This is a genomic window from Chryseosolibacter indicum, from assembly GCF_018598585.1.
In the GTDB taxonomy this organism is placed as follows: Bacteria; Bacteroidota; Bacteroidia; order Cytophagales; family Cyclobacteriaceae; genus Chryseosolibacter; species Chryseosolibacter indicus.
Window position 1 is genome coordinate 1 of the sequence record NZ_JAHESD010000013.1, and the last position, 57,671, is coordinate 57,671.

Sequence of the window (57,671 nt, forward strand, 5' to 3'; positions counted from 1 at the left end):
CGTAGCGGAGAATCTTATGTGGGGGTTGAAAGCTACAGGCTGGAAAGACAACAGCAAGATGCGGGCGCGACTCTCTGAAGTGCTGATGCAGGTAGGACTTGGATCAGTTGAAAAGAAAATGCCCCATCAATTGTCAGGTGGTGAACAACAACGGGTTGTTATTGCAAGGGCACTTCTTAATGAACCTCAAATTCTTATTGCAGATGAACCTACAGGAAACCTCGACCCTGAAGTAGCCTATGGTATTCTGCGCATCTTTCAACAAATCAACAAAAGTGGTACTGCCATTCTTATGGCTACCCATGGCTATGGTTTGATAAAGAAATTCCCGGCACGCATTCTTAAATGTGAAGACGGAAAAGTACTTGACTCAGCCAAAGACAAGTTTGAGATCACGACAGAGTATTAACACCTTCTCCTCTAAGTTGAATTCCATATATGAGGCTTCTAAGGTCTCATGAACGATTTATTTTATCAGTTTGAAATCTGCTGGCTTTCAAATTGATGTAAAAAGTTGATAAGGTCTCAATTGGTTCAAGTTCAGCTTACTACCAGTATTGACATTTGCTGAAATGGTTTAAAAAATTAATAGATTTTATCTTGATGGGTTCACCTCAACACATCAAAACTATATTTCGCGTCTTGCCAGAAGTTATCGAGCGCTATAATTCGGGGCTTAAAGAAAGATATTAAATCGGGCCAATGTTCTTTATTAAATACAGAAAAGCCAGGCAGTTCCTTATATATCCTGCTAATTACCTTACCATCAACAGGTACGTGTAATTGCCATTCCCACTCCTCTTCCAGGATATTATGCAACATGGTTTTAAACTCCAGAAACTGTTCAAAATATAATTCCTGGATTTCAACATCCTGGTGTTCCAACGAAATATAAATGGAAGCAGATTTTTGTCCGGCATCCATTCTGAAATAAACATCCTTAAGTCTTGTATGATAATTTATCCAATTTATCTTGAGCCCTTCGGCTGACAATATTGGGCTCATATATTTGCCAAAGGTAGTCCAGAACTCTTGTCTGATCCGCGATGCCTCTTCCCTTTTAAACATTTTGCAAGATACATATTAACACACCATACCACTTAAAAAATAAGGTTCATCCATTTCTGGTATCATCTCCCCTTTTAAGAAAACGAAATACGGTTACCACCTGAATAGTGTGATGTAAGAATTGCCGCTAAAGATTTGTTTTTAACTTTTACCGTTTACCTATATTTGTCATTGATATAACTAACCTATGAAACCCTGCTCTATCGTTGGCTTAATCCTTTTTGCCATTGCATTGTCTCTTACTGCTTTTGCCCAACCAGACCATATTAAATTTGCAAATGCCAGTCCCTGGGTTGAACCTATAACTTATAACGAAAAAGGTAAACCGGATGCAGGACAAGGGTCGGGTTATTACTATCTATTGTCTGACGAGCAGGAGAATACCATTACCCAGGAAGATTACTACCACTATGCGTACGTAATTCTTACATCAGAAGGGGTACAAGAGATGTCTGATCTTAATTTCAATTTCGATCCATCTTATCAACAGCTTATCTTCCATGAAGTAAAAATCATCAGAGGTAATACTTCATACAACAAGTTATCCAAAGACATTCAGGTTATCCAGCGCGAACAAAGCATGGATCGTTACTTGTACGATGGCTCTAAAACTGCTGTCATTAATTTAAAAGACATTCGTGTAGGCGACATTGTTGAATATTCGTTTACCAGAAAAGGATATAATCCAATACATAAAGGTCATGTTGCGCGAACGTATTATTTAGACTTTTATCAGAGTATCGACAAGTCTTTCAGAAAACTGATTCTACCCGCATCAAAAAAAGTAAGCGTTAAGTCATTAGGAGAAAAAGTGCCAGAACCTCAAATAACAAAAACAGCAAATGAGGTGCATTATACATGGAATATTGGCCGGACAAACCCTCCTGAATACGACAACAACACACCTGCATGGTACGATAACAGCAAGGTGTTTATGATTTCCGATTTTGAATCGTGGGAAGCTGTTGGCCAATGGGCGCAGAACTTGTTTACTGTAAGCCAGGCCGACAAAGACAAAATCAAAAAGGAAGTAGCTTCTTCTTTTCAGGCAGAAAAAGATTCAGCATATATTCTTGAAGTAATTCGCTTTGTACAGGATGAAGTACGATACCTGGGATTTGAAAGTGGTATCAATTCTCATAAGCCTTATCCTCCTTTCCAGATCTACGACCAGCGTTTCGGAGATTGCAAAGACAAATCGTTGTTACTTACAACATTGCTTCAAGCACGGGGTATTGAAGCTTACCCGATGTTGGTAAACACAACTTTAAAACATACAATCGAGGATCGCCTACCATCGTCCCTTTTCTTCGATCATTGTGTGGTACAAATTATCTTTAACGATGCAAAAATCTATATCGACCCTACAGTAAGTAACCAGGGCGGTGATTTGTTTCACTACTATTTCCCGGATTACAGACGCGGCCTGGTAATAGACCAGCACATTACCGCACTTGATTCGTTACCATCTCCACAAACTCCAACTACCACAGAGGTACAGAATTTCACAGTCACTAGTATTGGCGGTGCCGCAATATTGACCGTAAAAACAACATATACCGGTTCAGATGCCGACTATCAAAGAAGTGAGTTTGCAGGAACTCCGTTAGAGTCAATCCAAAAAAGGTATAAGCAGTACTATGCTAATCTTTATCCTGACATCACAAATTGGGGCAAGCTCACATTCCATGACGACAGGAATTCTAACATCTTTACGGTAGAAGAAAAGTATTCTATTCCTACCTTCTGGAAACCGATTGAAAATGAGGAAAACAAAATATACTGCATATTCGAACCTCAATCCATCGCAAACTACTTTAACGTAAACAAGAACATACAGCAACGTACATCCCCCTATTACTTATCTTACCCTGTAAATTTCTACCACCACATCAATGTAACACTCCCTGAAAGCTGGACCGTCAATCCCGTTGACGAGGAAATTGAGAATGATTTCTACCTGTATGAGTATAGAATAAATAACAATGGTAATGAGTTCTCAATAATGACACACTACCAGACAAAGACAGACCATATCCCCGTCGACAAAATCGCACAATACATCAAAGATCACAGCAAGATGTATAGTCATCTTACATATGAACTTAACTATAATAACGATATAGCTGAGGCTTCAAAAAACATACTTCCAGGAATTATTACAACCATTCTATCCATTGTTGCTGGTGTTTACTCCATGTTCGCGCTGTACCATCGCTACGATCCAAAACCGGAACGCTTTCTTGTACATGGCTCTCCTATCGGCGGATGGCTTATTCTAATTGCGATAGGCTTAGTAATAACACCAATCCGGCTGTTAATGGACCTGGGATCAAACGCACACCTTATTACAGGCACAGGTTGGATGACCTGGTTGTCAGCAAAGCAATACGGCTTGTTTGCTTTCACCTTCTTTTCTCACGTGTACAACATTATTAAACTCCTCTTTAGCGTATTACTGGTGGTGCTCTTCTTTCAACGCAGATCATCTTTCCCGCTGCTCATGAGCATTCAGCTCGCTACTAATTTTATCGTTCTTACAGCCGACGTTGTGATAACGAATTATGCTACGGAAGAATCTTCTTATACTGACTTTCAGGAGATAGGAAAAACACTGTTAGCGGCAATAATCTGGATACCCTATTTAAACATTTCGCAACGTGTAAAGGAAACCTTCACTATAAGAATGAATGATGACGATGAAGATGATGTTACAGAAGTAAAGTCTGAAATAATGGAGACCGACTCAAGGTTTTAATCCTCAATCCAACTTAATGGGTAATTCTTCCGTCGCGATGTATGATTGAAGATCAAGAATATCCTCCTCTGATTGGAGGTTATATTCTTTTATGTCGTGTGTTTCAGGATCACATCGCCAGAATTTAGTTTTTGATTCTGCACCACTGCACCAGCAAGTAATCTTAACTACATAAGGTGCATTTCTGCCTTCAACTATTAAGGTGTGTTTCACATCTTTCATTCCTGGAAAAAGTATTCCCTTGTTTACATACGCTGAGTGAATCGATTTAAGTTGGTTGTTAATAGTACGCGGAGTGAAATGCTGCGTATCATCCTTTACATCATTAACGCCATAGAGTTCAACATGCAGGCCTACATTCTCAGCAGGAAACTTTGAAGCGTTATCAATCGTAATTACACAACGATGAGCATCAAGAGCCTTTGCCACCGCTATTGAAACATGAAGTACTGGTGAACGCGTTTTAAAAAATAACGCCTTAACAATGGCATGAGAAGCAGGAACCGAATTCTTTTCGATCCTAACATAATATCGCCCCTCTCCTGCTACCTGGTGCGGTGGCGAGATACTTTGCGGCACTTCAATAAAAAAAATATTGCCCTCTGTTGAGAGTACCTCGTGTATTAAGATCCCTTGCGGAAATGGAAGAATGCCTGTAGCTACTTGTTGCATAAGCGACTCCTTATTCCGAATGCTCTTGCATAGATCAAGTTCACCCAAGCAAACACTATCTTCGTGTTTATCCAAAGTTCGCTTTGTCTCTTTGGGTGTACCGATTATTAACAACCCACCTTCGGTGTTTGCAAACGCTGCTATTTCCTTTAGTACATCTCTGATTTGAACTCCACCAGATTTAAATTCAAGAACGGAACTTTCTAATTGTGCGGTCTTAAAAAAAGCTTCAACATCTTCTTTCGTTATGCTGAACAGTGGCTTCTTAAAGATCTTTTGTGATATCATCAGTTATTAAAACGTAGTTGTAATTTAAAATATTACCGCAAACTATTTTAAAACTGATTGAGATAGATAACTCCATTAAGAAAGGAAATTTAAAGTATAAGCATTGAACACCTGCTAGCCAAAAAGACTACCTTTGCGTACGAACCAAGTACTATCGTGCAAGCACCTGAACCCGACTCTGACCTCTTGTTAACCCTTGTAAGAATGCCTATGCCGTTTGGCAAATACAAAGGAACAACATTGTGCAACCTTCCTGTAAGCTATCTTGAGTGGTTTGCAAAAGAAGGTTTTCCTCCTGGCAAGCTAGGTATGTTGTTGGGTACCATTTACGAAATCAAGATTAACGGACTCGATTATCTTTTGGAGCCTTTAAAGAAAAAGCGCTAGTGAGTTGATGTTGCAGATGTTGCATGTAATGCCACTTAAATTTCTCTATCATCTATAGTTGTTTCCATCACATTAGAAATAAAGAACTACCCGAAGGCCGAAACGGCATATGAGTAGAATATCTTATTAAGAAGGTGGTATAGAAATGAAATGCTTATATTATTGCAGTTAACAGGTAGCATTTTAAATTCACTTAACACTCATCGAAATGAAAGTTGCAATTATAGGAGCATCAGGATTTGTGGGAACAGCGCTTCTCAAGGAAGCCGTTTCACGTGGTTACGATATAACGGCAATAGTGAGGCATCCGGAAAAGATAACAGTAAAAGATAGCAAGCTCACTGTAAAAAAAGGTGACGCCATGGATGCTCAAAACATTGCTGAATTGGTGAAAGGCCATGACGCTGTAATAAGTACTTATAACGCCGGTTGGGATAATCCAAATATCTATAACGACTTCCTTGCGGGGGCACAGGCAATACAGGAAGGCACAAAAGCTGCAGGTGTAAAACGTTTTCTCTTTGTTGGCGGTGGCGGTAGCCTTGAAGTAGCTCCCGGGGTACAATTGGTTGATACACCGAAATTCCCTGCGGAATACAAAGCAGGAGCTCTGGCAGCACGCGATTACCTGAATATTCTAAAGAAGGAAAAAGATCTTGACTGGACTTTTTTAAGTCCTGCTATCCTCATGCACCAGGGAATTAAGGACGGAAGAACAGGAAAATACAGGCTGGGTACAGACCAACCTGTTTTTGATGAAAAGGGAGAAAGTAGAATTTCTGCTGAAGACCTTTGCGTGGCACTTTTAGACGAGCTGGAAAAGGGCCAATTCATCAAGAAAAGATTTACAGTAGCTTATTAATCTTCTTATTCACACATGCAGAAACCCTGCGTGTGTGAATGTTTCTTCAAAATTTTCTAATACGCATTTCTCCTTAAACACCTGTCTGTTTTCCTGCTAATTTAAAACAACGATCACTCGCGCTTTCGCTGATTTTTTCGTATTTTGGTAATCTTCATTTACGCCTTTCATCAATTCTATTCCCTTTAAAATCTGTTAATCGATAACAATCCCTGAAGCCTGGAGAAAGCCTGCGAAGACCGTGGACTGAGCGTGGAGAAAGACTTAGAGAAGGCTTAGGCAGGTCTTAGATGAGCCTTTAAACAGCATCTCAGCGAATCCCTTCAGAAAGGGTATGAAAGAAGTAGGCCGCATACAGGGTTTTGTAAAAAAATTACGAACTCCTAACCCTACAAGAAGTTTTTGACACTATTTGTCACAGCCCACTATTAAGTTGCCAAAAAAGTAAATTTTATGGCTACAATTCGCTTAAATCCTATGGTTAAAGAAATGCGCGGCAAACTGGGCGGTATTATGTTCAGAAAGGTCAATGGCACAACTATTCTCTCCGTAAAACCATCAACCCCTAAAAAACAAAGTGAACAACAGAAAGCGAACAGGGATAAGTTCAAGGAGGCAACAGTATATGCAAAATTCATAACCAAAGATCCTCAAAAGAAGGCTTACTATCAGCAGAAGGCTAAAAAACTCAAGGTTTCGAACGCCTACACCGCGGCCATAACAGAATACATGCGTAAAGGAGAAATCAAAGAGATAACAGTTAAGAAGACCAACAACAAACCCGGTAAAACTATTGGTATTAAGGTTTCAAAAAAGGATTTTAATGTTAACAAGGTGAGAGTTACTATGGTTGATGAAAATGGATTTGTATTGGCTACATCGCTCGCGGATAAAAAAAGTAGCAATGACTTTATGATGATGCTTAATGAAGAATTGTTACAAAAACCTGGAGTGAAAATTAAAGTTATTATTGAAGATTTCTATCGAAACCAGGTGGTGAAGGAGGTTGATCCTGCTCAGTATTAAAAGCAATAAGCACTAGGGCTGTTTTCTATCGGAATGGCCAAGGCTTTTTCCTGGGTTTACTATATCTCGTACCATTTGTTTCAATACCTTCACCTCAGGGAATCCTCCTCCGGATGACTTTCTATTGAAGATTTCTTTATCGTTGATGGAGATTATAAAAGTACCATTGACTTCGCTTGGTCTCAGAAGTACACCGTGTACATCTTCCGTAAAAGTGGTGAGCAACTCCTGCGCAAAGTACGCAGCACGAAGCATCCAGCCACACTTGGGGCAATATTCAATAGAGATTACAGGCTTCATCAGTTTTAAAACTATACGCTGCAAAGTAATAGTTCAAATGCCACATGCAAATGGCAGGCATAATCTTTTCTGACATTAAATAAAAAGATATCTTAATCAAGAGTGTTATGAAAAGCAGAGCCCAGATAAAAAGTCACCCCATACATCCCATTCTTGTTTCATTTCCAATCGGCTTATTCATCAGCACATTTCTATTCAACCTCCTGGGGTTGCTGTTTGATAGTTCAAACTTTCATCAGACAGCAGGCTACCTTGCTGTAGCAGGAATAGGATTCGCGCTTTTAGCAGCTATACCCGGCATTATTGACTACATCTATACCGTGCCTCCTAAAAGCTCCGCAAAGAAACGGGCTACAAAGCATGGCTTAACCAATGTAATGGTAGTGGCTATCTTCTCTATTGCATTGCTTCTTGCTGCAGAAGACGTGTCACTGCTTATCATCACCGCGTTGCAAGGAATCGCTGTTGTCATGCTCAGCTTCGCCGGATGGATGGGTGGTACCCTTGTATACAGAAATCAGATCGGGGTCGACCCGCGTTATGCTGATGCAGGAAAATGGAAAGAGCTGTACGTTGAGAATGCTCAGGGAGATATTGAAGTAGCGTCGTCTGATGAACTGGGCGTAAACCAGATGAAGCTGATACATGCCAATGGTAAGAGAATTGTTTTATGCAAAACCGAAAAGGGCTTTGCTGCATTTGATGACAGGTGCACGCACAAGGGTGGCTCACTTGCAGGTGGTGCGTTAATATGTGGTACGGTGCAATGCCCATGGCACGGCTCTCACTTCGATGTAACAAATGGAAATGTTAAAGCAGGACCAGCTAAAGAGAAAATAAATACATATCGGGTTTCTGAAATGAACTCCAAGGTATACATCAGTCTATAAGGTAGTTCACGTTCTCACGAGTATTATCAGGTTCAGGTTCTCCAAATATTTTACTAAAGCCGGCACTTCTTTTCACAAAAATGTGTTTCTGATCTAACGAAACCGGAAACTCATGAAACTTAGTGTATTGGATCAAACACCCATACGAAGAGGAAGTAACGCCAGAGAAGCATTACAGGAAAGCGTAGAGCTTGTTAAACTCGCAGAGAGCTTAAACTATACCCGATACTGGATATCTGAACATCATAACATTGGTACCCTTGCGTGTGCAGCACCTGAGGTACTCATTGCACGTTTAGGCGCTGAGACAAAACGTATTCGCCTCGGCTCTGGAGGAATTATGCTACCCAATCACAGTGCACTGAAAGTTGCTGAGAACTTCCGTTTGCTGGAAGGGTTGTTTCCTGGAAGGATTGATCTTGGCATAGGTCGTGCCCCAGGTGGCGACAGGCTTACGGCATCAGTTTTAAATCCTTCGAATAACTTTGAGCCCAACGAGTACATTCAACAAATCAGGGCATTAAAGGCTTTCTTTGCGGATGATGCAACTCCCGGAACAGTGCATGAAAAAGTGAAAGCCATTCCTAAAATAGATACAACACCTAATTTGTGGATGCTCACTTCCAGTGGCGAGAGCGCCTTCCTTGCAGCTCACTTTGGAATAGCCTTATCATTTGCTCAATTTATTAATCCCGTAGGTGGCGCTGAGGCAATAGAACAATACAGAAAGAATTTTAAAACTTCTGCTGAATTAAGCAGTCCGCAAGACAGTGTTGGTATTTTTGTGTTTTGTGGTGAAACAGAAGAAAAGGCGGCGCGCATGCAAGCTGTAATGGACTATCGGTTACTTAGCATAGCACGAGGCCAAATGGATGAAACTCCCTCCTACGAGTCAATCAAGTCGTATCAGTATTCATCTGATGAACTTCGTTACATTCAATACAACAGGCAAAGAATGGTTGTAGGAACGCCAGATGTGGTAAAGAAACAACTTGAAGACCTCGCCGAAAACATGGATGTATCAGAAATAGTTGTAGCCACTTTTGCTGAAACATCAGAAGACCGGTTGCGCTCTTATGCTTTGCTTGCCGAAATGTTCGACTTACAAAAAGCAACGCAGGAAGCTTTAAATGCTGAAGCATAATTAGCGCTTACAGGCCATAAAATTAGACCAGGGAAAGTGTTATATTTACTGAATACCTTTTTCAGCATATGACACTATCCATCCGTTGTATTTTTATTATCTCCTTATTTGGTATTCAAACTTCTTTTGGTCAGCTACCAGAAAGAATAAAGACGATTTTCCCTGAGGGGACTGCCTTCCATCAGAACATAAACTATGCAAATGATACACTAAAAAAACATTTGCTGGACATATACCTCCCTTCCAATACAAAGGGAAATACACCGCTGATAATCTGGGTGCATGGTGGCGCTTGGATGCTTAATGACAAGTATGCAGACATGGGCTACATGCGAAACACAATAAGAACATTTATTGAAAAAGGATATGCATTAGCATCTATAGATTACCGGTACAGCACTACTGCAGCGTTTCCTGCACAAATTAAAGATTGTATACAAGCCGTTGAATTTCTTTATACACATGCAGATAAATACAAGCTTGATAAGAAACGCTTTGCATTTATAGGCTTTTCTGCAGGTGGACATCTCGCTTCTCTGATAGGCCTTTCGCTCAACAACAACGTTAAAGAATTTTATCCCGATGGAAAGAAGCCTTCCTTTCAGATAAAAACAGTAATTGATTTTTATGGTCCCGCTGATTTGCTGATGATGTCAGCAAAAAGTAATCCTGAAGAAAAAGAATCGATAAGCACACTGTTGGGAAGCTCTCCGCTAAAAAGGCCTGACCTTGCAAGGCTAGCAAGCCCAAGCACTTACGTGGATAAGAATGATCCTCCGTTCTTTATTGTGAATGGAGAAAAGGATGAATCGGTCCCGTATCAGCAATCGATCATGCTCAAATCTTACCTTGATCTTGCAGGGGTAAAAAATGACATTATCATTGTAAAAGATGCACCGCATTATGGAGTGATGTTCGACACGGAAGAGGTTAGAAATAAACTCTTCAATTTTCTTGACACGCATCTCCGATAAAAACGTACTGTTTAGACCAGCAATTCTCCTGTAATTCAATTGTTTATAAAACGTTGATAACTTCTTGTTTTCAAGCAACCGGAAGCACTTGCTGAATTGTTATATTGCACGCTGTTTATGACCAAAAATACTGGCTTTTAACTGCTAATTGCTTAGTAATCTGAAAGCTATTTTATAAATACCTGGAAATCTAACAGCTAGAACTTACCATGTTATTCGAGGAAGAGAGAGAGGAGCAAAAAATTGAAACAAGACCCGCCCTACCAGCAGACTTTACCATTGATTATCAGATCGGCTTCTTGTTCAATTTTGTATCAGGCAAGTCAACCAGGTTCGATTTAGAGCCGATATTGATTTACACAAGCAACGGCAAAGTAGAGTTCAGAAGAATCTCTCTTCAGGTAGAGAAAGGACTTGCATTCCTTCAACCACTTGACGACGCATTTTACAACGATCTGCTGGAATTCTCAGATAAGAAAATACTGGAGTGGATGACGCGCACCGGTAATCGTTTTATCCGTAATAGCGACACCGGTTCATGGGCTCACGCTTCAGCCAGAGAGTTGTTAAACCTGAGAAAGCACTATATCGTATTACTACAAAAGCTATGGTCGCGTCTTGCAGCATGGCCTAATCTTTTCATTCTCAGAAGTGGCCGATTTAACAATCATCAGCAACTGTTTGTTAAGTTAGGTAACGATGTAAAATTTACTTTTAAAGCAGACGCTACCGGAGAGCTGATCGTTATTAAACTTACCGTACTTCTGGATAGTGCAGAATCGAAATTTAATATAAGAAGTGGTTTTATTATTGAGAAAGATGGTACGCTGTACCTTCCTTCCGACCCTTCTGAATTGGCCATCCTTGATCTTTTTAAAAACGGACCACTAACATTTCCTTTATCAGTAAAAAGGGAAATCATTAACAAATACATTGTACCATGGCTTGATAAATACGAAGTAACAATAAGCCCCAAACTTAATGTATCTCTTGTTACCATAGAGCCAGAACCTCGTATCCTATTAAGTGAGCTAAACGAAAGCAACCTGATGATCAGGCCTCAGTTTGCCTACCATGATGCTGTAGTTGATTACAGTGATGACAAAACCTATGTTGTTGAAGTTAACAACAAAGTTGAGATCATCCATCGTAATAAAACGGAGGAGAAAAAACTTTACGATTATTTAAGAACACTTCATTCTGCTTTTACCAATCAACGCAACAACCAATACTATTATCTTCCCTTCGATGATGTAATGAAAAAGGGATGGTTTATTGGCATGCTGCGCAAGGTGCAGGAACAAGGCTATAGCGTTCACGGATTTGAGCAGCTTAAGAAATTTAGGTACACTACCAATGTTCCTAAGTTTATGATCGCAGCTACCTCCAACATCGACTGGTTCGATCTGAAGGTAACTATTCAATGGGGAGATTATACCGTTAGCTTAAAAGAAATTCGCCAGGCTATTCTTAATAGGCAGGACACCATCATGCTTGAAGATGGTACCCTGGGTCATATTCCTGAAGAATGGATTAGCCAATATAGTTTGCTATTAAGAACCGGTACTGAAGAAAACGGAACCCTTCGCGTAAGCAAACTCCATTACACGTTACTTGAAGATATCCTTGATAAGATCGATGACAAAACTGTTCAGCAGGATATAGAAGCGAGAAAACGGAAACTTGCAGAATTCGACAGCATTAAAAAAGAACCGCTTTCAAAAAACATCAATGCTTCGTTACGTCCTTATCAGCAATCCGGTTTTAACTGGCTGCAGGCACTTGACGAACTTGGCTGGGGCGGATGCCTTGCTGATGATATGGGGCTCGGTAAAACGTTGCAGACCATCTCCTTCCTTCAATACGTGAAAGAGAAATACCCAGGTAGCACGCAACTTGTTGTTTGCCCAACGTCACTCATCTTTAACTGGGAAAGTGAGATTCAGAAATTCTGTCCTACCATGAAGTTCTATACACACTATGGTATGCAGCGAGAATTCAATGAATCTCATTTCAACGAATATGATGTTGTGCTTACTACATACGGCGTTATCAGAAACGACCTGGAAGATCTGACTAAGTATCTATGGCAATATATTATCCTGGATGAAAGTCAGGCAATCAAGAACCCTGATGCAAGGGTTACGAAAGCGATTCAGCAACTTCGGGCGGTAAACCGGGTCATACTTAGTGGTACGCCTGTTCAAAACAACACGTCTGACCTATATGCGCAATTTAATTTTCTTAACCCTGGCTTGTTAGGCTCCCGTGAATACTTTAACCGGGAGTTTGCTCATCCCATCGATAAGTTAGGAAACAAAGAAAAAACGCTCTACTTAAAGAAGCTCATTCATCCGTTCACCTTAAGGCGAACCAAAGAACAGGTTGCAAAAGATCTTCCGGATAAAACCATTACTGTACTGTGGTGTACTATGGATGCAGAACAACGCAAGCTCTATAACCAGTATAGAGATGGTTACAGAAACAAACTCCTGCAGAAGATAGATGAGCATGGCATTGCAAAATCAGGTATGGATGTATTGGAAGGTCTGCTGCGATTAAGACAAATTTGCGACCATCCTGCAATGGTAGACAAACGGGATGATGGCTTAAAGGTATCAGTAAAGATTGAAGAGCTCATCCGCGAAGTACAGGAGAACGCCGGCAATCACAAGATTCTTATCTTCTCCCAATTTACAGAAATGCTTCAGCTGATTAAGGGAGAATTTGAGAACAACGGTATTACCTATTCTTACCTGGACGGAAGTACTTCCTTAAATCAGCGAAAAGAACAGGTTACACGATTCCAGGAAGATGAGAACATAAAAGCTTTCCTTATATCCTTAAAGGCCGGCGGTGTAGGTCTTAACCTTACGGTTGCAGATTATGTATATATAGTAGACCCGTGGTGGAACCCTGCTGCAGAATTACAAGCAATTGACAGGGCACATCGTATAGGACAAAAACGCAAAGTATTTGCCTATAAGATGATCTGTAAAGACACCGTTGAAGAGAAAATACTTCAGCTACAGCAGCGAAAGAAAATGCTTGCAGATGATCTGATCCAGGAAGATTCAGGATTTGTAAAGAATTTATCAAGAGAAGACGTTGAGTTTTTATTCGGATAATACCATTAACTTCAGCCACAAGAAGCGCAATTAATAATGATCGCTAAAGAAGAAATTAAGGATTGGTTTATAGGCTTACAAGGCAGTATTTGCAAACAACTTGAAGAGGCAGATGGTAACGGAAAATTTATAGCAGACCAATGGGAGCGCCCCGGCGGCGGCGGCGGAATTTCAAGAGTTCTCTCTAATGGTAAGATTATTGAAAAGGGTGGTGTAAATTTTTCAGCTGTCTGGGGTCAAACACCCGCACCTACATTAAAAACACTTGGTCTTGCAAGTGAAACGCAATCCGAATTCTTTGCTACAGGCGTATCTATTGTTTTGCACCCTGCAAGTCCCATGGTTCCTATTATCCATATGAATGTGCGGTACTTCGAAATGTCAAATGGGATTTGGTGGTTCGGTGGTGGCATTGACCTTACGCCGCATTATCTGGTCGAAGAAGATGCTCAATATTTTCACAAGCAACTTAAAGCGGTTTGTGATCAACATCATCCCTCCTACTATCGTGACTTTAAAAATTGGGCCGATGATTATTTCTTCATCAAACACAGAAATGAAACACGCGGCATCGGCGGTATCTTTTTCGACAACCTGAAGGCAGATAATGGATTCACAAAAGAATCGAGATTTGAATTTGTAAAAAGTGTGGGGCTGTCCTTTGCACCCATCTACACTTACTTTATGAAAAAGAATAGCACACTCCCTTATTCCGAAAAGGAAAAACAATGGCAGTACTTGCGCCGCGGAAGATACGTTGAATTTAACCTGGTGTGGGATAGAGGAACGAAGTTCGGTCTGGAAACAGATGGCAGAACTGAATCCATTCTTATGAGTCTTCCACCCCAAGCAAACTGGGTTTATAACTTTTCGCCAGAAGCAAACTCTGCAGAGGCAAAAACGCTTTTGCTTCTGAAAAAAGGAATAGACTGGGTATAACTACTTTTTCGATTTTGCTTGCTGCTGTGCCTGAAATAGATGAAGCGCCATTTGTTCTGCCAGTGATGTATTATTAGCGTCCAGCTCAGGAAACTTATTGCTGAAGAAACCCTGTGCTTTCCATACCTCTAACACATCTTCTGCATTTACAAAGTACGGCGCGTACAACCTGTTGTCAGATACGAGCAAAAGCTTATTTTCCTTTTCGAGGAAGTTGAAAGCCCTTTTAAAAACAATCCCATCTTTTAGAACAAGTACATACAGCTTACCACTTTTAATTGAAAACAAGTCGTCGACATATTCACCGAAGATAATAGCACCGGGTTGCACAGGTAACATAGAATCACCCTGAATTTCAAAAGCACGATAAGTGGTATTTTTAGGAAGAACAGGAAGGCTTATTTTAGGAAGGTCTTGTATAAACTCTGTATCATGAAAGCCTGCAAGATAACCTGCTGATGCCTTCTGTGAAACAAGCTCAACATTCTCCTTATTATTTTTATCGACAGTGATTGCAAGAATCTCTTTCCCTCTTGATAGCTGCTGTGCTTTCCATTCTTTTTGCGGTACCTTACTCAAATCATGGTTAACAAGGAGATCGAGGTTAACCTTAAATATTTTGGTAAGATCAAGCAAAGATGATAGCGGCGGACTGGCGCGCTCTTCTTCGTAAGCACCAATAGCCGCCTGTTTTAATCCTAGTTTTTCCGCGAGTTGTTTCTGCGTGAGATTATACTGTGTACGGAGGAATTTTAGATTTTTACTGATTAACATAATTTAAGCTTTAGCGAGTTACAAAAAATATTTCGATTAAACATCGCTTAACACGGTCGCCCCGACTCCCTACAGTTTCTTAAAGGCAGGTAATATCTACTAAAACACATAAAATCAAAAATCCCAACACCTCCCATTGGAAGGTGAAGGGTTTGTTGCTATGGCAAAACGACAACGGTTCAAAACTAAAATAAATAGTTTATAACAAAAACATAATTCTAATTTTTTTAGTTATTTAGCCTTATGGAACGGAACATCATACATCTTGATTTGGATGCTTTCTTCGTAGCGGTAGAACGTAAACGGAATCCAAAGTTGAAAGGTAAACCACTGATTATCGGTGGAAGCAGCAGAAGAGGTGTGGTAGCGGCGTGTAGCTATGAGACAAGAAAATTTGGAGTTCATTCTGCCATGCCGATGTACCTGGCACTGCAACTATGCCCTGATGCAAAGGTAATCTCAGGAGACATGGAGTCTTATAGTAAAGAGTCCCACGAAGTAACTGAAGTGATCGCATCAGAAGCTCCTCTTTTCGAGAAATCGTCTATCGATGAATTCTATATCGACGCCAGTGGCATGGATAAATACTTCGGCGCCTTTAAATGGGCTCTTGAACTACAGGAAAAGATCAGGAAAGAAGTAGCCCTTCCTATTTCTTTAGGAATGTCTGTTAACAAACTGGTATCAAAAGTAGCTACCGGTGAATTTAAGCCCAATGCAAAAGCACAGATTCCCCCTGGTAAAGAAAAGGAGTTTTTAGATCCATTGGCAGTAGATAAAATTCCGATGATTGGAAAACAGACGTCGTCGTTTCTCTATGACATGGGCGTGCGCACCGTAAGAACCCTGCGTGAGATGCCTGTTCAGTTTCTTGTCAGTGCCTTTGGAAGAAATGGTATTTCTTTATGGAATAAAGCAAACGGAGTTGACAATGCCCCTGTCGTTCCGCATTCAGAACAGAAATCAATATCAACAGAATGCACTTTTGAGAGTGATACAATCGACGTCAAGCGTTTGAAATCTATTCTTATTGCCATGGTTGAGAAGGTTGCTTTTAACCTGCGCGATCAGAAAAAACTCGCCTCATGCGTTACGGTAAAAATACGTTACTCCAACTTCGATACGGAGACAAAACAGGTACATATCCCGTACACGGCGTCCGATCATGTACTACTTAAAATAGTACAAGAGCTCTTTGATAAACTCTATAATAGAAGAATGCTGATACGGCTGGTGGGCGTACGGCTTAGCGGGCTGGTATATGGCAACTACCAAATTAGCCTTTTTGACGATACGGAAGAAGATATCAACCTATATGAGGCTATTGACTTTATTAAACACAAGCACGGAGTTGAAAAACTGGTTCGTGCCAATACCATAGATGTTAATAAACGGGTAAGAATGGAAATGAACCTGTTTAAGGGAAACATAAAATAAGCCTGAAAAAAAGAGAAGTTTTTTATGGTCCCGAATGGTTTTGACACAAATTGACAAAAGCTCGGCCCATCTTGGATCAAAAATTAAAATAAGAGGAGGATTTATGAAATTGAATTATCAGTTAACACATCCAACAGAAAAACCAGTTAAGGAATTATTTTTTCTCATTTCTCCGCCACGCCATATCGCCAGCGATGTATTCGTGCTAAAAGATGACGTGCATTACCTGACAGGACGAGAATTGAACGACCGATATTCGCGGGCTCACATTTCCCTATTCAAATACAGTGATACGGAACATCATATGAAACATATGATACGGTTTGTCGAAGCACGCGCTACTGAAATAAAACCGTTTAACATTTTCCTGAAGGACTTCGGTACTTTTTACAATGGTTCTAACAGAACTATCTATATGGATATCGTGAATAAAACTCCTATACAGGAAATTTTTGAAAAGACTGTCAAAGAAGACAAGAATTTTATTCCTCACATTACCATAGCTAAAAATCTTTTACATGAGGATTTCCTGAAATGTTGGCCTTATCTCAAAGGTTTGAATTACAGTAACCAGCATTTTTTATGTGATCGCATTACTGTACTGGCTAAAGCAGACAAAAGCTGGATTCACTTTAAAGACATTATGTTTGGAGGGAATGCATAATTCACCGTCATATATTAAATTATTAAAAATACCTGGACCCTCTCCAGATCCTTCAACAGCAATGGACAACCTTCTTTTGATGAATGCATCAGGAAGTTTAACCACGCCAGCATCCGAGAAGAAAAACATGCACGAATCTGCCAAGGGGTGCGAGTTTAATCCTATTGAATACTGGCCTTGCTGTTCGAAGGACTTACTTGTAGAAAAGGAATAAGTATAAACAATGCATATCTGCTTTTTGAGATAGAAAATAAGTCATGTTTCTTAACTGTCACACAGGCTTCAGCTTTAAATATGGAACGCTTCCCGTTCAAAGACTTTTCGATGAAGCTAAACGATGTGGCGTTCATAAGTTGGTTCTTACGGAAATAAATAATACCGCATCTTACATGGAGATGCTGCGTATCCGCGACAAGAATATACCTGGAGAAAACGGGTTAACAAAATATGGAGACGCACCTTATCAACTTGACATAGCTGTTGGCATAGAATTCAGAAGAGATGATGAATTGTTGTACATTGCGATAGCAAAAAACAATCAAGGATTTAAAAACATTAACAAGTTTCTCTCCTATCACAATCGGGAGGCGAAACCACTACCCTTACGAGCACCAGCTTTTGATGAGGTTTTTACTATTTACCCCTGGGGTAAAATTGAACCGGAGCAACTTAAAGAAAATGAATACATTGGCGTACACAAACAACAATTACACTATTATAATACGCATCCTTTAAAAAGCAGTTATCAAAACAAGTTTGTAATCCATCATCCTGTTACATTTCTTCCTCCGGAAAACCCAAAGACAAAAAACAAAAAGGGTGAGGTAGTAAACAGAGACTACAATGCACACAGACTTCTTCGCGCAATTGCTCATAATACCCTATTAAGTAAGCTTGCAGAGCACCAGCGTGCCGCCTCTGATGAATACATGATTCCTGAGGAAGAATTGAAAAAGAATTTCGAAAGGTACCCGGAACTAATAAAAAATACGCAATGGCTGATCAACCAGTGTTCAATTGAACAAGTGCTGGGAAAAGACAAGAACAGACAATTTTATACAGAATCACTTGAGGATGATTTGTTACTATTAAAAACAGAAGCATGGAAAGGATTTGACGTTCGGTATGGTCACCATCCTGACAAAGAAGAAATTAAGAAAAGGATTCGAAAAGAATTAAGGATTATCCGGGAGAAGAAGTTCACGGCATATTATCTCATTACTTACGACTTAATAAAATTTGCCAAATCACAAGGCTATGAATTTGTAGGCCGTGGTAGCGGCGCCAATAGTACAGTAGCTTATTGCCTCGGTATCACAAACGTAGATCCTATTGAATTGAACTTGTACTTCGAAAGATTTCTAAACGAAGAACGTTCTACCCCACCTGATTTTGACATTGACTTCTCCTGGGATAACAGAGATGCCATTTACAATTACATTTTTGAAAGGTACGGATACGACCACGTTTGTCTTTTAGGAACACATGTTACTTACCAATGGAGATCAATACTAAGAGAGCTGGGAAAAGTTTTTGGATTACCAAAGGACGAAATTGACGCCTTGGTAGAGAACCCGAAAAGAATAAGTGAGCGAGACCACATCACTAAACTGATCTTTAATTATTCAAAATACATCGTAGAAAAAGAGTTACCTTCAAACATATCCATTCACGCAGGAGGCGTACTTATTACAGAGAAGCCAATCTATGCCTATACAGCAACTGAGTTTCCTCCAAAAGGCTATCCTGTTTCTCAGTTTGAAATGCACAATGCCGAAGATTTTGGAATCTACAAATTTGATATTCTCAGCCAACGTGGATTAGGTCACATCAAAGAAACCATAGCACACGTAAAAAGAACCAGAGGAATTGATGTAGACATTAATCGTTTTGAAGACTTCAAAAAAGATGAGAAGATAAAAGCCTTGCTGAGAAACAGTAAAGCGATGGGATGCTTTTATGTTGAATCACCTGCTATGCGCATGTTGCTGGGTAAATTAAAATGTGAAGATTATCTGACACTCGTTGCAGCGAGCTCTATTATACGCCCCGGCGTAGCAAGTTCCGGAATGATGCGGGCTTATATTGAAAGATTTCACGCTGTTAGGAATGGACGAACTTACGAGGCAATTCACCCGAAGATAGACGAATTGATGAAAGAGACTTACGGGGTGATGGTGTACCAGGAAGATGTAATTAAAGTAGCACATGAATTTGCCGGGATTACATTAACGGAAGCTGACGTTTTACGCCGAGGAATGTCAGGTAAATACCGATCGCGCGAAGAATTTAAAAAAGTGAGGGATCGTTTTTTTGAAGAGTGTCATAAACGGCATTATGAACAGCACATTATTGATAGAGTATGGTATGAAATCGAGAGTTTCTCAGGGTATTCCTTTGCAAAGGGACATTCTGCAAGTTATGCGGTTGAAAGCTATCAAAGTCTTTATTTAAAAGCGCATTACCCATTGGAATTCATGGTAGGTGTAATCAATAACTTTGGAGGATTTTATAAAACAGAATTCTACTTTCACGAAGCTAGAATGAACGGTGCAAAGATTGAGGCTCCTTGCATTAATAACTCAGAATATCTCACTACTATTTATGACGATCACATCTATATAGGTTTTGTACACATCAAAAGCCTTGAAAGTAAATTAGCACAGGAAATCTCGCTGGAACGAAAGAGAAACGGCTTGTATCAGAGTATTGACAATTTACTGAAAAGAATAAACATTGGAGTTGAGCAACTACGCATTCTGGTAAGAATCGGCGCGCTGCGATTTACCGGAAAGAGTAAACAACAATTACTATGGGAAGCTATGTTACATTTCAGCAACAAGCATTCGCGGAAAAATGTATCCTCTCTTTTCGAAACGGAGCCAAAAGATTACCCATTACCTGCTCTTACCAGAAAAGGAATTGAAGATGCGTTCGACGAGATTGAGTTGCTCGGATTTCCTTTATGTGATCCTTTCGAACTTGTCGACGCTGCCGCGACAAGCGATACGCTCGCGGAAGAACTAATGAAAAAAGTAGGAACACACGTAACTATAGATGGCTATCTTGTGACTACTAAAGACACAAGGACACGCGGAGGACAAACAATGCAGTTTGGGACTTTCATCGATCGAAAAGGAAATGTATTCGACACCGTGCATTTTCCTGATGTTACTAAAAATTTCCCCTTTCGGGGAAGAGGATTTTACGCCATAAAGGGCAGCGTAGTAGAAGATTTCGGCGTCGCAATGGTAGAAGTGACATCTATGGAAAAACTACCGATAATCAATAAGCGTGCAGAAGAGTTTATGAGAGAACATTCAGCCTTTAGCCCTCCTATACCTCAGCAACAAGACTAAAACGTAAAATTACTTTAACTACATTCCTTCAAATGTGTTACCTCTACGAACAAGACTAGTTATATTTTCACAGCTATGCTTTAAAAGTTTTGTTATACTGCGATTCATCAAAACCGAGAGCCAGAACCTTTCCATTTTCTTCTATGAGTGGTCTTTTAATGATACTTGTCTTCTCCTTCATTAAACTAACGGCTGCGGGCTCGGAAGTAATCTTTTCCTGAAGTTCTTTATCAAGTTGCCTCCATGTTGTACCTCTCTTGTTCACCAGGCTCTCCCACCCTACCTGCTTACTCCATTCTTTCAGCTTGCTTTCCGTAATGCCTTTCGCTTTATAGTCATGAAACTCAAAATCAATATTCTTACTCTTTAACCAATCGAGAGCTGTTTTAACTGTATTGCAGTTCTTAATTCCGTAGACAATCATAGATGTTTTGTTTCGTTTAATCCTGTAGTGCTAGCATAACTTTCCTTATTTTTCGAATAAGGTTTTCTGACTCCTCAAAGTTAAGAGTTTGCTGGCCGTCAGAGGCAGCCTCTTCTGGTTTTTCATGTGTTTCATAGATGAGCCCGTCAGCACCTGCAACTACTGCTGCCAATGCTACTGGCTCTACAAAATCGCGAATACCAATACCATGAGAAGGATCTGCAATAATAGGCAAATGAGTTTTTTCTTTTAAGATCGGGATGGCATTAATATCCATTGTATTTCTACTTGCTTTCTCGTATGTACGGATTCCGCGTTCGCAAAGCATTAATTTTTCATTACCTGCGGAAAAAACGTATTCTGCAGAGTAAAGCAATTCTTCAATAGTACCTGATATTCCACGCTTAATCATTACTGCCTTATCTACTTTACCAAGTTCATCAAGCAGATTAAAGTTTTGTGTGTTTCGGGCTCCTACCTGAAAAACATCTACATAGTCATACATCTCAGCGATCTGACTCACTTGCATTACCTCACTGATAATTTTAATTCCAGCGGCGCGTGCCTGCTCATACCACATTTTTAATCCAGGGATTCCTAATCCACGAAAAGCATACGGAGAGCTTCTTGGTTTAAAAACACCACCTCTCATCATCCGTACTCCATTAGCCTTTAAATGTTGTATGGTAAGCTCAACCTGCTTTTCATTTTCAATAGAACATGGGCCTGCCATAATACTTAACGATCCGTCTCCAATGATAACGCCATCCCCAAGATCAATAGCCGTACGTCCGACTTTCCATTTCCGCGAAACAAGTTTATAATCATCCGATACTCTATGTACGTCCGCTATTCCTTTCATTGATCCTACCTGGCGGATATCAAATTCCTTTTTGCCTATACCAACGAGATAGTTTCCCTTTTGTGTTGTAACCTCCGTGGTTTTGTAGTCAAGCTCCTTCATCTTAATGATGATTGCCTGCTTCTCCTGGTTGCTTATGTTTTTATCCAATTGGATGATCATACCTTATCCTTTCAATTGTTTAACAAAGTTTAAAATATCTGTATCCAAATCTTTAGAATCTTTCAGTAGATTGATAAAGGCACTACCCACAATAGCACCTGCGCTGTATTCACTTGCCTTTGAAAACGTGTGGTTGTTCGAAATACCAAATCCTATTAGAAAAGGATTTATTAAACTCATCCCATTAAGTTTCTCAAAATATTGCACCTGTTCATCTGCAAAAGTATTCTTTGCACCCGTTGTACTTGATGCTGATACTGCATAGATAAACCCCTTTGTCAAACTATCAATCCTTTTTATCCGCTCTTCCGATGTTGTGGGAGAGATTAGAAAAGTGTTGCAAAGGTTATTAGCCTCAAATAATGACTTATAGTGTTCTTCATATTCATACAACGGCATGTCGGGTAGGATTAGTCCGTCGGCGCCGGCTTCGGCAGCATCCTTTACGAATTTTTCAATACCATACTGCATCACAGGGTTTAGATATCCCATGAGAATTATAGGAACCTTCACGTTCTGCTTTCTGATTTCCTTTACCTGCTCTATGAGTAACTTAACACTCATTCCATTATCAAGCGCTATCTTATTACTTTGCTGGATTGTTGGACCATCAGCAACGGGATCAGAGAAAGGAATTCCGATTTCAATTATATCCGCTCCTGACTGATCCAGTAACTTTGCAATTGTAACCGTACTATCCATATTGGGAAATCCTGCTGTATAGAAAACAGAAAGAATGCCTTTGTTTTTTGTTGAGAAAAGGTTCGTAATTCTATTTTTCATTTTAACGAAATGATATAAGTCTGCATTTAACAATAATTATCTTAGTGAATCAGTACTTACCCCATCGAATGTAGGTTTCAAGATCCTTATCTCCTCTTCCTGACAAATTCACAACAACAATATCGTCCTTATCAAATTGAAACTGATCAAGCGCAGCAATTGCATGAGCAGACTCAACGGCAGGTATAATGCCTTCCAGTTTACTTAATCCTATTCCGGCATCCATTGCTTCGTCATCTGTAGCGCTTACGAACTTTGCTCTGCCTACTTCAAATAAATGCGAGTGTATTGGTCCTATACCCGGGTAATCAAGTCCTGCTGAAATTGAATAAGGTTCAATGACCTGACCATCCTCTGTTTGTATCAATAACGTTTTACTACCGTGAAGTACTCCGGGTTTGCCTAGCGCAGTAGTGGCAGCAGACTCGCCCGAGTTAATGCCTTTACCTGCGGCCTCTACAGCTACAAGGTTTACATGTTCATCATCAAGAAAATTAAAGAAAGCGCCTGCTGCATTACTACCTCCGCCAACACAAGCAAACACATAGTCGGGATATGGGTTTCCCTCCTGCTCCTCAAGCTGTTTCTTTATCTCCTCTGAAATGACCGATTGAAACCGTGCTACCATATCAGGGTAAGGGTGAGGCCCTACTACAGAACCTATTATATAATGTGTATCCGTAGGATTATTTATCCAATGACGCATAGCCTCATTGGTAGCATCTTTTAATGTCATGTTTCCGCTTAAGGCAGGAACAACCTTTGCTCCGAGTATTCGCATACGCTCTACGTTAGGTTTCTGACGTTCCATATCTACCTTGCCCATGTAAACTGTACATTCCATTCCTATCAGGGCGCAGACAGTAGCCGTAGCCACACCATGTTGCCCTGCTCCTGTTTCGGCAATGATCTTTTGCTTTCCTAATCGCTTTGCAACAAGTATCTGCCCGATTGTATTATTGATCTTATGTGAGCCTGTGTGGCAAAGATCTTCGCGCTTAAGATAAATTTTAGTGCTATGTTTTTGCGACAAGCGACCTGCGAAATACAATGGGCTTGGCCTGCCCACGTAGTTCTTAAGAAGGTCATAAAACTCTTTCTTAAAACCTTCCTCGCTTATTATTTTCAAATAGTTATTACGAAGCTCTTCAACATTGGGGTAAAGCATTTCAGGTATGTATGCCCCACCGAAATTTCCATAATACCCGCGATCATTTACCTTATAATTCATAATCAGGAATTGGTTTTAAGAATATTAATTATTGCTCTTATTTTATTCAAATCTTTTAATCCAGCTTGGTGCTCTACACCGCTATTAACATCGAGCGCATATAAATTCATGTCTTTTAACAGCAATGCATCTTTAATATTATCTTCATTTAAGCCTCCGCTTAAAAAGAACGGTACTTGCTGGTGATACCGCGTAAGGATGTTCCAATTAAACGTTTTGGCATTACCGCCATAATACTTTCCTTTTGTATCAAATAGAAAGAAATCTACGGCGTCAACGTAAGGCTTTGTATCTTCAAAGTTAAAATCATCATCAATTGAAAATGTCTTGATAATTTCCAAGCCATTTTGCCTTAGCTCTAAACATTGTTCGACTGTTTCACTTCCGTGTAGTTGCACCGTCGTAATTCCAGTGCCGTTTAGCAGATTCATTATTCTTTCGGTACTTTTATTTACAAAAACACCTACCCTTTCAATAGTAGCGGGAAGTTCTTCCGGAAGAAGAAACTTTTCTCCTACAAAACGGGGAGAGTCTTCAAAAAAAATAAAACCCATGTAATCAGGCATAAAAGTGCTCACGTCAATAATATTATCCGCTAGCCGCATGCCACACACCTTAAGTTTTATTTTTGCTTTCGCTGTCATTACATTAGTAATTCTTAGATAACAGACTTGCTCTGTACCATTCGTTTTCTTAACTCCGTCATAAACTCCATAGCAGCTAACTCCGGCCGCGCGTGCTTCATAAAGTTCTCTCCCATTAGAAAACCTTCATAACCGTATTGTCTTAGTTCCATAATTGTTTCTGCTGTTGAAATACCACTTTCAGAAACCTTTACTACACCAGCAGGTATTTTATCGGCAAGCTTTTTCGACGTATCAATACTTACTTCAAACGTTTTTAAGTTCCTATTGTTTACTCCAATAAGATCTGCACCTGCTTCAACACTTTGTTCAAGCTCTTCTTCATTATGCACTTCAAGCAATACTTCCAATCCCAGAGCGTGAGCAACGTTTGTGAGTTGGCTTAATTCTTTCGGAGACAAGACTGCGGCGATTAAAAGAATGGCATCTGCGCCAATCGATTTTGCTTCTATAATCTGGTACTCATCGATGGTAAAATCTTTTCTTAAAACAGGACAGAAATTAAACTTGCGACCAATCACTAAATCTTCATTGGTTCCACCAAAGAAGTTCTTATCTGTAAGAATAGATAATGCAGAAGCACCGGCTTGCATGTAACCGATTGTAGTTCGTTCTACAGAAGCATGTGCATTAATGACGCCTTTAGAAGGAGACTTTCTTTTAAACTCTGCTATAATACCTGTCTTATCCTCGCGCTGAACATACTTCTTTAAAGAGACTGTAGGTGACGAAAAAAATATGCTTTGTTCCAACAGCTTCATGGGGTACAGACTCTTCCTGTCATTGACTTCGTTTCGCTTATGTTGGATAATCTGATCAAGTATATTCATTATAATGATATTTCTGGTGATTTACTATGCTAACAGAAGTGATTTAAATGACTTCATGGCATTACCCGACTCTAATGCTTCTCTTGCCTTTTCAACCGCTTCTGAAAGTCCCTGCTTTCTGTTAGCGGTATATAAGGCCATTGCCGCATTAGCAATTACGGCTTGCTTTTGCGCCTCTGTGCCTTTATTCTCCAGGACATTAATAAATGTTTTTGATGAATCCTCTATAGTGTCGCCACCTTTAATGTCTTCGTGCGATAACTTTGAAAATCCAAAATCTTGCGGCTCTACTATTCTTTCACCTTCATTGTAAAAAAACTTGGCAGGACATGTTAACGACACTTCATCGTACCCATCCAATGAATGCACGATAAGAAAATCCTTTGATGTGTTCTGGTACAGATATCCATACATCCGTGCAAGCTCAAGATTGAAGACACCCACCAACTGGCGTTTGGGAAAAGCTGGATTTACCATAGGCCCCAACATATTAAAGAAGGTTTTTACTCCCAAGTCCTTTCTTACCGGTGCTACGTTTTTCATGGCCGGATGAAACAACGGAGCATGCATGAAACAGATGTTAGCACGATCGAGGCTACGCTTCAGCTCGTCAATATCATTGGTAAACTTATAGCCAAAATGTTCAAGTACATTAGAAGAACCACATGGGGACGAGACACCATAGTTGCCGTGTTTCGCTACGGTCTGCCCGGCTGCAGCAACTACAAATGAAGACAACGTTGAAATATTAAATGTATTTTTTCCGTCACCCCCTGTTCCGCATACATCCATAACAGGTTGATCAAACTCCGCTCTGATACAAAGTTCAAGCATTGCATCACGGAATCCCTGAAGCTCGTCAACGGTAATGCTACGCATCATGTATACTGTCATAAAAGCTGTAGTAAGGCTCAGATTATATTTACCTGATGCAATATCTATAAGAACGTTTCGCGCTGTTTCTTTTGTTAATGAGCGGTGATCTATTAATTCGTTTAATATCGCTTTCATACGTGCAATTACTTTCTTTTAATTTTTGAACTGGTTCACAAAATTTTACTGTTAGTTCTTAAGCCAGTTTTCAATCATCTTAGGTCCTTCCGGCGTCATAACCGATTCAGGATGGAACTGTACTCCTTTTATGTCGTACTTACTGTGTGTTAATGCCATTACCAATCCTTCATTGTTTACTGCTGTAATTTTTAATTCATTATTAATAGTTTCAGGAACAATAGCCCAGGAGTGATAATGTGTTGCCTGGAATGTTTTAGAAACTCCTTTAAACAGATAATCATTTTCGTCCTTAACTTCTGTAGTTGAAGTGACACCGTGAAGCACTTTTGGTATATTAAATAGTTTCGCACCGTACGCTTCTCCTATTCCCTGATGTCCGAGGCAGACACCTAAGATACTTTTCGCTGGCCCATACTCCCTGATAACCTGTTTCATGATTCCTGCTTCGTCAGGAATACCAGGCCCGGGTGAAAGCAGTATCTTATCATATCTTTTAACGTCCTCTATAGCTATCTTATCGTTTCTAAAAATATCCATAGAATAACCAAGCGCGCGAATGATATGTACCAGGTTGTATGTAAATGAATCGTAATTATCCAACACTAAAATCTTCATGGTAATGTTTGTTACTTACTTCTTATTAGTTATAGCAATTAAATTTTCTCTGCCAGCAAAACAGCCTTTCTCAATGCTGCCAGCTTATTATTAACCTCTTGCAATTCGTTCTCTGATTTAGATTTCGCAACCACCCCTGCACCTGCCTGATAGACCAATTTATTTTCACGACTAAGAAATGTGCGAATCATGATGGCGTGATTGAAAGTGCCATCGAAGCCAAGAAAGCCAATAGCGCCTCCGTAAAAGCTGCGGTTTACATTTTCATACTTATTGATTAACGTCATGGCCATGTGCTTTGGTGCACCAGACAAGGTGCCTGCTGGAAACGTATCGGCAGCCATTCGTATTACGGATGAGTCTTGCTTAACTTTACCAGACACCTTAGATACAAGATGAATTACATGTGAGTAAAACTGGATCTCTTTAAATACTTCGACAGTGACATGTTCCGCATTACGGCTCATATCATTTCTTGCCAGGTCGACCAACATTACGTGCTCCGCGTTTTCCTTTTCGTCAGCAGCTAATCTATTTGCAATCTCTGCATCTTCCTGATCATTACCAGATCTTCTAAACGTGCCTGCAATTGGATAGATGTGTGCCTTGTCACCCTTTACCTGCAGCTGCGCTTCAGGCGATGAACCAAACAACTTGAAATTGCCGTAGTCGAAATAGAACAGGTATGGCGAAGGATTAATTGAGCGTAGTGCTCTATATACATTAAACTCATCTCCTTTAAACCCGCATGAAAATCTTCTGGATAAGACTATTTGAAACACATCGCCCCTATAACAATGTTCTTTTCCCTTTTCTATTACCTGTAAAAATTCCTGATCACTAAAGTTAGAATTTTCACTTCCGACAAGGGAAAACTTATAGGTAGCAAAGCGATTACTGAAGATGATCTGTTCGATCTTATCCAGCCCTCCGTTAGGTCTTAGAACTCCCTCTATCGAATTTTCGGAGAGTGTGAGTTCATTAGAAAAGTGATCGACTACAATAATGTACCGGTATAATTTATACAGTATGTCGGGTATTGTTTCCGTTGTTTTAGTGACTTCAACATCTTCAAAAAATCTTACTGCGTCATAAGCCATGTAGCCGAAGATGCCGGCGTTAATGTATCGGGCAGGTTCTTTATTGATGTCCTCAAATGATGATTTAAAATTTTGAAGTTGCTGAACTGCTTCGCCACGATCAGCAATCTTTTGCTTAACCACACTGCCATCCGGATAACGGATATCGATATCAGTACCACTTACCTGAAACGAAGCAATGGGGTCGCAACAGATAAACGACAAGCTATTTTCATGGCCATGATAGTCAGAGCTTTCCAGTAGGATACTGTTTGCATATATGTCTCTTAATTTGAGGTATATGTTTACTGGTGTAATTGTATCTGCCAGAAGCTTTTTTGAGGTGGTAGTAAGTTTAAAATTCATATCATACTGTTGTTTTCACACTAAGAAGAAAATCAGAAACCTTAAAAACACAAAGGCCCGCCCCGATTCGATCGGAGCAGGCCTCGTAGAATATTATATCATTCAAACTAAAGCATAGCTATGCACCGATCGTTTAACGACTTATGCCACCACCACGCTATGTTTGTATACTGATTCATTATCTAATTTAAGCTTCTGCTTTCTTTTTAGCTGTTCTTCTTGGTTTTGCGGCTACTTCAGTAGTAGCTGTTGCGGGCTTTTTGCTTGCCGCACGCTTCATCTTGGCTTTAAGTGCTTTTTTGTTTCTGGTTACCCCGTAAGAGCCTCTCCAGCGTTTACCTTTGGTTGATTTTTTGTCTCCTTTTCCCATGAAAATTGAACTTTATGGGGCAATAATAACAAAGCATTCAAAATTTACCAAATCCTTTTAAATAATTGGTAACTTCAATTACAGATTTCGTGTTCAAAAATAAAAAAGGTATGGCAAACCCGAGCATAGAAATAATAAACGCTATTCGTAATACAGCCAGACGCCTGGCGAGCAGCGAAGATTACCAATGGGGACATATGGGTTCCTGTAATTGTGGCTTTCTTGTTCAAGAAGTAACACATTTAAAGAAAGATGAAATTCATAGCCAGGCAATGGAAAAGTATGGCGATTGGAACGAACAATTAAACGACTACTGCCCGAGAACAGGGTTTAAAATCGATAATATCATCAGCAGCATGCTTGACTTTGGTTTCGATATCGATGATCTTAAACATCTTGAACGACTATCAGACCCCAAAGTCTTACATACCCTGCCCTTAAATGAGAGAAATTTAAAGAATAATGTTAAAGTCGATGTAGTCAAGTACTTAAATCAATGGCTAAGAATTCTGGAGGATCAATACGTAACAAAGATAAATATCGATAATATTCATGATGCCTTGATTACTCAAGAGGCAAGTAAAAAAGAGCACAGTCTTTAGGGCGATTTCCCTGATTGATAAACCGAAACCAATCTTTAAGTCTTGCTTCTTCCTTAAGACCGCTTTTTAAGAGTACTCGCATGGAGGCTGTATTGTCCACATCAACGAAAGTTCCTATACGATAGAATTCCTTGTGGTCCTTAAGCACGTTCATAAGGGTACGACAAGCTTCCGTTGCATACCCATTCCCCCAATGCCTAGGGCTAAAAATATATCCGAATTGAGCTTTACCAAGTTCGTTGATAACTCCAAAGCTCCCAATAAACTGGTTCGCTTGCCTCAATCGGATAGAATATGAGTAGTCGAGACCAAACTGCCAGCTTTGTATCGCGTATTTCAAAAAAGTACGGGTATCCTCAATTGATTTGTGCGTAGGCCACGACATAAATGTGGTAGCCTCAGGTTTGCTAGCATAGCCATAAAAAATCTCTTCTGCATCTTCGTATCTTAGCCGCTGAAGAAGTAATCTTTCGGTCTCTATTTTTTCAGGAAGATTTATTCGATCCATAATTTAAATAACCCAAGAATGGCAAAAGGCAGCAATATAGTTCATCAATACTTTAAAAAAGAGTTTGATGAATTTACAATTCTGGTAAAAGTCAATCCGCTTCAATTTAAAGGAACGGAAATAACAATACATAAGAATGGCAAAACGGAAATCCGCGACTTGGAATTTGATGCCGATATATTAGACGATTTAAAAGTCGATGGCTTTGAAGCAGCAAGTCCTATAGAATTTAATTTATATCATACAGGACTTGCTTAACCCCAAAGCAGTTTTAGGCATAATTTTTAACCCCAACGTGCTCTGTTTAGAGATTTTAACTTAAATGATTAGTTATGCCACAATTAAGTAATCTAAAAGTTGCTGTTTTAACCGAGAATGGTTTCGAGCAATCAGAACTTACAAGTCCTAAAGAGGCGATGGAAAAAGCAGGTGTTACCGTTCATATCGTATCACCTCAGCAAAAAGAAGTGAAGGCATGGGATAAGACCGATTGGGGAATAACTCTTCCTGTTGATAGACAACTAGACGAAGCTAACCCTGAAGAATACGATGGTTTACTATTACCAGGTGGCGTTTTAAATCCTGACACGCTAAGGCAAAATCAGACAGCGATTAAGTTTGTAAGACATTTCCTTGAATCCGGAAAACCCTTGGCTGCTATCTGCCATGGACCTCAAACATTAATAGAAACAGGAATGATAAGTGGTCGTAGGCTTACCTCCTACCCTTCTATTAAAACTGATCTTATAAATGCCGGTGTACATTGGGAGGACAAAGAAGTAGTGGTAGACAATGGACTTGTGTCAAGTCGTTCACCAAAAGATCTTCCTGCATTTAATAAAAAAGTGCTTGAAGAACTTGCGGAAGGAGTTCATGCTTAACTAAGGGTATTGTTTATTCGCTACGCGATGCAACATTACCATGAACAAAGAGCTGCAGTGGTGCAGCTCTTTGCTTTTCTAACAGAGAATGAAAATATTTAAAACCGCAACACTTCATTGACGATTAAATTAACACTTCTCTTCGTCAGGATTTATATTTTATTAAGTCTTGGTGACTACTTATTCGTATCTTAATGATTTAATTGGGTCAATCAACGCAGCACGAACTGTCTGATAACTAATAGCCACAATTGTAATTGTAATAGCAATCATTAGCGTGATGATAAAAATAAGCGGATTAATGCTAACCCTGTTAGCGAAGGTTTGCAGCCATTGATCTGCTAAGTACCAGGTAACAGGTATCGCAATAACATTAGCGGCAACAACAAGAGCTATAAACTCTTTTGACAAAAGTGAGGCAATAGACAACACATCTGCGCCCAATACTTTTCTTACTCCAATTTCTTTTGTTCTTGATATAACCATAAAAGATACGAGACCTAAAAGTCCAATAATGGCAATGGTAATAGTGAGACTAGCAAAAAGGCCGAATACATAAGCAAGACGTTGTTCTGCCTGATATTGCCTTTCAAAATCTTCATTAAGAAAGAAATAGTTAAAATCATATCCTGGGAAGTGTATTTTCCATTGCTTCTGCAGCGCGGCGAGCAAGTCCTGAGTATCGGAAGCTCGATATCGGATGGCATACATGTAACTGCTTTTAGGATTATAGTCCATCACCATTGGGCCTATGTTCTGCTGCAGACCAAACTGATGATAATCTTTAACTACACCAATGACAATTCCTTCTGGGTGCCGTGACGGAGATGTTATTCTTTTGCCTATTGCATCTTGAGGGGAAGCCCAACCATACATTGACACGGCTGTCTCGTTAAGTACCAGTCCCTCTTTCATTTCTGCTTCACTATCGACGGAAAAAGTACGACCACTGACAACTTGTAATCCCAGCGTTTTCTGGTAATCTTCATCAACAGCCATGTATTCAACGCTTATGGCCGCATCTGTACCTCTACCCTCAGGGTAAGACACCTGTCCTTGCCATCCCGGGTGCCCAGGAAGCGAATTTGTAAATGTTACATCCTCGACAAATGAAATCTGCTTTAATTCATCTTTAAATGTTTTAAACGTTTCAGCACCAGGAGCACGAACCTTGGCAGCATTAACAATAATGATCTCATCTTTCGAAAATCCAAGTTCTTGTTTTTGCATGTAGTTGAGTTGGTTAATGACGATTAATGTCCCCATTACCAGACCTACGGAAATAACAAATTGAAATACCACTAACGCTCGTCTTAATTGAATCCCCTTGGTGCTGTTTTGCATTTTACCTTTAAGCACCTGCGCTGGTTTCATTGCCGACATAACCAAAGCAGGATAGTAGCCTGATAGCAACGTAACAATAACAACAAGGGCAACAACACCACTCATTACAGAAAGGGAACCGATAGCATTAAATGTATAGTTCTTAGCCATCAACTGATTAAAGATAGGTAACAACAGACCTGTTAAAGCAACACCAATCACCAAAGCTATTAACGTTAACACAAAAGATTCACTAACAAACTGGTTAATTAGCCCTTTCCTGGTTGATCCGACAACTTTTCTCAAACCAACTTCCTTAGCGCGATATATAGATCGTGCAGTAGTGAGGTTTATAAAGTTGATACATGCTAACAGGATTACAAACACTGCAATACCGGACACCAAATAAACTCTTTCAATACTTCCTAAGGGTCCCATCCCATTGCTCTTTGCGGTAAGATAAAGATCTTTTAGCGGAGTGAACATTACATAAGCACTTACACCCCATGACTTCAATATATCTCCTGCATTGTAAGTATATATATTTCTCGCTTTAGCTCTAAAAGTCTCAAGACTTGTATTTTCCTTTAACAGGATATAATTGCGAACGTTGATATTTCCCCACCCACCATTGAAATCAAAATCCTTATCAAGAATTGGATAGGTAGAAAAGGAAAGCAACATATCAGCCTGGATGTGTGAGTTTGATGGTATGTTCTTCATTACTCCCGTAACCACAAACTCAAGTGAATCGCCGAATAACAGCGATTTGTTAAGACCATCACCACCCTTAAAGTATTTCTTCTCCATATCTTCTGTTATTACTACAGAATAAGGCTGTGTAAGTGCTTTAGACGGATTGCCCTTTAATAGTGAGAAAGAAAATATGTTAAAAAACTCTTCTGATACAAAATGAATCTTCTGCTCAACACGTTTACCTTCATAATTAACTAAGAGCCATGAGGCTCCTTTAGAATATAATACTGATTCAACTTCAGGAAAAGTTTTAAGCGCACTCCCTACTCCCCAACCATTAGCATCCATACCTCCTTCTGTAACAGACTCTGACGTATTAAAGGAAGTTCCTACACGATAAATACGCTCAGCTTTTGCATGAAATTTATCGTATGACAACTCATCTGATACGTAGACAATTATAAGAATCCCTGCGGCGAGTCCTAATGATAGACCTAAGAGGTTAATAGTTGCATATCCCTTGAACTTAAGGAGTGATCGCACCGCTATTTTGATATAATTAAGAAGCATATTGTTTCGTTAAACTTATAAGAGTATGAAGCTAGACCCCAATGCTTCTTACAATGAGGATGCCACTAAAAAAGGTGCTAAAAAACGATAATTAATGATCTATTGAAACTGCTCTTGTTCTAACCTGGACAGAAGCGTTCGCCAACGAACAGCCGTCCTAGCAATAGTATGGATTGTTTAAGTTTTGCTAACTCATTCTAATTCCCGATCAGCTTCTCAATAACGATCGGCACAGTCTCTATCTAAATTAGAAAGACTCGCTAGCGAATCATAGCTTAATGGACTATTAGAAACTTTTTTTTACAAAACTGTTTATTACAAAATTCCCTATCCTAAAGGAGATTATTTGCTCTTATTTCTGCTACCACGTTTAAAACAATTCCTTTGCGATTCTATAAATAGGATCTGACTTCCCCATGGAATAAAAATGGAGTGTGGGAACACCTGCCTTTATTAATTCTTTGGACTGTTCGATTGCCCACTTAATACCTACTTCTTTTACTGCGATATTATCTTTACAACTCTCGACTTCGTCAGCCAAATCTTCAGGGATATCAATATGAAAAGTAGAGGACAGGATGCTTACCTGCGCCTTTGTTGTAATGGGTTTAATGCCTGGGATAATAGGAACGTTAATACCTGCTTCCTTACACCGTGCCACAAAGTCAAAATACTTTTTGTTGTCGAAGAACATTTGAGTCACTACGTATTCAGCGCCAAGATCGACTTTTAGTTTAAGGTACTTAAGATCCGCTTTGAGATTGGGAGCAGCAAAGTGCTTTTCCGGGTAGCCTGCGACACCAATACAGAAGTTAGTAGGAGCTGAAATCTGAAGCTCATCGTCAAGATATTTTCCATTGTTCATGTTAACGATTTGCTGCAGTAGATCTGATGCATACCGATGACCATCAGGCTCAGCGACAAAACGTCCTTCGTTTTTTATCCCATCACCTTGCAGGGCAAGAACGTTATCAATACCAAGAAAATGAAGATCGATTAAAGCGTTTTCCGTTTCTTCTCTTGTAAAACCGCCGCAAATGATATGAGGTACAGTATCAACACGATAGCGATTTTGAATAGCAGCGCAAATACCTACTGTTCCAGGTCTCTTTCTCGTTGAATGTTTTTCAAGCAGGCCATTATCTTTTTTCTTGTACACATATTCCTCGCGATGATAGGTTACATCAATAAAAGGAGGTTTGAACTCCATTAAAGGATCGATGTTGGTGAAAAGGTTTTTTATATTTTCTCCTTTTAAAGGAGGTAAAATTTCTATGGTGAATAGCGTCTTTCCGTTTGCGTTCTTAATGTGATCGACTACTTTCATTTGATGTATTAAGATCTTGTTTTTACTAAGGTATTAAAGGAACTCGTAAATATGCGACTTACGTTACGCACGTTGCTAATTAAATATCATACGAAAGATTGGGTGCTAACCATTTTTCAATTTCAGCCACATCCATTCCCTTTCTTTTTGCATAATCTACTACCTGGTCTTTTTCAATTTTACCTAAACCGAAGTATTTAGCGTTGGGATGTGAAAAATAGAAACCACTTACTGAAGCCCCTGGATACATGGCATAAGATTCGGTTAAAGTAATACCCACGTTTTCCGCTTCAAGCAATTGGAATAGTAACTTCTTTTCTGTATGATCAGGACAGGCGGGGTACCCTGGCGCAGGCCGGATTCCCTTATACTCCTCGCCTATTAGTTGTTCGTTGGTAAGGTTTTCATCTTTTGCATACCCCCAAAGTTCTTTTCTTACCTTCTCATGAAGGCATTCTGCAAAGGCTTCCGCAAGTCTGTCCGCTAATGCTTTAGCCATTATATCAGAATAATCATCATGATTGGCTTTGTGCTTCTCTAACAATTTCTCCAACCCTAGGCCTGCAGTAACCGCAAACATTCCAAAATAATCTTTTCCCTTTTCGGGTGAAATAAAATCGGCAAGGCAAAAGTTTGGTAAGTTCTGCGCTTTCTTATTCTGCTGCCGTAAGAAGTGAAAGGATGCAAAAGACTTGCTATCATTCTCACTTTTATACAAGAGAACATCATCTGCCTTGTTCTCAGCAGGATAAAAAGCAATTATACCATTTGCCTGTAGACTTTTATTCTTCACGATATCATCCAGCATGTTATTGGCATCGTTGAAAAGCTTCTTAGCCTCAACACCTACCACACTATCATTCAAGATACCGGGATACCTCCCTGCTAACATCCATGTCTGAAAGAATGGTGTCCAGTCGATATACTTTCTTATTTCCTCTAAAGGATAATCGATGAACTCCTTTCTTCCTACGAAGGACGGCTTCGTATAGCTAGTGGTATTCCAATCGATTTTCGTTCTGTTATTCCTTGCTTCTTCTAGCGTGATATAATTCTTTGACTGCTGTCTGCTCGCATGGTCTGTTCTCAGTGCTTTGTACTCTTCCTTAACTCGTTGCTTAAAACTTTCACGGGTTTGAATATTAATGAGCTCACTTGCCACTGGAACAGATCTTGATGCATCTAGCACATGCACCACAGGACCTTCGTAAACCGGATCTATTTTTACCGCAGTATGGATCCTTGATGTTGTAGCACCGCCAATTAGCAATGGCAATTCAAGTTTTTCACGTTGCATTTCTTTGGCTACTGCTACCATCTCATCTAACGACGGTGTAATTAGCCCACTCAACCCAACAGCATCAACTTTTTCTCGCTTAGCAGCTTCAATGATTTTCTCTGTAGGAACCATCACACCGAGATCCACAATGTCATAGTTGTTACATGCGAGAACCACACCTACTATGTTCTTTCCAATATCATGCACATCGCCCTTTACCGTAGCTAAAAGTATTTTTGCCGCCGCTTTATCCGCACTATTATTTTTCCTTTTTTCTTCCTGCAGGAAGGGCTCGAGGTACGCTACTGACTTCTTCATCACCCTTGCACTTTTAACAACCTGAGGCAAAAACATTTTACCTGCGCCAAACAAGTCTCCTACAACATTCATCCCCGCCATTAAAGGTCCTTCAATAACATTTAGTGGCTTTCCATATTTTACACGTGCTTCTTCTGTATCCAGATCGATATAATCTATAATTCCTTTTACAAGTGCATGTGTTATCCTTCCCTCTACCGTCCCCTTTCTCCATTCATCTTCTACCTCTTTTTTCTTTCCTGATCCTTTTACTTTTTCAGCGTATTCAAGTAGTCTCTCAGTAGCATCATCTCTTCGGTTTAACAAAACATCTTCTACCTTATCGAGTAATTCTTTTTCAATTTCATCGTATACTTCGAGCATGGTAGGATTAACAATTCCCATGTCCATACCATATTGAATAGCATAGTAGAGGAATGCGGCATGCATGGCTTCTCTAACTTTTTGATTTCCTCTGAAGCTGAAAGAGACATTACTTACACCACCGCTAACGTGGGCATGAGGAAGATTTTCGCGAATCCATTTTGTTGCACGAAAGAAATCCAATGCATAATTACGATGCTCTTCGATACCAGTAGCAACAGGAAAAATATTTGGATCAAAAATGATATCCTGTGGTGGGAATTTCACCCTTTCAACCAGTATATCGTAAGCACGTTTACAAATGGAAATTCTTCTATCGTAAGTGTCAGCCTGACCTTGTTCATCAAACGCCATCACGACAACTGCAGCACCGTATTTTTTAACAAGCTTTGCCTGTCTTATAAAATCCTCTTCACCGGATTTTAGACTTATGGAGTTTACAATACCTTTTCCCTGTAAACACTTAAGACCTGCTTCTATTACTTCCCATTTAGACGAATCTATCATTACGGGAACAACAGCAATCTCAGGTTCGGCAGCCATGAGGTTTAAAAACTTGACCATGGCAGCTTTTGAGTCAAGCATACCTTCGTCCATGTTTACATCAATCACCTGTGCTCCTCCTCTTACCTGGTCTAAAGCAACTTCCAGTGCTTCCTCAAACTTGTCTTCTTTTATGAGTTTGAGGAATTTAGCAGAACCAGTAACGTTGGTTCGCTCACCTATATTTATGAAGTTAGAATTTGGGGTAATCGTTACGGCTTCTAGACCGCTTAACTGTAGATATTTAGGCATGTTCTACTGCTACTTCTCGGGGTTTATATTTTTTTGCAGCTTCTGCAATTTTACGAATATGATCTGGTGTTGAGCCACAACAACCGCCAACAATATTTACTAATCCTTCTTTCAAATACTCCTCAACTTCTTTTGCCATTTGCTCTGGGCTTTGGTCATAGTGACCAAATTCATTGGGCAAGCCTGCGTTTGGATATGCGCTAACGAAAAAAGGAGCTCTTTCATGAAGCACTTTAAGATATGGTCTTAACGCAGAAGCTCCTAAGGCGCAATTGAATCCTATGCTTAATAATGGAACATGAGAAACTGAAATTAAAAAGGCTTCAGCAGTTTGTCCAGACAAAATACGCCCACTGGCATCCGTGATCGTTCCTGATACCATTACAGGTAACTGCTTTCCTTTTTCCTCAAACAACTCTTGTATTGCGAACAGCGCAGCTTTAACATTAAGCGTATCCGTAATTGTCTCAAGCAGAAGCGCATCTGCACCTCCGTCAATTAACCCTTTTGCCTGTTCTTTAAAAGCTTCAACAAGTTCATCATAAGTAACGGCACGAAACCCAGGGTTATTTACATCAGGAGACATTGACGCAAGTTTTGTCGTAGGCCCCATAGAACCAGCAACAAAACGCGGTTTATGCGGTTCTCTGGCTGTAAATTCTTCAGCCACTTCTTTGGCAATCTTTGCTGACTGGTAATTAATTTCGTAAACAAGAAATTCGAGGTGATAATCGGCCTGAGCAATTCTTGTACTTCCAAAAGTATTTGTCTCCACCATGTCAGCGCCGGCTTCGAAATACTGGCGGTGGATATCCTTGATTATATCTGGCCGTGTAATACTCAGCAAATCGTTATTACCCTTGAGTGGATGCGGATGATCTTTCAGACGCTCTCCTCTAAAATCCGCTTCCTCCAGTTTATGCCGTTGAATCATTGTGCCCATCGCACCATCCAGCACAAGAATTCTTTCTTTTAAGATGTCTTCGATTTTCATAGACCCTCCTAGTTGTTTAACATGCGTTATTCCAGAGAGCCCTCATAAAGTGATGGGTTACTTATCTTTTTCATCATTTTGATGAAGGGAGTTAGCACAACATCCCGGTAGGCGGGATAGGATGCTAAGACGTCATAGGGCCCATTCCCTCAGTCTTTCTGGATAAGCATTGTGCAAAGAAAAACAATAAGTGTTAAAAACAAAAATCATAGTTTATTTTTGGGCAATGAAACTTGCTGCCATCGATATTGGTTCAAATGCCATTCGCTTTCAAGTGTCTACTGTGTTAGACAATAGCCCCACCCTGCTCTTTAAAAAACTTGAATATGTTCGGTTTCCGCTTCGTTTAGGCCATGACGTGTTCAATACAGGCCGGATTAGCGAGAAAAGCATAGAAAAATTTAAAAAGTTGATGAAGGCTTTTAAACTACTTGTAGAACTGTATGAGGTGAACGACTATATGTTTTGCGCTACCTCCGCAATGCGTGAATCTGAGAACGGGCAACAACTTGCAGACGAGGTTAAAGAGCAATTGGGCATCGAAATTAATATTATTGACGGCATACGTGAAGCCGAGCTGATCAATAAAGCCATCAACTCTTATCTCCTATCCGACCAAACCTATCTTCATATTGATGTAGGAGGAGGCAGCACGGAATTAAACCTTTTTGTCGGGGGGAAGAAAATTAAAACGAGGTCTTTTAAAATCGGTTCTGTACGTGTTCTTGAACATCACGACTCGCCTGTTGTATGGGAAGATATGGAACAATGGGTGAGGGAAAACATGAAAAAAGATTACGGAAAAGTTACAGCAGTAGGCACAGGAGGCAACATCAGTAAAATCTTTGAGCTCGCCCGGTTAAAACCAGGTAAGATTCTTTCACTGAAAAAAGTAAAAGAAATCCGAGATATGATACAGTCCTACTCAATAGATGAACGTATCTACAAGCTCCAAATGAATCCTGATCGGGCAGATGTTATTATTCCCGCCAGTGACATTTATATTAAAGTAATGCAATGGGCCCATTCTAGTAGTATTTTGGTACCAGAAGTTGGATTAAAAGATGGCATCATGTTACATCTCTATGACAGAAATACACAACAGAAGAGGCTAGATTTCAATGCAAATCAATAAAGCGGCCATATATTTATAGTTAAGTTTTGCAAATCCCCCATTATTCATACTCATTCCACACCTCATCCGTTTACCTAAGCGACAGTTCGTTAAACGGCTGTTATTAATCTTATAGTATAAAACAGCTATATTTGACGTTTTAAGACCTATACTTTTTAGTCAATTCACCAGAATATTATGAGTGACAGCCGCTAACGCTGTTGCGATATGAAATAGAATGTGAATGCGTTATTTTTTAACCTTCTTATGTATTCTAATGCTTTCTGGGCGCAGTATTATACTGTACGCTCAAAATTTCCCTGTTTTTAATAGTTTTTACGTTAATCCCTATTTATATAATCCAGCAGAGGCACTTACTGATTATTCACAATTATTCATTGTGCATCGCCAGCAATGGACGAACATTGAAGGTGCTCCTGTGATGAGCGGGGCGACATTCACTTCCCTGATGAATGAATCGCGAGCGGGGTTCGGAGGAAAAATTGTAAACTACAAGCGCGGCCTACTTACCACTACGGACTTTCTGGCTACTTACGCGTATGGAATCCCATTGGGGCAAAAGAACTGGTTGTTCCTTGGCTTGTCCGGTGGCGCTATTTCCAACACTATAGACGTCACGCGGGCTTCAAATCCTGATGATCCTGCTTTACTTAACTTTCAGAATAACAACACGCAGCCTGCAGCTAATGCTGGCTTTTTATTGCGTGCTGGGTCGGGATTAAACATAGGCCTCTCTTTGCCTCAACTGTTTCCTGTTAAATTCAACAACGAGGCATCGTTTAGTAATACCACTGTATCGCCAACAGACAACGTTTTTTTCACAATTTATTACAAGCGAAAGGTTGAGAGCAAAATTGTAACGAGAACGAAAAAGGGTATGAGGCGAAAAGTCAAAACTCAGTCAGCTACCGCCCCCCTTGAATTGTACATGAATTATAAGTATTCAAAATACAACATCAGTCAATTTGAATTTCTTGGCAAACTGAATCTTTCGCAGTACTTCTGGTTAGGTGGTTCATATAAGCTTCCCTATGGTTACACAGGAAACATTGGAATAAACACCAACCGTGTTGTGCTAAGTTATTCTTATGAGCCTAATAGCCAACCTGAAGATGGTTTTTCACAGGGATCTCATGAAGTTCTTCTTGGTATCCGCTTTGGCAATGCAAAACGATTTAAACGTCCTGCCCCTGTACTTCGATCTGTTATAACAAAAGATCCGACAGTGAAGCACACTGCCAGGTTCCAGGAGTCTGGCGAGAATCCGGATAAGATTAACGAATCAAACGAACCGGTTAAAAAGAAGTTTTACGTGGTTGTGGGTACATATGGCGAGTTCGCAAAAGCAGATGAGTATAAGACAAAGCTTATCAAAGAGAAATTCAATGCTGAGGTATTTTATAACGCAGCAGACAGAAAATACTATGTGCACGTTTTAGAAACTACGAAAGTAAGCGAAGCCCACGAAGAGATTAAAAACCTGAGAACGTATACAAAGCTTAGGAATGCGAGACTACTTGAAGTTAGAGAGAAGTAACGTAGAGAGATTCAAGCAGGAAATAATCTGAATAGCAGGGGAACTTACCCCCACTATTCAATTATTCTATTTATATTCTATATAACAAGGTTTACTGTTAGTCTCACTATGGCAGCACACAATTACTCATAAACTCGGCTAAGACAGATAACCTATTCTACTAGGAATTACATTAGGAAACATATCTATTATGTTGATGAGCGCCCTTCTTTTTAAGAGATTATGGGTATAAGAATAAAAAAAACGAGACATTGTAACTGTCTCGTTCGAAATTATTTATTGAAATAAATTACACTTATCTCATTCTCTTCTTTATTGTACTCTTTCCTTTTTTACGATCTTTGATATTGGTGTCGATCAGATAAGCAAGAGAAACTCTCGCGCCTTGATTTCTTATTTGCATGTTATCTTTATACATGGTACTTAAGAAAGTACCTTCGCTTTCCGGACTCAAGTTACTATGGCCAATTTCGTATCGTATTGACAACATAAATTGCTGTTTGGGCATTGGCTCGAAAACAAGCCCTGCCATAATGTTTAATCCCAATTGAAAACGATTTGGATCCTCTACTACCATCTCTCCCGGACCAACATAATCAGGATTTTTACCAAAGACAACTTTATAATTCAATGTTCCTCCGTCGCTTGGCTCTGCAGTCTCCTGGTTAAGAATAGTACCTTTACCATTCAACCAATAGCTAACATTCGGACCAGCACCCAGGTACCATTTATACACCTTCCCTCCTTTCGTCTGTTTTCTAAATTCTACTGTATAAATAATTGGAAGCTCCAGGTAATTATATGTAGCTGTTAGTTTCGTTAGCCTGTATTGTGCTCCTAAACGAGAGAAGTCTGCGTCACCTTTTAATACTTTTCCCTTTTTTGAATAAAGTAATGAGGTATGTAGGAAGAACTGTTTGTGAACACGAAAAGAAACCTGCCCACCTGCATGAAAACCCCAGACACCCTCAACATTATAAAGATCCTTATAATATTTATCACTAAAAGACGTCCACGAATACTGCCCCCCAGCTACAGGACCAAGAAGTAGCTGAGCGCGAGCGGACATAGTAATACAAAAAAGAGCAAAAATTAAAAAATAGCGTGTTTTCACGTAAGCCATAATTGGTTGTAAAGGTATATAAATATTGATACATCCTTTTGAGCGAACTGACCAGTTACCCTAATAGAGACATAAATGGGCTGTTTTTCAATACAAATTGCTCCCTTTTGTTTTAATACTGCACATGACAGTACATTCATTCACTAACACTACACATATTTATTATCGTCTTTTATAGTAAATTTCGAGGTTGATGAAATCAGACGGTTACAATTTCTTTATAAATGAAATAGATTAGCATGCTCAGGTTCCTTACTGTTTTATTTTTTGTTGCCTTTAGCTATACGGCATATTCTCAGGCTCCACGCATACTAAGCGTAGATAAGGATCATGGTGCAATGGGAGAAACTATAACATTAAGAGGTAGTGGGTTTGGTACTGATCCAAGCAAGCTCCAAGTCTTCTTTGGTGCCGTAGAGGGAACAGTTTTAACTACAGCAAATAACCTTGTTGAAGTAGAAGTACCCGAAGGTGCTACTCATGATTACATATCTTTGCGTAATAGTAACACAAAGTTGATAGGATATTCTTCGACGCAATTCTATATCAGCTTTAGCGGAACAAGCGAAGCAATTAGTGCCAATGATTTTGCTGCACAGCATGACACTCCATCTAAAGATACGGGCAGTCCAAATTTGTACAACTTCTGCATGTGCGATTTTAAGAAGGACGGCAAACCTGATGTCGCCACAGCAAATAATGGTGTAAATTACATTACTGTAATGATCAATAATAGCGCCAATCCAGGCAGCTTTGGCTTTACCAGAAAGTTTCCTAATCTTTTTGCAAAAACTGCTCACATAAACTGCAGCGATTTTGACGGTGATGGAAATTATGATCTGGTTGCCTCAGAAGACGGAGGAGCTTCGAGATTATTTTTTCTTAAAGGCGATGGAACAGGAGACTTTACCACTCCCGCTGAACCCTACAAAATATTAACAGGTTCTTTAATCAGGCAAATTCAGATAGCTGATATTAATCTGGACGGCAAACCAGATATTTTGCTATCCGACTGGAATATAGTAAACGGTATTAAACAAGTGCTATTTTTAAAAAATGAGAGTGACAATTCCGGAATTAAATTCAGCGACGCTATTTCTATTCCTATTCCTATTGTACCCTCTGCTGGCACAGATGCCCTTCAGGTTGAAGATATTGACAATGACAATTTGCCGGATATCATTGTATCTCCAACCCAAAATTCAAATATTTTTATTGTCAGAAACAATAGTTCAGTTACTAACATTCAGTTCGACACGCCAATTGTTTTGAATGTGACAGGTGCAATTACCGGGTTAAAAGTTGGAGATCTTGATAGTGATGGGAAGGCTGATATTGCAGCTTCTAAACTAGCTACTACACAGCTTTCTATTTTGAAAAATAACAGCACGCCTGGAAACATTTCCTTTGGCAGTCCTATTCAAATCCCTGTTGAATTAGAAAATTCCTGGGGACTTGATTTTGGTGATTTAAATGGCGATGGCATCCTTGATATAGTAATCCCTCACACTAAACCATCATCAACTACTACGCCAATTAAATCAAAGCTTACAATTTTAGAGAATAAAGGGGGATTGACTTTTCAAAAGACATCAATTGAGAAAAATGATGTAAGCAGGTATGTTCGTGTGGGAGACATGGATAAAGATGGTAAACCCGATATCGTAGGAGCTAGCGTGGATATTTTTGTTAGCGGGCTTGGCAGCTTTGAACCTTCCAGTATTTTTATTCTAAGAAATCTCAGATGTTTTCAACCAAAGATAACACCTGAAGGACCTATTAATATCTGCAGTACCGATCCTGTAAAATTAACTTCAATAAAAGGAGGATCGAGCTATCAATGGAAAAAAGATGATGTAGATATTACAGGAAAAACAACAAATGAACTTAACAATATTGTTGGCCCGCTTGCAACCTCCAATTTTAAAGTAGTAGCTACAACTTTAAGTCCACGATGTACCTCTCCTATTGAATCTAATACAGTATCAGTGACAATTACAAGCGCAGCAGGTATTAGTACTGTCCCAATAGTACCTAATCCCACCCCAGCATGTACTGGCAATTCTACCGTTACCCTTACTGCTTCAGCATCAGGGGTGGATTTCCATGGCTATAAGTGGGAAGGACCAAATAGCTTTAGCTCTAATAATGCTACTGCAACAATTCCATCATCAGGAGACTTAACGCTTGGTCACGCAGGCTATTATAGCATTTCCTACTTAGGACCGGGAGGGTGCGTCCTTAAATCTGAAAAAGTTAAAGTTGACGTAATCGAGAAGCCGACTTTCACAATTGGGACAACAAATGGAAGTACCATTTGCTCGGGGCAAAGTACAAGATTAGTATTATCCCCTTCTCCTTCCTCCATAGGGTATACATATCAATGGTTTAGAAAAAACAACGACAACTCAACAACTTCCGTTGGAAATAATAATCAAGATTTTGAGGCTAATAGTGCCGGGAAGTTTTATGCCTCAATACAAGGAGCTTGTCCTACTGAAAGCGATTTACTGGAAGTTAGTGAAAAACCCGCCCTCACTGCTTCATTTACAATACCAACAGTTGCATGTGCTAATGAAGAAATCCTGTTTCAGAATAACACTACAGAACCAGAACCATTGAAGTATACATGGACATTTGGAGATGGCCAAACCGCTACTGAAAAAAGTCCTATGTATAAGTATTCAAATCCTTCCCCTGGTTACTCAGTGAAATTAATTGTCTCTTACGCCGACAACGCCTGTGCGTCTGCGCCTGCAATAAAGACCATAAATATACTTGCGGCACCTGCAGTTCAAATAGTAACAGCATCGGGAAAAAATCAAATTTGCAAGGGAGGCGAGATTGATCTTAGTGTAACAGGCGCAACTATCAATGCCTATAACTGGAACACAGGAGAAACTACATCGTCCATTAAAGCAACCAATGCAGAAGTATATAAAGTTAATGTAAAAACAAGTTCAGGATGCTCGCTAACGGCAGAGAAAACATTAACGTTCTTTGATGATACACAGGTTACAATAACTGCTGACCCTCCTTCTGTAGACCCCGGAGATCCGGTACAACTTTCTGTTGAAGGACTTGTATCACCGGAATGGAGCCCAATAGAAACTCTTTCTGATCCAAAATCAACATCTCCTATTGCTATTCCAGCAACAACTACAGAATATTCTGTAAAGGGCATAGATGAAAATGGTTGCGAACGCACTACAACCATCACTATTAAAGTTGATCCAAAATCAATGGTAAGTTTTCTATCTCCAAAAAATTTCTTCTCTCCAAATTCAGATGCAATAGATGATATCTGGAATATAGAAAACATCGAAAACTTCCCTGCATGCGGTGTTACTATCTATGATGAAAAGGGCGTGAAAGTTTTTGAAGCAAAACCTTATAATAATGATTGGAATGGTACTTTTAAGGGTTCTAACCTACCCGATGGAGTATACTACTATATTATTCGTTGCGATGGTGAAGAAAGCACACCCAAGGCTGGGAGTTTAACACTCCTTCGCTAAATTCTATTACATCAAGTCCAACTTCCTTACTAAAAACCCTCGCAAAAGGCAAGTTGTTGCTTTTGACGACAAAAAACAGTTTTAAAAGTTTAACAACGCTTGACGAAGCTGAGCTGCAAAGCAAAAATTAGAAAACGATTACATACCGTATAATATTAGGGGATTTTAGTATAAAACTTACGTTTACGGTTACCCGAGACTCTTTCCAACTATTTAAAGAATAGAAAATTATATCGGATATTGCCGCTTAAGATCGAAAATTGAGAATCATGAAAAAATTGTTACTACTGTGGGTCTTTTTAGGTGCCATAGTGGCTTTCGCCCACGCGCAGAATGGTGAATCAAATTGTAATGACAACCTCGACAATGATGGTGATGGCTTGGTGGATTGTAGGGATTGTCCTGGCAAAGTGTGTGAAGTATGTAACGATGGAATAGACAATGATGGTGATGGATTTATCGATTGTTACGATAAAGAGTGCTCTATAGATGCAGCATGTAATGGCTTTTTTATTGGTAAAGATCTTCAATGTGAAGCCAAACCAAGCACCTTTCCTGAGTTCGCTTTAACAGAAGATTTTCATAGCCCTACAGGTGTAACTCAACACTCTGGTAAACTATTAGTCGGTGATGTTGATGGGGATGGTGTTCCTGAAATAGTTTCAATCTATAGGAACAAAGACAGCGAGGGAGCTAACGACTTTGTATCCAGGCTAAGCATTCTTTCGAGTCCAACCAATGGCGGCACAGAAACAATCACTAAAGCAACCAGGCTAACGAAAGGTGATGGCGTTTATTTACAGCACGAAGGTGATTTTGCGATTGCTGATGTTGACAGAGATGGAGACGCTGAGATCTTTGTAGTTAGCGGAACCAGAAGTGGTACAACGGCATGGGCTTTAATGGCTTATACTTATAATAAAACGACCCAATCCATCGATAAATTTTGGACCGCTCCCATTTCTGTTCCCGCTGATCCAGGAAATATTGGTCTTGCTGATTTCGACGGTGATGGAAAAGTAGAATTGTACGGACGTGATCGAATATTTGATGCGCACACTGGTGTGGAGATGGGCAAAGGAAACGATCACTTAGGAACGAATTGGAGAAAAGAAAGTTCTGGTTCTACCGCTGCAGATATTTTAAGTGATAGTGAATGTTCAGATTGTCAAGGCCTCGAACTTATAGCAGGCTGTCGCATCTATTCCATTGCTATTAACAGAAGTGGAACAACACCCACTGCTACAGTAACAAAAGTACGTGAACGTTCTGAGTATTTTACACGTACAGGATCTACCAGTGACAATAGTACAAGTGTTGCCGATTTTGATTTAGATGGTTACCTAGATGTGATTGCAGTAGGGTCTGATCAAGGAAATGATATTAACACCACTATTTTTTTCTGGAGTGTTCATAAAAATAATGCTGCTCCGGCAGCTGTTAATCAAGGGGCATTAAAAACATTTATGGATGACGAGGCATATCCTAATGGTTGGGGTAGAGGAGCCGGTAGAGTAAACATTGCCGATATTGATGGTGATGGTAAATTAAATCTTGTATACGTTTCAGGTAAGTATCTATATGCATTGAAAGAGGGTACCTCTTCACTAGAGCAAGTCTGGCGTGAATTGGTTGCTGAAGAAACTTCTGGTGTTACAGGTTGTACCCTGTTTGATTTTAATGCTGATGGCACATCTGAAATTGTATATCGAGATGAGAATAGACTTTATATTTTCACTTCCCGATTCCCAGAAGTAAATGGCGTACCAGATTATACACAAAACTCCACAGTATCATCTAGTTATCTTACATGTAAATCACGAACATACAGGGAATATCCAATAGTTGCAGATTTGGATGGAGATGGTTCTACTGAAATATGCGTAACCTGTGCGACGAATGAAACCAGCGCAGGAGCATCTTTGGATTTGTATAGTGGTGCCCGGGTAAGAGTATTTAAATCTGCAAATGAGCCTTGGGTACCAGCACGTAAAGTATGGAATCAACATGGTTATTTTGTTGTAAACGTTAATGATGATTTAACCATACCTACTAATCAACAACTTCACCATAAGGTATTTGCACGTAATGTTGTTTGCCTTTACGGAAGAGACAGCAGGCCTTTAAACTCTTTTTTAAATCAGGCTCCTTTTCAAAATTCACAGGGATGTCCTTCGTTTGCGGCCCCCAACCTTTCTCTTTCTAAAGGTGCGAATCAACCTGTTAATCTTACCATTGTTCCTCCTACCTGCCCTGAAAGAGATTTTTCAGTGTCGCTTACAATTTACAATACAGGAGATGTACCGTTAACCGGAAGCGTACCTATCAGTTTCTATAGAGGAGATCCTCAGTCTCCAGCCATGACAGCGGTTAAACTGAAGCAGGTAGACTTGGAGTTTATAAATGTCGCACCAGGAGACAGCGTAGAACTTAAAAATGAAATAATTACCGGTAACGGTTCTAATTTTACACTTTATGTTGCCATCAATAATGACGGAGTTAACAACGGTGGAACTACGTTACCAATTCTATTTCCGAATACAAACTTCCTAGAATGTAATTATGCTGATAATATCTTCAGTATGTCTGTTACGCCAACTCCTGCAGACTTAGGCGTAGACTTGATAAAAGATAACATTGTATGTAATGACGGAAGTGCCGATCCTTTTGCTGATGGACAGGCAAAAGCTTATATCATAGACGCGAATAATAACAACGTCACCCAAAACTTCACCTTTATCTGGTCTAATGGTGATTTTGTAAATAGCCCGCCCAACTATTCAAATAATCCAAGTGATAAAACAGGGTCTATTTATACCGGCCTGGCTAAGGGCACATACACTGTGTATGCGCGGCATAATACGTTCGGATGCGGCTCTGAAGAATTGAAAATAGAGATCAACGACGACCCCGTTGATCCACCTACTGTTGAAATTAAAGATACCGATTTAAAGAATCCAACTTCATGTAAAACAGCAAACGGAGAATTAGGAGTATCTGTAACTGGAGGTTCTACAAATTATACTTACAATTGGGTAAGAGGTTTATTTGTTGACACTGGTACACCAATTGGTACAGGCTCTTCTATTAGTGGTCTTTCAGGTGATTCTTACGCTGTTAGGGTAACTGACGTAGTTACTGGCTGTACTGGAACCGCCAATAAAGTATTAATAGCGCCAGCAAGTCCAACGGTTACAGCTGATGTTAAGGATAGTGATTGTTCCGCAACTCCAAAAGGAGAAGCCTTTGTTACTAACGTAACAACTAACATATCTTATATCTGGTATAAAGGCGATGCTACTACATGGTTTAGTCCGAGTACATATAAATATTACGATTTACTTCCTCCAGGAGAAATTGAAGCTGTTAAATATGATAACTTGCCAGGAGGAAAATATTCAGTTATCGCTTATGACAACACATCGTTGTGCGTCTCCCTACCAGTAGTAAAGGAAATTAAGCAAACAACACCTCCTGTAGTGACTATCTCGGGAATATCTCCTCAGATTTCATGTGCTACAGATATAACCAAACACACAGGATCTGCTACAGCGTCAGTTGCGGGATCTGCTAATTTTACAATACAATGGTTTAAAGGACAAAACACTGCCGGCACTCCATTTAAAACTGAGACACATGTAAATACGAGTACTGCATCGAATCTAACTTCCGGTATATACAGTGTAAAAGTAATAGACGAAATCACAAATTGCTTTACGGTTGTAGACCAGAATATTGAAATCATTACAGATATTGCCGACTACACAGTTGTTTTAAATACAGTAGATAAAACGCTTTGTACTTCCGACGGTCAGGTAACTGCTACTGTTCTTGTTGACGGAGTAGCTGACCCTGACCAAAGCAAATACAACTTCTTCTGGTATAAAGGGCAAAGCAAAAAGCCTTCTGTCGATTTCCCTGCAAATACAGACAACATTTTGGAGAACGCCGAACCGCGCTTCTATACAGTATATGCTAAACATACAGCGTTAAGTTGCGAAACCAATATTGTCAATGCAGAGGTTCTTAACTTAGTTCCTCCTATAAATCTCGCATTTGAATCCTCTGTACCACCAAGTACCTGTACAGATAAGGGAAGCATTACTTTCAAATTCTTACCTACAGACAATAGCTATCAGCCATCTGATTATTCAACAAAGTGGTTTCATGGTACCGATACTTCAAAGGTTAGTAAACGTATCACACAATTTATAACAGATAGTTTAAGGAACGATATAGGACCAGATATGATTTCCCATATTAAATCCCTACTGGTAGGTACATATACGTTAGTTGTTAAAAATCCGGCTACTGGTTGTACGGAAGTTCTTTCCCATTCGCTGAGGTATATAGATGCTCCTGAAGTAGTAGTAACACCTACACCTGTTACCGCGTGTGATCTGTTAAATCAACCTGGCACAAATGGCTCATTCAAAATTGATTTAGTCGTTAAAGACAATGCAATAAATGCGAGTAATTATGATATTTACATTTATAAAGGCGATTATCCTGCTAACCCTCCAAGTTCACCTCCTCCGGCGGGTTTTGTTGAAAATCACGTAATAACAAATACTGCGACTACATACACGTTCAATACCACACAACCTTATGGCATTGGGAATTATACAATTGTGGCATTTGACCGCGCAATTTCTTGTCCGACAGAAGCACCAGCCACAATAGATGATCATGTGACGTACCCTGCTGTTGCAAAAGAAACTTTTGATGATTCTTATTGTAACATTGTTAAAACGGATGGTAATGGTACTGTAAGAATTATTGATCCTGTAACAAAATCATTATTGTCTACATCAGACTATGATTTTGAATGGTTCTCTAACAGTGCTGCAATTCCAGCGCTAACTAACCAAAACCAGACTAATGTTGTAAGGGACGGCCTTTATACCATAGAAGTTAAAAACAAGATTACATCGTGCATGACTTCTATTGACGCCACAGTAATCTCTAATGAAAAAATGATCTCTGTTAAAGCTACCCCTACAGATGTACTGAATTGCAGCGCTGATGGATTCACCCCTGCCACAGATGCCACAGCAGAGGTGATTGAAATTGAAGAGACAGAAAAAGGCGCATCAAACACTTACGGGGCGCCAACTTTCCCAGCTGATTATAACTTCCAGTGGTCTGACCTGGCATCAACCACTACGTACAATGTAGTTAATCTTGATACAGGATTTCATTACGTTAAAGTTACAGATGCTGTAACTGAATGCTACACTGAAAAATCAGTAGAGGTACTAGACAAAACAAAGAATACCGTTTTTGTTGACCTTGTAGATTTCAAAAAAGATGAATATTGCGTTAATCCAATAGCTGGATTTCTGGAAGTTCGCGCGTTAGGTTCTTCGCTGAATCCGGATGATTACTTTTACCGATGGACAAGCCTTGACCCCCACATTGTACCAGCAGACACAACTAAGAGGATTACCGGGCTAACACATGGATATACGTATGCAATTGAAGTGAAAAACAAAGTCAACCAATGTATAGTTAGAGATACATTTCTTATGGAGAAGTTAATCAACCCAATTCCTGTCATAACTTCCAAGATGGATCTTATCTACTGTACTCCGCATAATGGAAGAATACAGGCTTCGGTAATAGATACCTATGCACCAGCCGACTACAAATTTTTATGGACCTACCACGACATTACTAATGGAAAACATGTGGTTGATAAAGATACAATAAGCGTTATCAACGGCCTAGGTAGAACGGAGGGAATATTCGTACGCGTCATAGACAATGAAAATCCAACAGATTGCGTTACAGATCTGATTCCTGTTGATGATATCAGAGATCTTCGTATGTATCCGCATGTCATTGCTACTGAAGTAGATCCTGTTACTAATTGTACCAATCCGTTTAATGGAATAGCATCAGCTTTTGTAGAAAATGAAGACAACTCACTCTACAATTTTGATTGGTACGAAGGTTCATCCATAACACCTCATCCGGCCTTCACCGGAGTAGAGTTTGGTAACTTATCAAGCACCGTATATACTGTTCAAGCCACTAACCTCTTTACAGGATGTACAGGAACCGCGCAAATACAAATCACTAATCAACCTATACCTGTACCAGTACCAGTTATTGAAATCCTTTCGCAGGTTACAAACTGTAGTGTACAAAATAGTGCCGGAAATAACGGAGCACTTGCCGCTACTGTCAACGGTGAAATAGCAGGCTATACTTTCAATTGGTACAATGGCCAGAGTGAAAAAACCGCAGCAGATTTTGTAGGAGACACTTACACAAATCTTATTACAGGTTTCTACTCTGTTATAGCTACTGACGACGAAACTGGTTGCCGTTCACCATTAATCAATGAACAGCTTTTGTTCCAGCCTAGATTCCCTGACTTTGATTTCGCTGTAGTTAATGCAACATGTGCTGATCCTAACCGAAAAAATGGACAGCCTAATGGACAAGCTACTATGATCTTGTTGAGTGATGTTGAAGTATCAAAAATTGAATGGGAGCATTTAGAATCAGGAGAATTCTTTACAGAAACAAATATTGAAAACGCCTTACCAGGTAAGTATATAGTTACTGTAACATCATCACTTAACTGCTATACCCAAAAACAAATGGAAATCGGAACTGAAGTTCATGCCTTCAACGGTGTTTCCAGAAATGGTGACGGTTACAATGACATTTTCTTCATCAACTGTATTGAAAACTTCCCGCGTAACCATGTTAAGATATATAACCGCGCAGGTACATTGGTATACGAAGCGGAGGGTTATAATAACGCAGATACTTATTTCGACGGTAGATCTAACAAAGGTGTAAGCCTGATGGGTAACAACTTGCCTGATGGTACTTACTTCTACGTGATTGATAAGAGAGATGGTTCTAAACCAGTGGCAGGATACCTTGAAGTTGTAAATTAAAGCACAGACTAATGCTATCGTTAAAACGAATTTTTTTAACTACGTTACTATTATCAACAATTCTGATTCCGGGCATTGCTCAACAATACCCGGTTTTTAGCCAGTACTACTTTAATGAACTTGTGATTAACCCTGCATATGCAGGTAGTCACGTTCAATTTAGTACCACGGCTATGTACCGGAATCAATGGGTTAATTTCCCTGGCGCTCCTAAAACGTATCACCTCACTACCCACACTTCTTTGATGAAGAACAAGATTGGTGTTGGTCTTATGTTAAATCACGATGAAATAGGCAGTTATAAAAACGAGCATATATACGGTAACTATGCTTATAAACTGCATTTCAAAAATGCAACCTTATCTATGGGGCTCCAGGCAGGGTTCAATTTGCTTGGTGCCGATTATAGTAAGTTAAGTTTGCAAAACCCAGATGGCATAGATGCATCGTTCAGTAATCTTATTAACGAAGTAAAGCCGAACTTCGGCGCCGGGCTCTTCTATAGTACAAAAAATTACTTCCTTGGTTTCTCTGTACCCTTCATTCTGAATAACCAGGTTATAAAATCTGTTGAGGAATTAGCAGGGGGAATCAGGGAAGCGCGTTATTATTTCCTTCGCGGTGGTGCCATTTTACCTCTGGATCGCATGAACAAAGTTAAGATCAATCCTTCTGTTATGCTTCGTACACAGGAAGGACAGCCTCTTACTTTCGACCTGAATAATGCTTTTATATTTTATGATGTATTTAGTATAGGTTGGTCTTACCGTTTGGGCGACTCTTTTATCACCTTCATTGATCTTAAAATCAATGATCGGATACACTTTGGTTACTCTTATGATTTGACAACTTCAAACATCAACGGTTTTTCAAATGGCACACATGAATTCATGATTAATTTCAGAACAATCATTCGGCCGATTCATGGTAATCCAGAATGTCCTCAATATTACAATTACCGATAAGTTGTGCTAATTATTGGGGCCTCTTAGAATAAAGAGGCCTCCATTACAATTTCTTTTGTAATGTTATAAAACTCCTTGTGTATATTGAAAGGTAGCTCTCCGTTTAGTTCCCTGATCACATACGAACCATCCTCTCTCATAATATAAGAGTTCACGTTATCCTTAAGGTTGTATCGCAAATTATTGATCGCTTGTCTTCTTAAAATATCCTCTTCAAGAAGGAATAACGATTCAACTCTGCGATCAAAACTCCGCACCATGGCGTCAGCACTTCCGATATAAACCTTAGGGTTTCCTGCGTTATGGAAGTAATAGATCCTTGAATGCTCAAGATACTCCCCTACTATCGAGTATACCTGAATATTTTCACTTAACCCCTTTCTTCCGGGGCGAAGACAACACATTCCTCTCACTATTAATTTGATAGGCACACCAGCCTGAGAGGCGGCGTAAAGCTCATCAATGAAATCTTTATCCTGTAAAGAATTAAGTTTTATAACAATGCCAGAAGGCAAACCATTTCTTGCGTTTTCAGCTTCCCGTTGCACGAGGTTACAAAGCTGAATACGCATATCGCGTGGTGAAGTGATCAGGTTACGATAGGTAGATGGCTGCGAATGGCCGGTAATTACATTAAAGAATTCCGAAACATCATTTGCATAATTTTCCCTACTTGTAAGAAGTCCTATATCCACATAAAGCCTGGAGGTAGCCTCATTGTAGTTACCACTAGAAAGGTGTACATACCTATATACTTTATCGTCTTCTTCTTTGCGTACAATAAGGAGAAGTTTGGTATGCGTCTTCAAACTACTTACGCCATATATTACAAAGCAACCCGCCTTCTGTAATCTTTGTGCTTCTCTTAAATTGTTCTCTTCATCAAATCGCGCTTTTACCTCAAATAAAACCGAGACGTGTTTACCATTTTCAGCAGCTTTTAACAATGCTGCTGTAACACGAGACTCTTTTGCAACGCGATAGATTGTGATTTTGATAGATAGGACATAAGGATCATCCGCTGCTTTTTCCAGTAGTTCCAGTACTGGTTCCATAGAATTATAAGGATGATGCAAAAGAATATCTCTATTCTTCAACACCTCAAACAGGTCTAAAGAACCATGCTCCGGAAAGTTTAAAGGCTTGATTGGTTCCCGCGGATGCGATCGTTTTGCTTTAAATTCCTTATGCTGAACAATCTGTTGTAATCCTGTAAAATCAACAAGACTTTCTTTCGAAATGTAAAAGATATTGTGGTCGTCAAGATCCCATTGAATCTTCAACAAACGCATCATCCACGGGTCGGGGTTTTCCTCTACTTCTAATCTGACAACCCTCCCGCTTCTTCTTGTTTTCAATTTTCTTTTTAAATCTTCAAGAAAATTGGATTCTATATCTTCACTTTCCTCGAGCGTAAAATCTCCATTACGATTTACACGAAACAGATTAACGCTTGCTATCGTTACATTTCTAAAAAGACTTTGAATGTTTTGGCTGATGATATCTTCAACAGGAACGAATTGAATACAATCTTCTCCCTGTACTTCATAGAACCGAGGCAAATTATGCGGCACCTGAATAAATGATACCTTGAGTTGATTGTGATTATCGCCTGGGTTTTTTGTTACCACGCCAAACAACAACCTGTTATTCATCAACACAGGAAAGGTGTGATAATTATCAAACACCATAGGGGTAAGCATTGGGAAAATGATTGAGTTAAAATACTCATTCACTCTTTTAACATTCTCGACAGAAAGGTCGTCGTAACTAGCAATGCTAAAACCGTTTTCCCTAAAAAGCGGTTTTAATTTACCTACATAATAATCGTTGATGTCTTTACAAAAACGCTGCATCTCAGAAAGCAGCAAACGCCTGAATGGCTCTTCCCTTAGACCGTTATAATCAAACCGTTCCTTCCCATAATCTATATAGTTATACAAACTACCTAATCTTATGGTACAAAATTCATCAAGGTTAGAGGCTGTAATAGCCAGAAATTTCAATCTATCAAAAATGCTCCGATCAATATGTTTTGCCTGATCTAAAACACGATAATTAAACTGAAGCCAGCTTAGATCACGACTAATATAATTGCTCTCATTAATCTGCTGAAAGATCTTTTCCAATGACAGAACTGCCTCATTCATATGCGGTCTTAATTGTTTTACGAACAGAGTTTACTTAAACATCTATTCGTGCATATTTAGCATTCTTTTCGATAAAATCCCGGCGCGGAGCAACTTCATCGCCCATTAGCATTGAAAAAAGGTGATCTGCTTCTGCGGCCGACTCTATACTTACCTGTTTAAGAGATCGTCTGGCTGGATCCATGGTAGTAGACCATAGCTGTTCAGGGTTCATTTCTCCTAAACCTTTATAGCGTTGTACGTTTACGGAATCATCCTTACCTCCTCCTAATTCCTTCACGAAAGCGTCACGCTCCTCCTCAGTCCAGCAGTAGCGCTCTTCTTTACCTTTTTTAACAAGATAAAGCGGAGGCAAGGCAATGTATACATAGCCGTTCTCAATAAGCTCTTTCATATACCTGAAAAAGAAAGTAAGAATAAGCGTTCTGATATGACTACCGTCAACATCCGCATCGGTCATAATCACGATTTTATGATAACGAAGCTTAGCCAGATTAAGGGCCTTGTCATCATCAACCGTTCCAAAGCTTACGCCGAGGGCGGTAATGATATTCTTGATTTCTTCGTTTTCGTAAATCTTATGTTCCTGTGCTTTTTCAACATTAAGAATCTTACCCCGAAGCGGAAGAATTGCCTGGAACATTCTATCTCTACCTTGTTTTGCTGATCCGCCTGCAGAGTCTCCCTCAACAAGATACAATTCAGATATACTTGGGTCAGTACTTGAGCAGTCTGCAAGCTTACCTGGTAATCCCGTTCCTGACAATACATTTTTTCGTTGCACCATCTCACGCGCCTTACGCGCAGCATGGCGCGCCTGAGCTGCAAGAATTACCTTATTTACTATGGTTTTAGCTTCACGCGGATGTTCCTCAAGGAAATATTGAAGAACTTCTCCTACGGCCTGATCTACGGCACCCATTGCATCTGAGTTACCAAGCTTTGTTTTTGTCTGACCTTCAAATTGAGGTTCAGCAACCTTTACAGAAATAACTGCAGTTAATCCTTCGCGAAAATCGTCACCACTGATGTCTATCTTTACCTTTTCTAACAAACCAGACTTTTCAGCATAGTTCTTTAACGTGCGGGTAAGGGCACGCCTAAAACCTGCTACGTGCGTACCTCCCTCATGTGTATTGATGTTGTTTACATACGACACCAAATTTTCGCTGAAAGATGTATTATAACTTAATGCGACCTGGACAGGTATCTCACCCTTATCGTTCTCGATGTAAATTGGTTCTGGAATCAGCTTCTCACGGGTAGAGTCAATATAATCTACAAACTCGCGTAAACCTCCTTCTGAAAGAAACTTGTCTTTGCGAGTCTCTCCTTTTTCATCCTTCTCACGGGTATCTTCAAGGTAAATGGTAATACCTGGATTTAAAAATGCCAACTCACGAAGACGGGAAGCGATGGTCTCGTAGTTGTATTCTGATATTGTAAATATCTGTTTATCTGGCTTAAAATAAATGGAGGTTCCCCTCTGTTCAGATTCGCCGATTATCCTAACGGGATAAAGCGGGTTTCCTCTTTCATATTCCTGCTCGAAAATCTTTCCATCCCGGTAAACGGTAGCCTTTAGAGTTTCTGATAATGCATTAACGCAGGAAACACCTA

General features: G+C 39.7%; 42 protein-coding genes, 1 pseudogene and 1 riboswitch (1 of these 44 running past the window's edge). Of the genes and pseudogenes, 22 read left to right on the top strand and 21 right to left on the bottom strand.

What is annotated here, in order from left to right; genetic code table 11:
* A partial coding sequence (locus tag KK060_RS08055) for a cell division ATP-binding protein FtsE (RefSeq protein WP_254153199.1) occupies positions 1 to 409 on the top strand: 409 nt, incomplete at its 5' end.
* A 200-nt stretch (positions 410 to 609) separates the two neighbouring features.
* Here KK060_RS08055 and KK060_RS08060 read toward each other — a convergent pair.
* Positions 610 to 1,068, bottom strand: a complete 459-nt coding sequence (locus KK060_RS08060) for a DUF4268 domain-containing protein (protein ID WP_254153200.1) — start codon at positions 1,066 to 1,068, stop codon at positions 610 to 612.
* 187 nt (positions 1,069 to 1,255) lie between these two features.
* On the opposite strand from KK060_RS08060, the gene KK060_RS08065 reads away from it, so the two are divergent.
* A complete protein-coding gene (locus KK060_RS08065) occupies positions 1,256 to 3,826 on the top strand; it encodes a DUF3857 domain-containing protein (RefSeq protein ID WP_254153201.1) in 2,571 nt (856 codons plus the stop codon).
* A 3-nt stretch (positions 3,827 to 3,829) separates the two neighbouring features.
* On the opposite strand, the gene KK060_RS08070 is transcribed toward KK060_RS08065, so the two are convergent.
* On the bottom strand, positions 3,830 to 4,786 hold the full coding sequence (locus KK060_RS08070; protein WP_254153202.1) for an AlbA family DNA-binding domain-containing protein: 957 nt from the start codon (positions 4,784 to 4,786) through the stop codon (positions 3,830 to 3,832).
* Between the two features lie 156 nt (positions 4,787 to 4,942).
* On the opposite strand from KK060_RS08070, the gene KK060_RS08075 reads away from it, so the two are divergent.
* The 3 genes from KK060_RS08075 (at position 4,943) to KK060_RS08085 (ending at position 7,061) form a co-directional block, all read left to right on the top strand.
* Positions 4,943 to 5,173 (top strand): DUF3820 family protein, encoded by a 231-nt coding sequence (locus tag KK060_RS08075; RefSeq protein ID WP_437124571.1) that lies wholly within the window; start codon positions 4,943 to 4,945, stop codon positions 5,171 to 5,173.
* Positions 5,174 to 5,381: 208 nt separating this feature from the next.
* Entirely contained in the window at positions 5,382 to 6,035 is a 654-nt protein-coding gene (locus tag KK060_RS08080) for an NAD(P)-dependent oxidoreductase (RefSeq protein WP_254153204.1), read from the top strand.
* Between the two features lie 453 nt (positions 6,036 to 6,488).
* Positions 6,489 to 7,061 (top strand): hypothetical protein, encoded by a 573-nt coding sequence (locus tag KK060_RS08085; protein ID WP_254153205.1) that lies wholly within the window; start codon positions 6,489 to 6,491, stop codon positions 7,059 to 7,061.
* Positions 7,062 to 7,073: 12 nt separating this feature from the next.
* Here the strand turns inward: KK060_RS08085 and KK060_RS08090 are convergent, their stop codons facing one another.
* Positions 7,074 to 7,361 carry an Rdx family protein gene (locus KK060_RS08090; protein WP_254153206.1) on the bottom strand — a complete coding sequence of 96 codons (288 nt, stop codon included), beginning with the start codon at positions 7,359 to 7,361 and terminating at the stop codon, positions 7,074 to 7,076.
* A 107-nt stretch (positions 7,362 to 7,468) separates the two neighbouring features.
* Here KK060_RS08090 and KK060_RS08095 point away from each other — a divergent pair, with 107 nt between their 5' ends.
* The 5 genes from KK060_RS08095 to hemF all read left to right on the top strand — a co-directional run bounded on the left by KK060_RS08095 (position 7,469) and on the right by hemF (position 14,436).
* The gene (locus tag KK060_RS08095) at positions 7,469 to 8,251 is read left to right on the top strand and encodes a Rieske (2Fe-2S) protein (RefSeq protein WP_254153207.1); all 783 of its coding nucleotides are present in this window, start codon (positions 7,469 to 7,471) and stop codon (positions 8,249 to 8,251) included.
* 112 nt (positions 8,252 to 8,363) lie between these two features.
* Positions 8,364 to 9,395: an LLM class flavin-dependent oxidoreductase gene (locus tag KK060_RS08100; protein WP_254153208.1), complete on the top strand. Its 1,032-nt coding sequence runs from the start codon at positions 8,364 to 8,366 to the stop codon at positions 9,393 to 9,395.
* A gap of 68 nt (positions 9,396 to 9,463) precedes the next feature.
* Complete coding sequence (locus KK060_RS08105) at positions 9,464 to 10,369, top strand: alpha/beta hydrolase (protein ID WP_254153209.1); 906 nt, start codon at positions 9,464 to 9,466, stop codon at positions 10,367 to 10,369.
* 209 nt (positions 10,370 to 10,578) lie between these two features.
* Positions 10,579 to 13,497, top strand: a complete 2,919-nt coding sequence (locus tag KK060_RS08110) for a DEAD/DEAH box helicase (RefSeq protein WP_254153210.1) — start codon at positions 10,579 to 10,581, stop codon at positions 13,495 to 13,497.
* 36 nt (positions 13,498 to 13,533) lie between these two features.
* Positions 13,534 to 14,436: an oxygen-dependent coproporphyrinogen oxidase gene (gene hemF, locus KK060_RS08115; protein ID WP_254153211.1), complete on the top strand. Its 903-nt coding sequence runs from the start codon at positions 13,534 to 13,536 to the stop codon at positions 14,434 to 14,436.
* On the opposite strand, the gene KK060_RS08120 is transcribed toward hemF, so the two are convergent.
* Positions 14,437 to 15,210 (bottom strand): XRE family transcriptional regulator, encoded by a 774-nt coding sequence (locus KK060_RS08120; RefSeq protein WP_254153212.1) that lies wholly within the window; start codon positions 15,208 to 15,210, stop codon positions 14,437 to 14,439.
* Between the two features lie 243 nt (positions 15,211 to 15,453).
* On the opposite strand from KK060_RS08120, the gene dinB reads away from it, so the two are divergent.
* The 4 genes from dinB to KK060_RS08140 all read left to right on the top strand — a co-directional run bounded on the left by dinB (position 15,454) and on the right by KK060_RS08140 (position 20,670).
* On the top strand, positions 15,454 to 16,647 hold the full coding sequence (dinB, locus tag KK060_RS08125; protein WP_254153213.1) for a DNA polymerase IV: 1,194 nt from the start codon (positions 15,454 to 15,456) through the stop codon (positions 16,645 to 16,647).
* A gap of 103 nt (positions 16,648 to 16,750) precedes the next feature.
* Positions 16,751 to 17,311, top strand: a complete 561-nt coding sequence (locus KK060_RS08130; protein ID WP_254153214.1) for a 2'-5' RNA ligase family protein — start codon at positions 16,751 to 16,753, stop codon at positions 17,309 to 17,311.
* A gap of 61 nt (positions 17,312 to 17,372) precedes the next feature.
* Entirely contained in the window at positions 17,373 to 17,525 is a 153-nt protein-coding gene (locus tag KK060_RS08135; RefSeq protein WP_254153215.1) for a hypothetical protein, read from the top strand.
* Between the two features lie 43 nt (positions 17,526 to 17,568).
* Positions 17,569 to 20,670 (top strand): DNA polymerase III subunit alpha, encoded by a 3,102-nt coding sequence (locus tag KK060_RS08140; protein WP_254153216.1) that lies wholly within the window; start codon positions 17,569 to 17,571, stop codon positions 20,668 to 20,670.
* A gap of 73 nt (positions 20,671 to 20,743) precedes the next feature.
* Here the strand turns inward: KK060_RS08140 and KK060_RS08145 are convergent, their stop codons facing one another.
* The 10 genes from KK060_RS08145 to KK060_RS08190 form a co-directional block, all read right to left on the bottom strand.
* A complete protein-coding gene (locus KK060_RS08145; RefSeq protein ID WP_254153217.1) occupies positions 20,744 to 21,094 on the bottom strand; it encodes an ArsC family reductase in 351 nt (116 codons plus the stop codon).
* A gap of 16 nt (positions 21,095 to 21,110) precedes the next feature.
* Positions 21,111 to 22,118: a bifunctional 3-deoxy-7-phosphoheptulonate synthase/chorismate mutase gene (locus KK060_RS08150; protein WP_254153218.1), complete on the bottom strand. Its 1,008-nt coding sequence runs from the start codon at positions 22,116 to 22,118 to the stop codon at positions 21,111 to 21,113.
* Between the two features lie 3 nt (positions 22,119 to 22,121).
* Entirely contained in the window at positions 22,122 to 22,901 is a 780-nt protein-coding gene (gene trpA, locus KK060_RS08155; protein WP_254153219.1) for a tryptophan synthase subunit alpha, read from the bottom strand.
* A gap of 49 nt (positions 22,902 to 22,950) precedes the next feature.
* On the bottom strand, positions 22,951 to 24,132 hold the full coding sequence (gene trpB / locus KK060_RS08160; RefSeq protein WP_254153220.1) for a tryptophan synthase subunit beta: 1,182 nt from the start codon (positions 24,130 to 24,132) through the stop codon (positions 22,951 to 22,953).
* Between the two features lie 2 nt (positions 24,133 to 24,134).
* The gene (locus KK060_RS08165; RefSeq protein WP_254153221.1) at positions 24,135 to 24,776 is read right to left on the bottom strand and encodes a phosphoribosylanthranilate isomerase; all 642 of its coding nucleotides are present in this window, start codon (positions 24,774 to 24,776) and stop codon (positions 24,135 to 24,137) included.
* A gap of 14 nt (positions 24,777 to 24,790) precedes the next feature.
* Positions 24,791 to 25,606, bottom strand: a complete 816-nt coding sequence (gene trpC, locus KK060_RS08170; protein ID WP_254153222.1) for an indole-3-glycerol phosphate synthase TrpC — start codon at positions 25,604 to 25,606, stop codon at positions 24,791 to 24,793.
* 24 nt (positions 25,607 to 25,630) lie between these two features.
* Entirely contained in the window at positions 25,631 to 26,617 is a 987-nt protein-coding gene (gene trpD, locus KK060_RS08175) for an anthranilate phosphoribosyltransferase (RefSeq protein ID WP_254153223.1), read from the bottom strand.
* A 51-nt stretch (positions 26,618 to 26,668) separates the two neighbouring features.
* Positions 26,669 to 27,235, bottom strand: a complete 567-nt coding sequence (locus KK060_RS08180) for an anthranilate synthase component II (protein ID WP_254153224.1) — start codon at positions 27,233 to 27,235, stop codon at positions 26,669 to 26,671.
* A gap of 38 nt (positions 27,236 to 27,273) precedes the next feature.
* Positions 27,274 to 28,680, bottom strand: coding sequence for an anthranilate synthase component I family protein (locus KK060_RS08185; RefSeq protein ID WP_254153225.1), 1,407 nt, complete (start codon positions 28,678 to 28,680; stop codon positions 27,274 to 27,276).
* A gap of 187 nt (positions 28,681 to 28,867) precedes the next feature.
* A complete protein-coding gene (locus KK060_RS08190; protein WP_254153226.1) occupies positions 28,868 to 29,050 on the bottom strand; it encodes a 30S ribosomal protein THX in 183 nt (60 codons plus the stop codon).
* Positions 29,051 to 29,160: 110 nt separating this feature from the next.
* On the opposite strand from KK060_RS08190, the gene KK060_RS08195 reads away from it, so the two are divergent.
* Complete coding sequence (locus KK060_RS08195; RefSeq protein WP_254153227.1) at positions 29,161 to 29,652, top strand: hypothetical protein; 492 nt, start codon at positions 29,161 to 29,163, stop codon at positions 29,650 to 29,652.
* On the opposite strand, the gene KK060_RS08200 is transcribed toward KK060_RS08195, so the two are convergent.
* On the bottom strand, positions 29,615 to 30,160 hold the full coding sequence (locus KK060_RS08200) for a GNAT family N-acetyltransferase (protein ID WP_254153228.1): 546 nt from the start codon (positions 30,158 to 30,160) through the stop codon (positions 29,615 to 29,617). The two genes, KK060_RS08195 and KK060_RS08200, sit on opposite strands and share 38 nt — an antisense overlap.
* A gap of 18 nt (positions 30,161 to 30,178) precedes the next feature.
* Between KK060_RS08200 and KK060_RS08205 the strand changes: the two genes are divergently transcribed.
* Positions 30,179 to 30,418 (top strand): hypothetical protein, encoded by a 240-nt coding sequence (locus KK060_RS08205; RefSeq protein ID WP_254153229.1) that lies wholly within the window; start codon positions 30,179 to 30,181, stop codon positions 30,416 to 30,418.
* A 74-nt stretch (positions 30,419 to 30,492) separates the two neighbouring features.
* Positions 30,493 to 31,041 carry a type 1 glutamine amidotransferase domain-containing protein gene (locus KK060_RS08210; protein ID WP_254153230.1) on the top strand — a complete coding sequence of 183 codons (549 nt, stop codon included), beginning with the start codon at positions 30,493 to 30,495 and terminating at the stop codon, positions 31,039 to 31,041.
* Positions 31,042 to 31,221: 180 nt separating this feature from the next.
* Here the strand turns inward: KK060_RS08210 and KK060_RS08215 are convergent, their stop codons facing one another.
* The 3 genes and pseudogenes from KK060_RS08215 to metH form a co-directional block, all read right to left on the bottom strand.
* The gene (locus KK060_RS08215) at positions 31,222 to 33,630 is read right to left on the bottom strand and encodes an ABC transporter permease (protein ID WP_254153231.1); all 2,409 of its coding nucleotides are present in this window, start codon (positions 33,628 to 33,630) and stop codon (positions 31,222 to 31,224) included.
* 370 nt (positions 33,631 to 34,000) lie between these two features.
* Entirely contained in the window at positions 34,001 to 34,957 is a 957-nt protein-coding gene (gene metF / locus KK060_RS08220) for a methylenetetrahydrofolate reductase [NAD(P)H] (protein ID WP_254153232.1), read from the bottom strand.
* 79 nt (positions 34,958 to 35,036) lie between these two features.
* Positions 35,037 to 38,706: pseudogene (metH, locus tag KK060_RS08225) on the bottom strand (methionine synthase).
* Between the two features lie 58 nt (positions 38,707 to 38,764).
* Positions 38,765 to 38,875: riboswitch (SAM riboswitch) on the bottom strand.
* A 57-nt stretch (positions 38,876 to 38,932) separates the two neighbouring features.
* Between metH and KK060_RS08230 the strand changes: the two are divergent.
* Positions 38,933 to 39,841 (top strand): Ppx/GppA phosphatase family protein, encoded by a 909-nt coding sequence (locus KK060_RS08230; protein WP_254153274.1) that lies wholly within the window; start codon positions 38,933 to 38,935, stop codon positions 39,839 to 39,841.
* Positions 39,842 to 40,064: 223 nt separating this feature from the next.
* Positions 40,065 to 41,378: a PorP/SprF family type IX secretion system membrane protein gene (locus KK060_RS08235; protein ID WP_254153233.1), complete on the top strand. Its 1,314-nt coding sequence runs from the start codon at positions 40,065 to 40,067 to the stop codon at positions 41,376 to 41,378.
* 295 nt (positions 41,379 to 41,673) lie between these two features.
* On the opposite strand, the gene KK060_RS08240 is transcribed toward KK060_RS08235, so the two are convergent.
* The gene (locus tag KK060_RS08240) at positions 41,674 to 42,447 is read right to left on the bottom strand and encodes a porin family protein (protein WP_254153234.1); all 774 of its coding nucleotides are present in this window, start codon (positions 42,445 to 42,447) and stop codon (positions 41,674 to 41,676) included.
* A 293-nt stretch (positions 42,448 to 42,740) separates the two neighbouring features.
* On the opposite strand from KK060_RS08240, the gene KK060_RS08245 reads away from it, so the two are divergent.
* From KK060_RS08245 to KK060_RS08255, 3 genes are all read left to right on the top strand, one after another.
* The gene (locus KK060_RS08245) at positions 42,741 to 46,019 is read left to right on the top strand and encodes an FG-GAP-like repeat-containing protein (protein ID WP_254153235.1); all 3,279 of its coding nucleotides are present in this window, start codon (positions 42,741 to 42,743) and stop codon (positions 46,017 to 46,019) included.
* 269 nt (positions 46,020 to 46,288) lie between these two features.
* The gene (locus KK060_RS08250) at positions 46,289 to 52,936 is read left to right on the top strand and encodes a T9SS type B sorting domain-containing protein (protein WP_254153236.1); all 6,648 of its coding nucleotides are present in this window, start codon (positions 46,289 to 46,291) and stop codon (positions 52,934 to 52,936) included.
* An 11-nt stretch (positions 52,937 to 52,947) separates the two neighbouring features.
* Complete coding sequence (locus tag KK060_RS08255) at positions 52,948 to 53,901, top strand: PorP/SprF family type IX secretion system membrane protein (RefSeq protein WP_254153237.1); 954 nt, start codon at positions 52,948 to 52,950, stop codon at positions 53,899 to 53,901.
* A 23-nt stretch (positions 53,902 to 53,924) separates the two neighbouring features.
* On the opposite strand, the gene ppk1 is transcribed toward KK060_RS08255, so the two are convergent.
* Complete coding sequence (gene ppk1, locus KK060_RS08260; RefSeq protein WP_254153238.1) at positions 53,925 to 56,051, bottom strand: polyphosphate kinase 1; 2,127 nt, start codon at positions 56,049 to 56,051, stop codon at positions 53,925 to 53,927.
* 34 nt (positions 56,052 to 56,085) lie between these two features.
* Positions 56,086 to 57,671 carry the 3' portion of a DNA topoisomerase (ATP-hydrolyzing) subunit B gene (gyrB, locus tag KK060_RS08265; RefSeq protein ID WP_254153239.1) on the bottom strand. The gene runs 370 nt beyond the window's last position, so the window shows 1,586 of its 1,956 coding nt (coding positions 371-1,956); the start codon falls outside the window, past its right edge; the stop codon is at positions 56,086 to 56,088.

Excerpts from the sequence above, each read along its gene's own strand:
- KK060_RS08060 (WP_254153200.1), bottom strand. The coding sequence starts at position 1,068 with ATGTTTAAAAGGGAAGAGGCATCGCGGATCAGACAAGAGTTCTGGACT.
- KK060_RS08065 (WP_254153201.1), top strand. The coding sequence starts at position 1,256 with ATGAAACCCTGCTCTATCGTTGGCTTAATCCTTTTTGCCATTGCATTG.
- KK060_RS08070 (WP_254153202.1), bottom strand. The coding sequence starts at position 4,786 with ATGATATCACAAAAGATCTTTAAGAAGCCACTGTTCAGCATAACGAAA.
- KK060_RS08080 (WP_254153204.1), top strand. The coding sequence starts at position 5,382 with ATGAAAGTTGCAATTATAGGAGCATCAGGATTTGTGGGAACAGCGCTT.
- KK060_RS08085 (WP_254153205.1), top strand. The coding sequence starts at position 6,489 with ATGGCTACAATTCGCTTAAATCCTATGGTTAAAGAAATGCGCGGCAAA.
- KK060_RS08090 (WP_254153206.1), bottom strand. The coding sequence starts at position 7,361 with ATGAAGCCTGTAATCTCTATTGAATATTGCCCCAAGTGTGGCTGGATG.
- KK060_RS08095 (WP_254153207.1), top strand. The coding sequence starts at position 7,469 with ATGAAAAGCAGAGCCCAGATAAAAAGTCACCCCATACATCCCATTCTT.
- KK060_RS08100 (WP_254153208.1), top strand. The coding sequence starts at position 8,364 with ATGAAACTTAGTGTATTGGATCAAACACCCATACGAAGAGGAAGTAAC.
- KK060_RS08105 (WP_254153209.1), top strand. The coding sequence starts at position 9,464 with ATGACACTATCCATCCGTTGTATTTTTATTATCTCCTTATTTGGTATT.
- KK060_RS08110 (WP_254153210.1), top strand. The coding sequence starts at position 10,579 with ATGTTATTCGAGGAAGAGAGAGAGGAGCAAAAAATTGAAACAAGACCC.
- hemF (WP_254153211.1), top strand. The coding sequence starts at position 13,534 with ATGATCGCTAAAGAAGAAATTAAGGATTGGTTTATAGGCTTACAAGGC.
- KK060_RS08120 (WP_254153212.1), bottom strand. The coding sequence starts at position 15,210 with ATGTTAATCAGTAAAAATCTAAAATTCCTCCGTACACAGTATAATCTC.
- dinB (WP_254153213.1), top strand. The coding sequence starts at position 15,454 with ATGGAACGGAACATCATACATCTTGATTTGGATGCTTTCTTCGTAGCG.
- KK060_RS08130 (WP_254153214.1), top strand. The coding sequence starts at position 16,751 with ATGAAATTGAATTATCAGTTAACACATCCAACAGAAAAACCAGTTAAG.
- KK060_RS08135 (WP_254153215.1), top strand. The coding sequence starts at position 17,373 with ATGGACAACCTTCTTTTGATGAATGCATCAGGAAGTTTAACCACGCCA.
- KK060_RS08140 (WP_254153216.1), top strand. The coding sequence starts at position 17,569 with ATGTTTCTTAACTGTCACACAGGCTTCAGCTTTAAATATGGAACGCTT.
- KK060_RS08145 (WP_254153217.1), bottom strand. The coding sequence starts at position 21,094 with ATGATTGTCTACGGAATTAAGAACTGCAATACAGTTAAAACAGCTCTC.
- KK060_RS08150 (WP_254153218.1), bottom strand. The coding sequence starts at position 22,118 with ATGATCATCCAATTGGATAAAAACATAAGCAACCAGGAGAAGCAGGCA.
- trpA (WP_254153219.1), bottom strand. The coding sequence starts at position 22,901 with ATGAAAAATAGAATTACGAACCTTTTCTCAACAAAAAACAAAGGCATT.
- trpB (WP_254153220.1), bottom strand. The coding sequence starts at position 24,132 with ATGAATTATAAGGTAAATGATCGCGGGTATTATGGAAATTTCGGTGGG.
- KK060_RS08165 (WP_254153221.1), bottom strand. The coding sequence starts at position 24,776 with ATGACAGCGAAAGCAAAAATAAAACTTAAGGTGTGTGGCATGCGGCTA.
- trpC (WP_254153222.1), bottom strand. The coding sequence starts at position 25,606 with ATGAATATACTTGATCAGATTATCCAACATAAGCGAAACGAAGTCAAT.
- trpD (WP_254153223.1), bottom strand. The coding sequence starts at position 26,617 with ATGAAAGCGATATTAAACGAATTAATAGATCACCGCTCATTAACAAAA.
- KK060_RS08180 (WP_254153224.1), bottom strand. The coding sequence starts at position 27,235 with ATGAAGATTTTAGTGTTGGATAATTACGATTCATTTACATACAACCTG.
- KK060_RS08185 (WP_254153225.1), bottom strand. The coding sequence starts at position 28,680 with ATGAATTTTAAACTTACTACCACCTCAAAAAAGCTTCTGGCAGATACA.
- KK060_RS08190 (WP_254153226.1), bottom strand. The coding sequence starts at position 29,050 with ATGGGAAAAGGAGACAAAAAATCAACCAAAGGTAAACGCTGGAGAGGC.
- KK060_RS08195 (WP_254153227.1), top strand. The coding sequence starts at position 29,161 with ATGGCAAACCCGAGCATAGAAATAATAAACGCTATTCGTAATACAGCC.
- KK060_RS08200 (WP_254153228.1), bottom strand. The coding sequence starts at position 30,160 with ATGGATCGAATAAATCTTCCTGAAAAAATAGAGACCGAAAGATTACTT.
- KK060_RS08205 (WP_254153229.1), top strand. The coding sequence starts at position 30,179 with ATGGCAAAAGGCAGCAATATAGTTCATCAATACTTTAAAAAAGAGTTT.
- KK060_RS08210 (WP_254153230.1), top strand. The coding sequence starts at position 30,493 with ATGCCACAATTAAGTAATCTAAAAGTTGCTGTTTTAACCGAGAATGGT.
- KK060_RS08215 (WP_254153231.1), bottom strand. The coding sequence starts at position 33,630 with ATGCTTCTTAATTATATCAAAATAGCGGTGCGATCACTCCTTAAGTTC.
- metF (WP_254153232.1), bottom strand. The coding sequence starts at position 34,957 with ATGAAAGTAGTCGATCACATTAAGAACGCAAACGGAAAGACGCTATTC.
- KK060_RS08230 (WP_254153274.1), top strand. The coding sequence starts at position 38,933 with ATGAAACTTGCTGCCATCGATATTGGTTCAAATGCCATTCGCTTTCAA.
- KK060_RS08235 (WP_254153233.1), top strand. The coding sequence starts at position 40,065 with ATGCGTTATTTTTTAACCTTCTTATGTATTCTAATGCTTTCTGGGCGC.
- KK060_RS08240 (WP_254153234.1), bottom strand. The coding sequence starts at position 42,447 with ATGTCCGCTCGCGCTCAGCTACTTCTTGGTCCTGTAGCTGGGGGGCAG.
- KK060_RS08245 (WP_254153235.1), top strand. The coding sequence starts at position 42,741 with ATGCTCAGGTTCCTTACTGTTTTATTTTTTGTTGCCTTTAGCTATACG.
- KK060_RS08250 (WP_254153236.1), top strand. The coding sequence starts at position 46,289 with ATGAAAAAATTGTTACTACTGTGGGTCTTTTTAGGTGCCATAGTGGCT.
- KK060_RS08255 (WP_254153237.1), top strand. The coding sequence starts at position 52,948 with ATGCTATCGTTAAAACGAATTTTTTTAACTACGTTACTATTATCAACA.
- ppk1 (WP_254153238.1), bottom strand. The coding sequence starts at position 56,051 with ATGAATGAGGCAGTTCTGTCATTGGAAAAGATCTTTCAGCAGATTAAT.